Origin of the sequence: Gemmata sp. SH-PL17 (genome assembly GCF_001610855.1) — a bacterium.
Classification (GTDB): domain Bacteria; phylum Planctomycetota; class Planctomycetia; order Gemmatales; family Gemmataceae; genus Gemmata; species Gemmata massiliana.
The window spans coordinates 6966705-7022929 of sequence record NZ_CP011271.1 but is presented as its reverse complement, the minus strand read 5'-3'; the positions used below and the strand labels follow the sequence as shown (position 1 = coordinate 7022929).

The 56225-nt window shown below is 64.0% G+C and carries 55 protein-coding genes and 1 riboswitch (2 of these 56 cut by a window edge); of the genes, 29 read left to right on the top strand and 26 right to left on the bottom strand.

The features are described 5' to 3' along the window. The 16 genes from VT84_RS29025 to VT84_RS28950 form a co-directional block, all read left to right on the top strand. On the top strand, positions 1 to 25 hold the 3' portion of the coding sequence (locus tag VT84_RS29025) for an SDR family oxidoreductase (protein WP_082841951.1). 857 nt of this gene lie to the left of the window's left edge; 25 of the gene's 882 nt are visible here — the last part of the coding sequence; its start codon lies beyond the left edge, outside the window; its stop codon occupies positions 23 to 25. A 17-nt stretch (positions 26 to 42) separates the two neighbouring features. Then, complete coding sequence (locus tag VT84_RS29020; RefSeq protein ID WP_157469936.1) at positions 43 to 861, top strand: endonuclease/exonuclease/phosphatase family protein; 819 nt, start codon at positions 43 to 45, stop codon at positions 859 to 861. A gap of 14 nt (positions 862 to 875) precedes the next feature. Next, complete coding sequence (locus VT84_RS29015; RefSeq protein WP_157469934.1) at positions 876 to 1316, top strand: hypothetical protein; 441 nt, start codon at positions 876 to 878, stop codon at positions 1314 to 1316. A 103-nt stretch (positions 1317 to 1419) separates the two neighbouring features. Further along, positions 1420 to 2901 (top strand): PD40 domain-containing protein, encoded by a 1482-nt coding sequence (locus VT84_RS29010; protein ID WP_082841949.1) that lies wholly within the window; start codon positions 1420 to 1422, stop codon positions 2899 to 2901. 106 nt (positions 2902 to 3007) lie between these two features. Continuing rightward, positions 3008 to 3173: riboswitch (SAM riboswitch) on the top strand. Positions 3174 to 3321: 148 nt separating this feature from the next. Then, a complete protein-coding gene (gene thrC / locus VT84_RS29005) occupies positions 3322 to 4593 on the top strand; it encodes a threonine synthase (RefSeq protein WP_082841948.1) in 1272 nt (423 codons plus the stop codon). Positions 4594 to 4751: 158 nt separating this feature from the next. Further along, the gene (locus tag VT84_RS29000) at positions 4752 to 5024 is read left to right on the top strand and encodes a ubiquitin-like small modifier protein 1 (RefSeq protein ID WP_082841947.1); all 273 of its coding nucleotides are present in this window, start codon (positions 4752 to 4754) and stop codon (positions 5022 to 5024) included. Between the two features lie 3 nt (positions 5025 to 5027). After that, on the top strand, positions 5028 to 5309 hold the full coding sequence (locus VT84_RS28995) for a hypothetical protein (protein WP_082841946.1): 282 nt from the start codon (positions 5028 to 5030) through the stop codon (positions 5307 to 5309). Positions 5310 to 5312: 3 nt separating this feature from the next. Beyond that, positions 5313 to 5654, top strand: coding sequence for a hypothetical protein (locus VT84_RS28990; protein ID WP_052556421.1), 342 nt, complete (start codon positions 5313 to 5315; stop codon positions 5652 to 5654). 65 nt (positions 5655 to 5719) lie between these two features. After that, entirely contained in the window at positions 5720 to 6775 is a 1056-nt protein-coding gene (locus VT84_RS28985) for a ThiF family adenylyltransferase (protein WP_052556418.1), read from the top strand. A gap of 53 nt (positions 6776 to 6828) precedes the next feature. Further along, positions 6829 to 7146 carry a hypothetical protein gene (locus VT84_RS28980; protein WP_052556416.1) on the top strand — a complete coding sequence of 106 codons (318 nt, stop codon included), beginning with the start codon at positions 6829 to 6831 and terminating at the stop codon, positions 7144 to 7146. Then, positions 7143 to 7397, top strand: a complete 255-nt coding sequence (locus VT84_RS28975) for a hypothetical protein (RefSeq protein WP_052556414.1) — start codon at positions 7143 to 7145, stop codon at positions 7395 to 7397. Before VT84_RS28980 ends, VT84_RS28975 begins: the two co-directional genes overlap by 4 nt. A gap of 10 nt (positions 7398 to 7407) precedes the next feature. After that, positions 7408 to 8553: a cysteine desulfurase gene (locus tag VT84_RS28970; RefSeq protein WP_082841945.1), complete on the top strand. Its 1146-nt coding sequence runs from the start codon at positions 7408 to 7410 to the stop codon at positions 8551 to 8553. A 135-nt stretch (positions 8554 to 8688) separates the two neighbouring features. After that, on the top strand, positions 8689 to 10506 hold the full coding sequence (locus tag VT84_RS28965) for a hypothetical protein (RefSeq protein WP_082841944.1): 1818 nt from the start codon (positions 8689 to 8691) through the stop codon (positions 10504 to 10506). Positions 10507 to 10679: 173 nt separating this feature from the next. Beyond that, positions 10680 to 11024: a hypothetical protein gene (locus VT84_RS28960; protein ID WP_082841943.1), complete on the top strand. Its 345-nt coding sequence runs from the start codon at positions 10680 to 10682 to the stop codon at positions 11022 to 11024. Between the two features lie 136 nt (positions 11025 to 11160). Continuing rightward, complete coding sequence (locus VT84_RS28955; protein WP_052556407.1) at positions 11161 to 11556, top strand: BON domain-containing protein; 396 nt, start codon at positions 11161 to 11163, stop codon at positions 11554 to 11556. A gap of 279 nt (positions 11557 to 11835) precedes the next feature. Next, entirely contained in the window at positions 11836 to 12537 is a 702-nt protein-coding gene (locus VT84_RS28950; RefSeq protein WP_052556405.1) for a TIGR02996 domain-containing protein, read from the top strand. A gap of 276 nt (positions 12538 to 12813) precedes the next feature. Here VT84_RS28950 and groL read toward each other — a convergent pair whose 3' ends face one another. The 7 genes from groL to VT84_RS28915 form a co-directional block, all read right to left on the bottom strand. Next, positions 12814 to 14451, bottom strand: coding sequence for a chaperonin GroEL (groL, locus tag VT84_RS28945; RefSeq protein WP_082841942.1), 1638 nt, complete (start codon positions 14449 to 14451; stop codon positions 12814 to 12816). 70 nt (positions 14452 to 14521) lie between these two features. Continuing rightward, positions 14522 to 14815 (bottom strand): co-chaperone GroES, encoded by a 294-nt coding sequence (groES, locus tag VT84_RS28940; RefSeq protein WP_082841941.1) that lies wholly within the window; start codon positions 14813 to 14815, stop codon positions 14522 to 14524. Between the two features lie 204 nt (positions 14816 to 15019). Continuing rightward, a complete protein-coding gene (locus VT84_RS28935; protein ID WP_157469932.1) occupies positions 15020 to 15433 on the bottom strand; it encodes a response regulator in 414 nt (137 codons plus the stop codon). A 321-nt stretch (positions 15434 to 15754) separates the two neighbouring features. After that, positions 15755 to 16534 carry a DNA alkylation repair protein gene (locus tag VT84_RS28930; protein ID WP_052556394.1) on the bottom strand — a complete coding sequence of 260 codons (780 nt, stop codon included), beginning with the start codon at positions 16532 to 16534 and terminating at the stop codon, positions 15755 to 15757. A 113-nt stretch (positions 16535 to 16647) separates the two neighbouring features. Beyond that, on the bottom strand, positions 16648 to 17832 hold the full coding sequence (locus VT84_RS28925) for a thiolase family protein (protein WP_052556391.1): 1185 nt from the start codon (positions 17830 to 17832) through the stop codon (positions 16648 to 16650). A 179-nt stretch (positions 17833 to 18011) separates the two neighbouring features. Next, positions 18012 to 18980: a ferrochelatase gene (hemH, locus tag VT84_RS28920; protein WP_082841939.1), complete on the bottom strand. Its 969-nt coding sequence runs from the start codon at positions 18978 to 18980 to the stop codon at positions 18012 to 18014. Between the two features lie 131 nt (positions 18981 to 19111). Next, positions 19112 to 19423 carry a ferredoxin family protein gene (locus VT84_RS28915; protein WP_052556388.1) on the bottom strand — a complete coding sequence of 104 codons (312 nt, stop codon included), beginning with the start codon at positions 19421 to 19423 and terminating at the stop codon, positions 19112 to 19114. Between the two features lie 353 nt (positions 19424 to 19776). On the opposite strand from VT84_RS28915, the gene VT84_RS28910 reads away from it, so the two are divergent. Further along, the gene (locus tag VT84_RS28910) at positions 19777 to 20478 is read left to right on the top strand and encodes a hypothetical protein (RefSeq protein WP_082841938.1); all 702 of its coding nucleotides are present in this window, start codon (positions 19777 to 19779) and stop codon (positions 20476 to 20478) included. Positions 20479 to 20828: 350 nt separating this feature from the next. After that, positions 20829 to 21251 (top strand): response regulator, encoded by a 423-nt coding sequence (locus VT84_RS28905; RefSeq protein ID WP_082841937.1) that lies wholly within the window; start codon positions 20829 to 20831, stop codon positions 21249 to 21251. A gap of 688 nt (positions 21252 to 21939) precedes the next feature. Here VT84_RS28905 and VT84_RS28900 read toward each other — a convergent pair. After that, complete coding sequence (locus VT84_RS28900; protein WP_082841936.1) at positions 21940 to 23499, bottom strand: aldehyde dehydrogenase (NADP(+)); 1560 nt, start codon at positions 23497 to 23499, stop codon at positions 21940 to 21942. Positions 23500 to 23832: 333 nt separating this feature from the next. On the opposite strand from VT84_RS28900, the gene VT84_RS28895 reads away from it, so the two are divergent. Next, on the top strand, positions 23833 to 25665 hold the full coding sequence (locus tag VT84_RS28895; RefSeq protein WP_082843440.1) for a phosphoenolpyruvate carboxykinase (GTP): 1833 nt from the start codon (positions 23833 to 23835) through the stop codon (positions 25663 to 25665). A gap of 98 nt (positions 25666 to 25763) precedes the next feature. On the opposite strand, the gene VT84_RS28890 is transcribed toward VT84_RS28895, so the two are convergent. Further along, complete coding sequence (locus VT84_RS28890; protein WP_052556379.1) at positions 25764 to 26522, bottom strand: helix-turn-helix domain-containing protein; 759 nt, start codon at positions 26520 to 26522, stop codon at positions 25764 to 25766. Between the two features lie 121 nt (positions 26523 to 26643). Between VT84_RS28890 and VT84_RS28885 the strand changes: the two genes are divergently transcribed. Then, a complete protein-coding gene (locus VT84_RS28885) occupies positions 26644 to 27546 on the top strand; it encodes a dihydrodipicolinate synthase family protein (RefSeq protein WP_082841935.1) in 903 nt (300 codons plus the stop codon). On the opposite strand, the gene VT84_RS28880 is transcribed toward VT84_RS28885, so the two are convergent. The 3 genes from VT84_RS28880 to VT84_RS28870 form a co-directional block, all read right to left on the bottom strand. Beyond that, positions 27503 to 28357, bottom strand: a complete 855-nt coding sequence (locus VT84_RS28880) for a ferritin-like domain-containing protein (RefSeq protein ID WP_239465493.1) — start codon at positions 28355 to 28357, stop codon at positions 27503 to 27505. The genes VT84_RS28885 and VT84_RS28880 overlap by 44 nt on opposite strands. Positions 28358 to 28472: 115 nt before the next feature. Next, the gene (locus VT84_RS28875; RefSeq protein WP_082841934.1) at positions 28473 to 28889 is read right to left on the bottom strand and encodes a transcriptional regulator; all 417 of its coding nucleotides are present in this window, start codon (positions 28887 to 28889) and stop codon (positions 28473 to 28475) included. Beyond that, positions 28882 to 29475, bottom strand: a complete 594-nt coding sequence (locus VT84_RS28870) for a hypothetical protein (protein WP_157469930.1) — start codon at positions 29473 to 29475, stop codon at positions 28882 to 28884. Before VT84_RS28870 ends, VT84_RS28875 begins: the two co-directional genes overlap by 8 nt. 190 nt (positions 29476 to 29665) lie before the next feature. On the opposite strand from VT84_RS28870, the gene VT84_RS28865 reads away from it, so the two are divergent. Beyond that, positions 29666 to 32659: a sigma-70 family RNA polymerase sigma factor gene (locus tag VT84_RS28865; protein ID WP_162271880.1), complete on the top strand. Its 2994-nt coding sequence runs from the start codon at positions 29666 to 29668 to the stop codon at positions 32657 to 32659. 65 nt (positions 32660 to 32724) lie between these two features. Here VT84_RS28865 and VT84_RS28860 read toward each other — a convergent pair whose 3' ends face one another. Further along, complete coding sequence (locus VT84_RS28860; RefSeq protein ID WP_052556368.1) at positions 32725 to 33795, bottom strand: hypothetical protein; 1071 nt, start codon at positions 33793 to 33795, stop codon at positions 32725 to 32727. A gap of 145 nt (positions 33796 to 33940) precedes the next feature. Next, positions 33941 to 34714 (bottom strand): DUF1080 domain-containing protein, encoded by a 774-nt coding sequence (locus VT84_RS28855; protein WP_082841931.1) that lies wholly within the window; start codon positions 34712 to 34714, stop codon positions 33941 to 33943. Between the two features lie 316 nt (positions 34715 to 35030). Between VT84_RS28855 and VT84_RS28850 the strand changes: the two genes are divergently transcribed. Both VT84_RS28850 and VT84_RS28845 read left to right on the top strand, forming a co-directional pair. Beyond that, positions 35031 to 35714: an SOS response-associated peptidase gene (locus VT84_RS28850; protein WP_082841930.1), complete on the top strand. Its 684-nt coding sequence runs from the start codon at positions 35031 to 35033 to the stop codon at positions 35712 to 35714. 45 nt (positions 35715 to 35759) lie between these two features. Next, on the top strand, positions 35760 to 36071 hold the full coding sequence (locus VT84_RS28845) for a putative quinol monooxygenase (RefSeq protein ID WP_082841929.1): 312 nt from the start codon (positions 35760 to 35762) through the stop codon (positions 36069 to 36071). An 86-nt stretch (positions 36072 to 36157) separates the two neighbouring features. On the opposite strand, the gene VT84_RS28840 is transcribed toward VT84_RS28845, so the two are convergent. From VT84_RS28840 to VT84_RS28815, 6 genes are all read right to left on the bottom strand, one after another. Further along, positions 36158 to 37429 carry a hypothetical protein gene (locus VT84_RS28840; protein WP_157469928.1) on the bottom strand — a complete coding sequence of 424 codons (1272 nt, stop codon included), beginning with the start codon at positions 37427 to 37429 and terminating at the stop codon, positions 36158 to 36160. Positions 37430 to 37539: 110 nt separating this feature from the next. After that, positions 37540 to 38181, bottom strand: a complete 642-nt coding sequence (locus tag VT84_RS28835; protein WP_082841927.1) for a Uma2 family endonuclease — start codon at positions 38179 to 38181, stop codon at positions 37540 to 37542. Between the two features lie 493 nt (positions 38182 to 38674). Continuing rightward, complete coding sequence (gene clpX / locus VT84_RS28830) at positions 38675 to 39973, bottom strand: ATP-dependent Clp protease ATP-binding subunit ClpX (RefSeq protein ID WP_052556356.1); 1299 nt, start codon at positions 39971 to 39973, stop codon at positions 38675 to 38677. 189 nt (positions 39974 to 40162) lie between these two features. Continuing rightward, entirely contained in the window at positions 40163 to 40612 is a 450-nt protein-coding gene (locus VT84_RS28825) for an SHOCT domain-containing protein (protein WP_082841926.1), read from the bottom strand. A gap of 439 nt (positions 40613 to 41051) precedes the next feature. Beyond that, positions 41052 to 42128 (bottom strand): hypothetical protein, encoded by a 1077-nt coding sequence (locus tag VT84_RS28820; RefSeq protein WP_082841925.1) that lies wholly within the window; start codon positions 42126 to 42128, stop codon positions 41052 to 41054. Positions 42129 to 42192: 64 nt separating this feature from the next. After that, positions 42193 to 42957, bottom strand: coding sequence for an SDR family oxidoreductase (locus tag VT84_RS28815; protein WP_052556351.1), 765 nt, complete (start codon positions 42955 to 42957; stop codon positions 42193 to 42195). A gap of 128 nt (positions 42958 to 43085) precedes the next feature. On the opposite strand from VT84_RS28815, the gene VT84_RS28810 reads away from it, so the two are divergent. From VT84_RS28810 to VT84_RS28800, 3 genes are all read left to right on the top strand, one after another. Beyond that, the gene (locus VT84_RS28810; protein WP_082841924.1) at positions 43086 to 44069 is read left to right on the top strand and encodes a metallophosphoesterase family protein; all 984 of its coding nucleotides are present in this window, start codon (positions 43086 to 43088) and stop codon (positions 44067 to 44069) included. Positions 44070 to 44504: 435 nt separating this feature from the next. After that, a complete protein-coding gene (locus VT84_RS28805) occupies positions 44505 to 44858 on the top strand; it encodes an ArsC family (seleno)protein (protein WP_261340595.1) in 354 nt (117 codons plus the stop codon). Between the two features lie 62 nt (positions 44859 to 44920). Then, positions 44921 to 45799 (top strand): alpha/beta hydrolase, encoded by an 879-nt coding sequence (locus tag VT84_RS28800; protein WP_052556345.1) that lies wholly within the window; start codon positions 44921 to 44923, stop codon positions 45797 to 45799. A gap of 15 nt (positions 45800 to 45814) precedes the next feature. Here VT84_RS28800 and VT84_RS40320 read toward each other — a convergent pair whose 3' ends face one another. Both VT84_RS40320 and VT84_RS28785 read right to left on the bottom strand, forming a co-directional pair. Beyond that, positions 45815 to 46708 (bottom strand): GNAT family N-acetyltransferase, encoded by an 894-nt coding sequence (locus VT84_RS40320; protein WP_204249660.1) that lies wholly within the window; start codon positions 46706 to 46708, stop codon positions 45815 to 45817. After that, entirely contained in the window at positions 46705 to 47493 is a 789-nt protein-coding gene (locus VT84_RS28785; protein WP_082841923.1) for an MBL fold metallo-hydrolase, read from the bottom strand. The genes VT84_RS40320 and VT84_RS28785 overlap by 4 nt, the downstream gene beginning before the upstream one ends. Positions 47494 to 47985: 492 nt before the next feature. Between VT84_RS28785 and VT84_RS28780 the strand changes: the two genes are divergently transcribed. Next, a complete protein-coding gene (locus tag VT84_RS28780; protein ID WP_052556340.1) occupies positions 47986 to 48270 on the top strand; it encodes a hypothetical protein in 285 nt (94 codons plus the stop codon). A 147-nt stretch (positions 48271 to 48417) separates the two neighbouring features. After that, complete coding sequence (locus VT84_RS28775; protein ID WP_082841922.1) at positions 48418 to 50574, top strand: hypothetical protein; 2157 nt, start codon at positions 48418 to 48420, stop codon at positions 50572 to 50574. A gap of 212 nt (positions 50575 to 50786) precedes the next feature. On the opposite strand, the gene VT84_RS28770 is transcribed toward VT84_RS28775, so the two are convergent. Next, the gene (locus VT84_RS28770) at positions 50787 to 51686 is read right to left on the bottom strand and encodes a hypothetical protein (RefSeq protein WP_082841921.1); all 900 of its coding nucleotides are present in this window, start codon (positions 51684 to 51686) and stop codon (positions 50787 to 50789) included. Positions 51687 to 52019: 333 nt separating this feature from the next. Further along, entirely contained in the window at positions 52020 to 52490 is a 471-nt protein-coding gene (locus VT84_RS28765) for an RNA polymerase sigma factor (protein WP_052556333.1), read from the bottom strand. A gap of 190 nt (positions 52491 to 52680) precedes the next feature. Between VT84_RS28765 and VT84_RS28760 the strand changes: the two genes are divergently transcribed. Beyond that, complete coding sequence (locus VT84_RS28760; protein WP_052556331.1) at positions 52681 to 53499, top strand: TIGR02452 family protein; 819 nt, start codon at positions 52681 to 52683, stop codon at positions 53497 to 53499. A gap of 230 nt (positions 53500 to 53729) precedes the next feature. Here the strand turns inward: VT84_RS28760 and VT84_RS28755 are convergent, their stop codons facing one another. Together VT84_RS28755 and VT84_RS40315 are read right to left on the bottom strand one after the other, a co-directional pair. Continuing rightward, positions 53730 to 55400: a chemotaxis protein CheX gene (locus VT84_RS28755; protein ID WP_082841920.1), complete on the bottom strand. Its 1671-nt coding sequence runs from the start codon at positions 55398 to 55400 to the stop codon at positions 53730 to 53732. A gap of 476 nt (positions 55401 to 55876) precedes the next feature. Beyond that, positions 55877 to 56225, bottom strand: partial view of a GDSL-type esterase/lipase family protein gene (locus VT84_RS40315; RefSeq protein ID WP_082841919.1) — the end only. The gene runs 1856 nt beyond the window's last position; 349 of the gene's 2205 nt are visible here — the last part of the coding sequence; its start codon lies off the right edge, out of view; it ends in the stop codon at positions 55877 to 55879.

Genomic DNA, 56225 nt, shown 5'->3' with positions numbered 1-56225 from the left:
CGGTTACAACATCATGGGGACGTGAGCGAGAAGGGTCGCCCCGTGATTACGTTTCTGTTCTGGAACATCAAGAAGAAGCCGCTTTCGGGCCGCGTGCGCAACTTGGTTGTTGCACACGCGGTCGACGTGGTGGTACTCGCAGAGTGCCAAACACCGTCCACAACGGTCGTAACCGCGCTGGACGCCACGGGACATGGTCCGTTCGCACTCGTTCCGGGATCGGGTTCGAGGCTCCAGCTCTACACGCGACTGCCCACCGCTCGTTGGCACGCTCTGTACCAAGATCCGCTCGAAGCGTGGCTGACGTTCCGGGTCCAAATCGGCCGCCGCCCGGCTTTTTTGTTGTTCGTTGCGCACCTGCCGAGCAAGCTCCACGCGGGCGAAATGGACCAACTGCTGGTCGCGAACCAACTGGCCGCGAATATTCGCGCCACAGAAACCCAGCAGGGGCACGAGCGCACGATCGTTGTCGGCGATTTGAACGCCAACCCATTCGAGAGTTCGGTCGTTTGGGCCGGCGGACTTCAGGCCGCGATGAGCCGCGACGTGGTCGCCCGATTGGGCGGCGAGCGCGAAGTGCGGGGCACCGAATACCCGCTCTTCTACAACCCGATGTGGGGCGCCCTCGGGGACCGAACCCCTGGTCCCTCGGGCACCTACTATCGCTCCCCTTCTGGGAGTGTAAACTACTTTTGGAACACCTACGATCAGGTGTTGTTGCGGGCGCAACTGATGAATCACCTTCGCGACGTGATCGTTCCCGACACGGACGGTGTGAACACGTTGCTTACTGTCAACGGTCTACCGGACGCGGCAAGTGGTTCCGATCACTTACCGCTAGTGTTCCGACTCGACTGGTGACCGCCGGGGGAATCATGGCCGATGAGATGACGAGCTACTGGCCCGACGATTTTGACGTGAAAATTCTGTCGCCGTTAGCCGTATTGCGAATCCAAGCTGGAGCGCTGTCCGCGAAGACTCACGGGTTGTTGGAAGCCGAGGTGGTGACCGCATCTTCGCAGAGGAGCGTGACTCACGAGCTTCAATTGATCGCCCCGGCGCTCAGCGGCGAGCGCCGCACGGTGCTAACCGTAATACACGCCATAAACGAGCCCTACCCAGCGACGCTTGAGGCCGCCATATTTGAGCCCGATGCCGACCATTACGACACAGAACGGGAGTGGCGTCCGGAGGCATCGACGTCCCAAGAGTTTAAAGATTTGGTAAAGCGCGTGCTTCAGTCGAAGCAGGTTCGCGGGGTAGTTGAATCACTGCTCGCTCGGAGTCAAGAGAGTTCGGCTTCCGCTTCTGCCTGAACCGTGCTGCGAATGTTCCCTGAACGTCGCCGAGGCCGCGACGACGTATCCGTTTTGACGCAGGTTCCGCCGTCCCGCGTTCTTTTCTCGAGGCTCCCCTATTATGCCCATCCCCATCACGTGCCCCGGTTGCTCGGCCCGGATGAACGCGCCCGACGCCGCGGTCGGTAAGAAGGTCAAGTGCCCCAAGTGCCAGACGGTGCTCGCGGTTCCGGCACCAGTGGCGGACGTTCCGGCCTTCGAGGTGGTGGAGGATGAATCGCCGGTTGAGGCGAGTACAGGGCGCAAGGGGGCGCGGAAGAAGATCGTGGTGGAAGACGACGAGTGGCCTCGCCGGAACCGGTCACGCGCCGCAGGGCCTGAGAGCGAATCGCGCACAACGCGAAACGTCGTCGTGGGCGTGGTCGCCGCTTTCAGCCTCGTAATAACGGTCGGTGTGGTGGCCGGCGCGGTCTACTACATGAGCCGTGGTCAGAGCGAAGACAATGCCCCGGCGAACACGAGCGCCGATCCTCCGGCAAAGGAGGTCGGTTCAGGCGAACCTGGTTCCGCCGTCCCGAACCCGTCTGTCGACCCGCCTAAGCTACCCGAGTTCCGAGAGGTTCGCTCGTTTTCGTTACTTGGAGACGGGAAGCGAATGGTCATCGGTGGCGCTGCCCGGTTGGAAAAGGGAGCCGATCGCACCCGTGAAAATGAAGTTTGGGTTTGGGATTTCCGTACCCAACCACTGAAAATCGCTCCGCTGTCTGGCCCTCTAATCCAATCTCTCGTTTCTCCTGATGGTACGTTGCTCGCAGTTCGTCCATTGCTTCAACGCAAAGTCGAGTTTTTCTCTCTTGAAACGAATCGGGTCGTGAAAGCGGTTCAACTTCCGTCTGACGCCCCTCTCGTGGGGACGATGACGTTTACGGAGGACGGTTCCGCACTTGTGCTGATCGATGGTGGCACGGTCCTCCTGATCCGGACGGACGGAACTGTCGCGCAGAGGAAGGGATTGCAAAGTCCCGCTCGAGAGGAACTCGATATGAACCGGGGCATGACCTACGTTCCCGCGCTCAAACGGGTCGTGAGTCTCAGAGATTTGAGGGACACTTCGGGGCCAGAATTGGCAGCGTGGGATCCGTTGTCAGACGCACCGCCTGTGGTGTTGCGGTTAAAAGATGTCAGCTATCGGGCAGCCAGTTACACCGCGTCCGCGGATGGTAAGACAATCGCAGTTTGCTCTATGGCCGGGCACGGGGCGTGTGAGCTGACATTTCACCGCACCAACGACGGGGTTCGTACCGGGGCATTTCCGGTCGCGGGCGGGCCATCCGGTGTGTACAGTCGGCTTGCTCTTTCGTCCGACGGCCGTTACTTGGCTGGTGTCACCGCTGGTAGTAGACGTTGTGATTTGATTCGTGTCGCCGATGGCCGGCGCCTTTATCGGATTGACCTTCAATTGCTGGACGTGTTGGATAGCGTCGGTAGGGCAGGTCCGGTGTTCAGTGGTGACGGAAAGTGGCTCTATTTCGATGCGAAGGGGCTCATGCGACGAGTTGCGACTGAGACTGGAGAGGAAGAGCTGTTGTCCAAAGCGCCCTGAACGTGAAAAACACCCGAATGCTGTTGCCGTATTCGCGAAAGTACCGTATCTTTCTTCCAACGCGCTGTGCGTGCGCAGCCGTTATTGAAAACTTAAGTTGGTGAGTATCTTATCCAGAGTGGCTGAGGGGCCAGGCCCGACGACGCCACAGCAACCGGTCTACTGTTGCACGTTCCCAACGTGCGGCACGCGATGCAGGTGCTAACTCCTGCCCGGCAAACGCCGCGGCTCCCGAACAACGGGGGAAGCGGTATGGCCGGGGAAGATAAGATCTCGCGCGGGGCTAATAGCCCCGCCGTACTCTTATCTCACCATAACTGCCAAATTTGGCAGCACTTCTGGCTAAGTAAACCCACCCACTCAAAACGAATTTTCGCCGCGTGATGCGGTCCGTGCGTCTCTCTTCTCAGAGGTTCTGCTGTGGCGAGTAACGACTTCGTTCTGGGGCTGAAGTGTCGCGTGTGCGGCAAGCTCTACCCGAAGGCCGCGAGCTTCTTCTGCCCGGACGATTCCGGGCCGCTCGAAGTCGCCTACGATTACGACCGCATCAAGCCGAACGTTAGCCGAGCCAAATTCACCTCCCGCCCCCGCAACATGTGGCGCTACCGCGAGTTGCTCCCGCTCGACGGCGAACCGACCGTCGGCCCGCAAGTCGGCGGGACGCCGCTCATCCGCGCCGACCGGCTCGCGGACGCGCTCGGCGTCGAGCGCCTCTGGATCAAGAACGACGCGGTCAACTTCCCGACGCTCTCGTTCAAGGACCGCGTGGTGTCGGTCGCGCTGTCGAAGGCGCGCGAACTCGGGATGCGGATGGTCGGGTGTGCCAGCACCGGCAACCTCGCGAACAGCGTCGCGGCCCTCAGCGCCTCCGCCGGGCTGGAGACGGTCATTCTCGTGCCCGCCGACCTGGAGCGCGTGAAGATTTACGGCACCGCGCTCTACGGCGCGAAAGTGGTGAAGGTGTCCGGTACCTACGACCAGGTGAACCGGCTCTGCACTCAGATCGTGATGAAGTACGGTTGGGGATTCGTGAACGTGAACCTGCGGCCGTTCTACGCCGAGGGCTCCAAGACGGTCGGCTTCGAGATCGCCGAAGACCTCGGCTGGCGATTCCCGCAACACGTCGTGTGCCCGATGGCCGGCGGCGCGCTCATCGGCAAGATCCACAAGGGCTTCACCGAACTGAGTCGGCTGGGACTGGTTGACGCCCCCGTGACGACGAAGATGTACGGCGCGCAGGCGAGCGGGTGCAACCCGATCAGTGACTGCGTGAAGAGTAACCGCGAGCGCCACAAGCCGATCAAGACGCCGAACACGATCTGCAAGAGCCTCGCGATCGGCGACCCGGCCGACGGGTACTTCGCCGCGAAACTGATCCGCGACAGCGGCGGTTGGGCGGAAGACGTGACCGACGCCGAAATCGTGGAGTCGATGCTGCTCCTCGCGAAGACGGAAGGCGTGTTCGCGGAGACGGCCGGCGGAACCACGCTCGCCGTGGCGAGGAAGCTCATCGAGTCGGGCCGCATCCCGCGGAACGAGGAGATCGTGATCTGCATCACCGGCAACGGGCTGAAGACCCAGGACGCGGTGTTCGACGCGATCGACGAGCCGACCATCATCAAGCCGACGCTGGTCGACTTCGAGGCGCTCACCGGGGCCGCCGAAGCAGTCGCCGAACCAGCGCTGGCATGACGCGATAGGTGTCCGGCGAGCGGGAGTTGACCTGCTCGCCGTTCCCGGTCCCGCCTTCGCGAAGTAAGATGAAAAGATTCACGGCCAGCGACGCGCTCGCGTACCGAGCTTCACGCGCGCCGGCCGTAACGCACGAGTTTGATTACCGACGAGGAGATATGGCGATCAAGATCCAGATCCCGACGCCGATGCGGGAACAGTCGGGCGGGAAGGCGGAAGTGGAAGTCACCGGGGCGACGGTCAAGGCCGCGCTCGAAGACCTGCTCCGCCAGTACCCCGGGCTCGGGGCGAAGTTGTTCGATAACGGCAAACTGCGCCCCTACATCAACGTGTTCCTCAACGACGAGGACATCCGCTACCTCGACGAGATGGACACCGCGGTCACGGACGGCGTCGTTCTCGCGCTGATCCCGGCCGTCGCCGGCGGGTGAGCGATGCCCGTGGTCAGCGTCTCCGAAATGTTCCTCGACCGTGCGGTGACCGGCACCCATTGGGTGACAATTCGCGTCGAGGCGAATACGGGGCCGACGATCGCGGCGGAGCTGCTGGCCCGGTTCCCACAGCTCCGCTTGAAACATCCAGAGGCGGCGAAACCACACGAAATACGCTGGTTCGGACTCTGGCGGGACGACGGCAACGACGATCTGAGATACGAACCCGATGTGTTGATTGGCGAAGACGAGGTTGTTCACTTCGTCAACCAGCTTGGGTGTTGAACGATGGCCGACGAAGCACCGGACGCGAAGCCCGAAGAGACCCCCGAAGGGGCCGCGGTGTTCCCGGAGATCCCGGAGGAACTCGGCGTTCACCCGTTGTTACTCGCCGCGATCCACGCTTACGTGTTCCTCGAAGGCTCCGAGGCCGCGGTGCTGAACGCGGCGGTCGCGGAAGAGGCGATGAACTACATCGTGTCGTACCTCCAGCGGCTCGACGGCAACGACCTGCGCCGCGCCCGCGAGGACATGGCCACCCTTGTCGGGTTCGCGAAGACCGAGAAGTGGCCCAAACAGCACGTGCGCTTCCTGCAAGAGTTCCTCAAAGAAAACGGAATAGGTCAGTAGGCGCTGCGCCGACTCCACACCGAAGGGGGAGCGCGAACCGCTCCCCCTTACTACTTAACGTACCCATGACCGACACCAACCCGCTCGAACGCTACTCCCGACAAATGCGATTCCCCGGTCTCGGCAAGGTCGGGCAGGAGAAGCTACTCGCGTCGCGCGTCACGCTGTGCGGGTGCGGGGCACTCGGCACCGTGCTCGCGAACGTACTGGTCCGCGCGGGCGTCGGGTTCGTCCGCGTCATCGACCGCGACTTCGTCGAGCCGTCGAACCTCCAGCGCCAGGTGCTATTCGACGAGTCCGACGTGACGAACAACCTGCCCAAAGCAGAAGCCGCGGCCACCAAGCTCCGGCAGATCAACTCGTCGGTCACGGTGGAGCCGATCGTCGCGGACATCAACCGCACCAACATCGAGGAGTTCTGCGAGGGTGCCGATCTCATCCTTGATGGGAGCGACAACTTCGAGATCCGGTACCTCATCAACGACGTCGCCATCAAGCACAACAAGCCGTGGGTGTACGGTGGCGCGGTCGGCAGCCAGGGGATGAGCATGACCATCATCCCGGGCGAAACGCCGTGCTTGCGCTGTGTGTTTGAAGCGGCTCCCGCGCCCGGTGAAACCGGCACCTGCGAAACCGCCGGCGTATTGGCGCCCGCGGTGAACATCGTCGCGAGTTACCAGTCCACGGAAGCGATCAAATTACTGTCTGGGAACAAGGCCGCGGTGAACCGCGAGTTGCTCATTCTCGACGTGTGGGAGAACACGAACAAGCGCGTGAAGGTAGCGCCGTTGGCCGGGCGTAAGGGGCAGTGCCCGTGTTGCGCGAAGCGCAACTTCGAGTGGCTCGACGGCGCCCACGGCACACAAACGACCTCCCTGTGTGGGCGCAACGCGGTCCAGGTGAGCCACCGCGTGAAGGGCAAGCTCGACTTCGCGTACCTCGCGAGCGTGCTGAAGCAGTCCGGCGAGGTGAGCTACAACAAGTTCCTGCTGAAGTTCCAGCTCACCGAGAACGGCGACCCCTACGAGTTCACCGTGTTCGAGGACGGGCGCGCGATCATCAAGGGCACGAGCGAAACGGACAAGGCTCGTACCCTTTACGCGAAGTACGTCGGGCACTGAGCCGGGTAGCCGGACGTCCGCCGCTCGTGGTACGATGGGGCAGGAGGTGAATCATGCCAGAAATCGTGCTGACCGAAGAACAGGCAAAACAACTGGCCGGGGCGGTTGCGCCCGTTGAAGTAAAAGACTCCGCGGGTCGAGTTGTCGGCCGCCTCGATCCCGTACTGACGCCCGAGTTCATTGCGGAACTCAAGCGCCGGGCCGCGACGCCCGGCCCGCGGTATTCCGGGGTACAGATCCAGGCGCGGCTGCAAGCCCTACAAACTGAACAAGATCGCATCGGCCGGTTCGACGCCGAATATGCGAAGGCGTTCCTGGATCGCCTCGAGCAAGCGGACCCGGGCACGTATGGGCCGAAAGGGGCGTCATGAATTTCACGGTCGATTGGCAACCCGAGGCCGACGACGGACTGGCCGACGTCTGGACGGGTGCATCGGACCAAGCGGCCGTTACTCGCGCGTCCGCGCTAGTCGATCAACTCTTGGCGCTCGACCCTTTGGGTCTCGGTGAATATCTGTCCGAAGGGTTGTGGCGCGTGCGCGTGCCACCGCTCGTGGTCCACTACACAGTTGATTTGGCGCGCCGACACGTTGATGTCACTCACGCCGCCCGCACCGCCTGATTCTAATCTCATGATCTACCTCGATAACGCCGCGACCAGTTTCCCGAAGCCGGAGAGCGTGTACGTCGCGATGGACCGCTTCGCGCGGACCTCGCTCGCCAACCCCGGGCGCTCCGGGCACAAGATGGCGCTGGAGTCCGAGCACGCGCTGTCCGACGCCCGGCACCGGCTCAACCGCTTCTTCAACGGGCGCGACGCGGACCGCTGGGCGTTCACGCTCAACTGCACCGACGCGCTTAACATGGCGTTCAAGGGCGTGCTGAACGACGGCGACCACGTCATCACCACCGACCTCGAACACAACAGCGTGTCGCGCCCGCTCGTCGCGCTCGCCCAGGCGGGGCGCATCACGCTCACTCGCGTGCCGGCCGACGCGGGCGGGAGCATCGACCCGGAAGCGATCCGCGCCGCGATCGGGCCGAAGACCCGGCTCATCGCGATGACGCACGCGAGCAACGTGCTCGGCACCGTGCAACCGATCGCGGACGTGGGGCGCATCGCACGCGAACACGATCTGCTGTTCCTCGTGGACGCAGCTCAAACCGCGGGCGCGTTTCCGCTCGACATCCAGGCCGCGAACATCGACCTGCTCGCGTTCCCGGGGCACAAGTCGCTGCTCGGGCCGACCGGGTCCGGCGCTCTGTTCGTCGGTCCGCGTGCCACGCTGCGTCCGTGGCGCGAGGGCGGGACCGGCGGAGACTCGCTCACGCCCACGCAGCCGACCGACTTTCCGCACCACCTCGAAGGCGGCACGCCGAACGTGCTCGGCGTCGTCGGACTGATCGCGGGGCTGGATTTCGTGGAAGAGAAGGGCGTCGAGGCGATCCACCGGCACGAACAGGCGCTCTGCGAGCGGCTCCGTGCTGCGCTGGTCGAATTGCCCGGCTTCGAGCTTTTCGGGCACGCGGACCCCGCGCGAAGGGTGAGCGCACTCAGCTTCCGGTGCGAGGTGCTCGCCGCGCCGGAACTCGCGGGACTGCTCGATCAGTCGTTCAACATTGCCGTTCGACCCGGGCTGCACTGCGCCCCGTACATACACAAGGCTCTCGGTACCGCACCCGACGGCCTCGTGCGAGTCAGCCCCGGTGCGTTCAACACCGAAGCCGACATCGACCACCTCGTTGACGCGCTGAAGCAGATCACCGGCACCGTGTGAGCCGACTCTGTTAAGTGTTCTGTGCCGCAAAATAACTTCACACTGGAACCACGCGAAGCAAACACTACCCTAATTGTCATTCCGCCGGTGAACATTCCCCTCTCAACGCCAGCGGTACTCGCGAGGTTCTTACTCATGCTGCGTCGCGTATTGTTCGCGCTCGCCGGGGTCGCTGTTGCAGCGCTCCTGGCGACGGACCGCACCCCGAGTGCAATCGCCGCCGAGGGCGGCATTGCCGGCAACTGGCAACTCTCAACCGTGACCGCCGGTGGCGAATCAACGGTGTGCATCCTGAAGATCGAGACGAACGCCGGGAAGCCGTCGGTCGTCATTCTGGCCGCCCCGCAGAACACGGAAACGACCGTGGGCGACGTCCGCGTGACGGACAAGACTGTGGCGCTGAACGTCAAACTGGTGCGCACCGTTGGGGGGCGACAAGTTCCGACCGAACATGCGTTCGTCGGGGTTCGCGGGGCGGACGGGAAGGTGATCCTGGGGAGTACGGGCACCGACACGTTCCGTACCCGGGCCAAGCTGACCGCGACCGATAAGGACAAGCTCGAAGGCGAGCTCTTCGTTCGCACGCCGCTGCCCGAACCGATGACGAAACTCCAGCAGCTCAACAGTCGCGTGGCGACGGCGCAAGGCAAGATGATCCAAGAAAAGGATCAGGAGAAGCGGAAGGAACTGCAGAAGGAGTTTACTGAAGCGCGCAAGGATCTCGAAGAAAAGCTCCCCGGCTTGTACAAGGAAGTGGTCGAGAAGCACGCCGACACCCTGGCCGCGTCCGACGCCGCGGTGAACCTGCTCGCGATGTCCGCGCGCACGAAGACGACGGCCGACGAAGCCAAAAAACTCATCCAGATCGTGCAGAAGCAGGGCGCCCCCTACGGCCCGCTGTACACGGGCGTCACGCTCGCGCGGGTCGCCGAAACGCTCGCCGCCCAAGAGGGGCTGGAACCGGTCGCGCTGGCCGCGATCGAGCCGTCCGCGAAGGTGCTGACGCAGGACGATTCGGCCGCGGTGCGGTCTACGATTCTGTCCGCCTACCAACTCGCGCTGACGAAGAACGGCAAGACGGACGCCGCGAAGACCGTGGCCGCCGAACTCGCCAAACTGGAACTCGTGCTCGACGCGGAATACGCGAAGACGGTCCCGCCGTTCAAGCCGACCGCGTTCGCCGGGCGCCAGGACAAGAGCGCGAACCAGGTCGCCGTGATGGAACTGTTCACCGGCGCGCAGTGCCCGCCGTGCGTGGCCGCGGACGTCGCGTTCGACGCGCTCCAGAAGTCGTACAAGCCGACCGACCTCCTGCTGATCCAGTACCACCTGCACATTCCGGGACCGGACCCGCTGACCAACGCGGACACCGTGGCCCGCGCGAAATTCTACAACGTGAACAGCACTCCCAACACGTTCTTCAACGGTAAGGCGGCGGCAGCGGGCGGTGGTGGCATGCCCAACGCCGAGAGCAAGTTCACCCAATACCGCGGCATCATCGACCCGCTCCTGGAGAAAACCGTCGAGACGAAGGTCGGCGGCCGGGCCACGCGCGCGGGCGACAAGATCGACATCTCGGTCGAGGTGACCGAGGGCGCCGGCGACGACATGAAACTCCGGCTGCTGCTCGTCGAAGAGAACATCAAGTACGTCGGCGGGAACCGACTCCGGTTCCACCACCAGGTGGTACGCGCGATGCCGGGCGGTGTGGACGGCGTTGCGATCAAGGACAAGGCGTTCAAGCAGACCGTTACGGCCGACCTGGGCGACGTGCGCAAGGAACTGACGAAGTACCTCGACGAGTACGCCAAGACCCGGCCGTTCCCGAAGGCGGACCGCCCGATGGATATGAAGGCGCTGAAGGTGATTGCCCTGGTTCAAAACGATAAGACCAAGGAGATCGTTCAGGCCGTTCAGATCGAAATCGATGGCAAAATTGCGGGCGGACAGTAACACTGTTCGTTCTGGTGAGGACCGGCGCCACGGGTGGCGCCGGTCTTTTCGTTTTCGCGTTCGGGTACGGCGCGAAGCGCGGGCTTCCGCGTTCAAGTATCTTTCCTTCACGGCTCCCCCCGGATATCTTCACCAAACAGCCCACTCATCACGCCGTCATGGAGGGACTCGCAATGACGTTCGAGATAGTCGTGCAGTTGCCCGTTACCGGCGCGTTCGGGACGGACGAAGAGTTCGACTTGCGCACGCAGTTGGAGCGTGACTTCAACGCGGCACTTGTGGCAGAAAATGCGGGCGAGTCCGGGCGCGGCGAAACCGACGGCGGGCGCATGAGCGTCTACCTGGAGTCCGTGACCGATCACGACGTGGCCCTGCGAATTGTGAAGGGCGTGCTCGTGCGGCACAAATTGCTGCACCGCGCAACGGTCCTTCTGGAAACGCGCTGCGAGGCCGATTCCGACGACATCGAGCGCCGGGTTCTTTGGCCGCTCCAGTCCGCGGCCGTGCGCGTGGCCTGATCCTTTACACCTCACGGACCGAGCGACTCTCCCACTTCGGTGGCGGGAGGCTGTTGTTTGCTTTCTCTCCAATTGCGCTGACGCCGAGTATCGGTCATACTGGAGCATTCGCCCGCGTTCCGTTCGGGTCGCTCCGATGCGTCAATTTTTGGCCGTTCTTATTTTGGTTGCGCTGTTCCTGGTGCTCGTTGGGAGCCGGTTCCAGGCGTCCGACGGCGATAAACTCGCGGCCGTGTCGCGCCTCACTGCCCGAAAGATACAAGCGGCACTTCCGCCAGACGTGAACATCGCCGCGCCGATCGAAGCGCTACGCAAGGGGCTGCCGACGCACGCCGACGACGCGGTGCGCACGCGGCTCGCCGCGGACAAGCGGTTCGTGGGCGTCGAGTTCAAGGTGACAGCCGAGGGGAACGTGGTGACGCTCCGCGGCGTGGTACCCGATGCGCGGATCAAACGATTGGCGGTCGGCGTGGCCGAGAACACGGTCGGTGTCGAGAAGGTAGTGGACGAGCTAGCAATTCCGGCCGAATGAGGCGTGCGATCAGTGGTGTCACCAGAGACCGAGAGACTGTTGGCAGTGTTGCGCGATCGAGCGTACAAATCCCAATCATCAATCCTTTCCGTTGAAACAAGTCCGTCCTGAATCGGAAACAATTAGGGTTACAAACACCGTAACGGTGCGGAGCGCTGGAGCGCGACGAAACACGAAGGGCTTCAGTGGACCGAAGGGGAGCCTTGAGGTGGAATAGGTATCCCGCACCCGACTGAAGCGGTTCGTGCGACTCGTTCCCGAACGAGTTGAGGACGTGGCGTGACGATCGAAGAAACCGCTCTGCTCGCCGCGATTGCGGCAGAACCTGTCGAGGACGTTCATCGCTTGGCCTACGCTGATTGGCTCGATGAAGGCGGCCGCCACGAGCGCGCTGAGTTCATCCGGGTGCAATGCGAGCGCGCGGTATTGGAACGCCCGGTTCGGTTGTTCAGTTGGCACGATCCCGAGTGCCGGCGGAACTCAGGGCGGCACCGGCGCCTGTTCGAGTGGCGCGGCGACTGCCAGCGGTGCGCTGAACTGCGCGCGTATCACAGCGGCCTGGAACAACTCAAGACTCGAATCAAGGCGCTCCGCGAGCGCGAGCGTGCTCTGTACCAAACCGCGACGGTGTGGCTGCTGCCGACCATTCCGGCCGCAATCACCCAAGTGGTGCTCGATTGGGGCGAGATCAACGTCTCCTGTACCGGCCTCGCTGGAGTTATGCACCGCGGCTTCGTTGATGGCGTTACCTGCACGTTTGGCGATTGGCTCGCACATTGGCGTGCGGTTCTCGCGGCCCAACCGATAACCCGTGTGAAGCTGAAAACACATCCGGAAATCGCGCCCGTGTTTCAGGACGATCGCGTCGTTGGGGTGAGCGTCGAGGGCGGGCAACATTTGCACCCTTATGGATGGCCTCCTGTCGCAATGCTCGAAAAGGAGTGGCCCGGTCTTTCGTATGAACTGCCGCCGTCGTTCTAGAGTCGCAAAATCACAAGAACTCTCGCTCCCGCGCGGTCGTACCTCGTCAAACCAAGCTCGTCCTTGAGGGACTGTAAATCGCTCTCATTGTTTAATCCGCGTTATCTGCGTTATCCGCGGCTCTTCCTTCTGCTTCTCACGCGCTGGGTGTCGCTGCCCGCTCCCTCGCGGTCGCGGCTCGTCAAACTCCGAAATGCGATCGGCCCGGGTACTCACAATTGAGTACCCGGGCCGATCGTTGTTACCGAACCTTACGGTCTCGCGACCGCGGGTTGGTTAGTACATGTCGTCGTATGCGCCGGGGGCGGCGTCCTTCTTGCTGTCCTTCTTCTGCTCTTCGGCGATCATCGCGTCGGAGGTGAGGAGCAGCGTGGCGACGCTGGCCGCGTTCTGGAGGGCGCTGCGGACGACCTTCGTCGGGTCGATGATCCCGCGCTTCACCATGTCGTCGTACTCGCCGGCGCGGGCGTCGTACCCGTAGTTCTTGTCGTTCTTCGCGAGCACTTCCTTCGCGATCACGTTGCCGTCTTCGCCGGCGTTTTCCGCGATCTGCTTCACCGGCGCGCGGCACGCGCGGACGATGATCTTGTACCCGACCTTCTCGTCGTCGCTGAGCCCCTCGGGGGCGGCCAGCCCGGTGCTGGAGCGGAGCAGCGCGGTGCCGCCGCCGGGCAGGATGCCTTCCTGGTGCGCGGCCTTGGTCGCGTGCATCGCGTCCTCGACCCGCATCTTCTTTTCCTTCACTTCGCTCTCGGTCGCCCCGCCGACGTTAATCTTCGCGACCCCGCCGGACAGCTTCGCGACGCGCTCCTGGAGCTTTTCCTTGTCGTAGTCGCTGGTGCTCTTTTCCAGTTCCTTCTGGATGGTGGCGATGCGCTCCTTGATCGCCGCCTTCTTGCCGCCGCCCTCGATGACGGTGGTGTTGTCCTTGTCCACCTTGATCTTCTTGGCGGAGCCCAGGTCTTCGAGCGTGACGGTTTCGAGCTTCATGCCCAGGTCTTCAAAAATCGCCGTGCCGCCGGTGAGCACCGCGATGTCCTGGAGGATGGCCTTGCGGCGGTCGCCGTAGCCCGGGGCCTTCACCGCGCACACCTTGAAGGCGTAGTTCGACTTGATGACGTTCACCACGAGCGTGGCGAGCGCTTCGCCGTCGACTTCTTCGGCGATGATGAGGAGCGGCTTGCTCTGTTGGACGACCTTCTCCAGGATCGGGAGCATGTCGCGGGCGGCGCTGATCTTCTTCTCGTAGACGAGGACGTAGGCGTCTTCGAGTTCGCACTCCATCGTTTCGGAGTTGTTGATGAAGTACGGCGACAGGTAGCCGCGGTCGAACTGCATCCCCTCGACGAACTCGTAGTTCGTCTCGATGGTCTTGGCCTCTTCGACGGTGATGACGCCGTCCTTACCGACCTTGTCCATCGCCTCGGCCAACTTCTTGCCGATGTCCGCGTCGCCGTTGGCGGCGACGGTGGCGACGTTCTCCAGGCCCTTTTTCCCGCCGACCGGGATGCTCATTTCCTTGAGCTTGGCGACGATGTCCTCGACGGCCTTTTCCATCCCGCGTTTCATGAGCATCGGGTTGGTGCCCGCGACGACGGCCTTCAGCCCCTCGTTGAAGATCGCTTCCGCAAGCACGGTCGCGGTGGTGGTGCCGTCACCGGCCACGTCGGAGGTCTTCGACGCGACCTCCTTGACCATCGCGGCGCCCATGTTCTCGTAGTGGTCCGGGAGCTGGATCTCCTTCGCCACGGTCACGCCGTCCTTGGTGACGGTCGGGCTGCCGAACGACTTCTGGATGATGACGTTGCGGCCCTTCGGCCCCAGCGTGACTTTGACCGCGCGGGCCAACTTGCCGATGCCGCGCTTCATGGCGTCGCGGGCTTCCTGGTCGAACGCGATCTGCTTGGCTGACATGCTTAAACCTCTGTCGGGAGTGTTTAGTGTTTCGTGTTAGGTTATGGTTCGGTCGCGGTTCGGCGGGACGCTACCCGAGGACGCACAGCACGTCGCCTTCGTGCATCAGGAGGATTTCGCCGTCGGCGGCGCGGTCCTTGAACTCGTCGCCGGCCCACGAGGTGAAGAGCACCTTGTCCCCGGCCTTGAGCTGCATCGCGGCGCGGGTGCCGTCCGGCTTGAGCCGGCCCGGTCCGACGGCCACGACGGTGCCGCGCTGGGGCTTATTCTTGGCGCTGTCGGGCAGCAGAATCCCGCCGGCCGTCTTCTCTTCAGCGGCTTCGCGGCGAACAACGATGCGGTCGCCGATTGGTTTCAGGCCCATTGCGGCTCCTGTGACTTTGAAGCGCGAACTCCAATTGTGTGCCGCGGTACATGCAATAACCGTGCCCGGCTTTGGTTGCGAGTGGAAGTGCTGAAATGATTGCGAGTTACGTTGAGGTTGCGTCGCGGTGAAATGAGCATTCCTGCCAGGATTGCGGCGGCTCAAGGGAGGAGGGCTGACGCTTTGTCAGGGGCGAAGAACGCATCACCGCTTGGGGCGCAACAGCCGCCTGACGAGCCGAAACCAGTCGGATTCGATCCAGTCGTCGCCGAACGGCGGAACGCGGTGGTGCTCCCAGCCCGCGAGTTCGAGTTCGCCCGCCATCATTTCACCGCGAGCACCGTTACTGGTGTGGATGATGATTGGGCAAGTGGGCTGGAGCGCTGCAAGGTGCTTCGCCACGTCCAATCCGTCACCGGGATCACGCGGACTGGAAGGTTCGAGGTCGTGGTCGAGTGAGATGATCGCAGCCGTTGGTAAGAACTGCCCCATCTCCGCAACCATGAGGTGCGCGTCGGGCCACCAGATCAACTCGACTCCGAGGCGTGATGCGGTCGCGTGGAAGCGGTCGAGCCGCTCCGCATCGTCTTCGAGCATCAGGACGACGGGTGCAGTCATGATTCGTCTGCCGGTGGGAGACCGAGGCGGAAGATGCTGTCCGGGCCTGGCATCGTTGGCTGCCAGCCCGCTCGGAGTGCAGCGCGAATTCCGGCCGCTACACGTCGCGGAGTCGCGATATCTCCAGGCGCTTGGTGGCAGTTGTCTGGGCGAGCGCCACCACGCAAATAGAGAACACCATTCAGTCGACCATCACGCCAAACGAACACCACAAGTTCCCCACAAGAGCCTTGGTCGTAGCAGGGCTCTGGGGCAATCTTCCACCGGTACGCGACGCCATCGACCACGATGCGACGCGAATACTTCTTCGAGATTGCCACGCTATTTCCCTCCGCTCACGTTCCGTAGTGCCCGCTGACAGATGCGCGCGGTTGCGTCGGTGATGGATTCCTGCTGCCAGCGTGCGCAGAGTGCTTTGACCCACGCCGGCTGGCTTTTGGCCGCGTCGTTGAGCCAGTTGCCGACGGAATCCTGAACGTACTTCGCCGGGTCCGCCTGGAGTGGCTCCAGGAGCGGAAGGGCCAACTCGGGGTTCTGCTTCAGTGCTTCAATGTGTGCGCACCAGACGCCACGCGGTCGGGTGGCTTCGCTCGCGAACCGGCGGACGTTCGGCGACGGATCGCGTACCCACGGCTCCAGCGCCTTCACCGCGTGGCCGACGTTCTTCGCGAGGTGCGGTCGGATCGCCATCCACGCCCACTCGCGCACACCGAAGTGTCGGTCGTCGGCCAGCGGGCGGATCAGTGTGAGCTTCGCATTGAGTTTGAGCTTCGGCGCGCGACCGATGACGTAGCACGCCCACCCGCGAACCGTGTCCGACGTGTGCTCCGCGATCGTCGGCAAACCGTCGAGCGTGAGGTGGCGCAGCAGCAACTCACCGACCGCGTCCATGCGCCGCGTGATTCCCTCGCCGGCCATTTCGCGAACGACATCAACCGAGTCGGTGGGGATGTCCGGGACCGCCGCGACCAGCAGCGTCGCGAAGTCGATGGCCAACCCCTCGCTGAGCGTCGCGCTCGGCGCTGTCCCCGCGTTCAGTTGCGCGAGTAGCTCGGGCGAGATGTCCGACCGGCGCGACGCGCCCTTCCGTACTTCGTCCATCCATGAACCTCTCGGTAGCGAAGAGTTTTTGACAGGATTAAGAACAAACTCTCTTCTTGTCTTTATCCTGTCTATCCTGTTAATCCTGTCAAAAGCTCTTCTTGCATGAACCGCTACACGCGCTCCACGATCACCGCGACCGCGTTACCCCCGCCGAGGCACAGTGACGCACAGCCGTAGCGCTTGTTGTGTCGCTTGAGCGCGTGAACCAGCGTGACCAGCACCCGCGCGCCGCTCGCACCGATCGGGTGCCCCAGCGCGACCGCGCCGCCGTGGACGTTCACTTTCGATTCGTCGAGTTTCAGTCCCTTACCGCACGCGAGCATTTGCGACGCGAACGCCTCGTTGAGTTCCCACAAGTCGATATCGGACACGGCGAGTTTCGCCTTCGCGCATGCGGCTTGTACCGCAGTTACAGGTGCGATGAAGATGTCCTTCGGTGCGACACCGCTCATGGTGTAGCTCACAATCCGCGCGAGCGGTTTCGCGCCGCTCGTCTCCACGAACCGCGACGACGCGACCACGACCGCCGCGGCGCCGTCGGAGAGCTGCGACGAGTTGCCCGCAGTGACCGTGCCGTCGGGCCGAAACGCGGGCTTCAGTTTCGCTAGCCCTTCGGCCGTCGTGTCGGGGCGAATTCCTTCGTCCTTCTCCACGGGCGGAACCGGCTTCTTTGGGTTCGCGGACTGGAACTGAACGGGTACGACTTCGTCCGCGAACGCGCCGCTCGCCCATGCCGCGGCCGCGCGCTGGTGGCTCTGCGCGGCGAATCGGTCCTGGTCGGCGCGGGAGACATCGCACTTGGTCGCAATGTGCTCCGCGGCATCGCCCATCGGCCAGTTCTCGAACGCGCACCACAGCCCGTCGTTCACGAGCGCGTCGGTAGTTGTCTGATTGCCGTACTTGTAGCCCTGCCGGACGCCTTGGAGCAGGAACGGCGCGCGGCTCATGCTCTCCATCCCGCCCGCGACGACGAGGTTCGCGTCCCCTGCGCGAATGCTCTGGGTCGCGAGCATCACCGTTTTCAGCCCGGACCCACACACCATGTTCGTGGTGTGGGCAGGAATCGTGTCTGGCAGGCCGGCAAAGATCGCGGCCTGACGTGCGGGAGCTTGACCCACGCCGGCCTGGACGACGTTGCCCATAATCACGTCTTCGACCGCTTCCGGCTTCACGTGCGCACGCTTGAGGGCTTCCGCGATGGCGATGGCCCCGAGCTTCGGCGCGGGAAGCTCGGCCAACCCGCCGAGGAACTTGCCGATCGGCGTGCGGACCGCGGAAAGGATGAACGCATCCATGTGGAGCCTCGAAGTGCGGAGAGTTGCTATTGGAATGATACGCGGGCCATCAACTGGCGCGCGTAGTCACTTCGGAGTCGAGTACGGGCCACGCCCAGGCGAACCCCGCCCGCAAGGGCGGGTGGTACAACTTGCGACCGTGACCCACCGCCCTTGTGGGCGGGGTTCACCTGGGGGAGCTACAGCCAGCCGTGTCCCTCGTCGCGGAGGATGCGGGCCATGCCCTCGATCCACTTCGGGTGATCGTTGAGGCAGGTGCCGCTTTTGAGGTGTTCACCGCCCGCGTGCTCGAAGATTTCGCGGCTCTCGTTCCCGATCTCGTCGAGCGTTTCCAGGCAGTCCGCGGTGAAGCCGGGGAGCGCAACGTACACGCGCTTCACGCCCTTCTTGGCAAGGTCTGTGAGCACGTCGTCTGTGTACGGTTTCAGCCACTCACTGCGCCCGAACCGCGACTGGTACGTCTGCGTCCAGCGGTTCCGCGCCCAGCCCATCCGCTTGACGAGGGCTTGCGTGGTGCGCACGACGTGCGTGGCGTAAGGGTCGCCCCTTTGTGCGTACTTCTGCGGGATGCCGTGGAAGCTGATGACGAAGTGTTCCGGCTCCCAGGGGAGTTTCGCGAGGTCGTCGCGAACGACCGCTTCGAGGGCGTCGAGGTACCCGGGGCGGTCATAGTACGGCGGCACCACGCGCACCGCGGGTACCCGGCGCACCTTCGTGAGAGCCTTGAAGAGCGAATCGGTCGCGCTGGCGAAGGACGTGGCGGAGTATTGCGGGAACATGGGTAGCGCGATGAGCTTGTCCACACCGCTATCGACCATTTCTTTGATCGTGTTTTGGAGCGGCGGGTTCCCGACGATCATCCCGAACCGGACCGGGTTGTTGGGGAAGTGTGCTTGCAGTAACTCCGTCTGGCGCAAGGTGTAATGCAGAAGGGGCGAGCCGGTCTTTGCGTCCCAAATGCGGCGGTACTTCTCGGCCGACGCCCCGGAGCGAAACGGCAGGATGCGGAGGTAGAGCAGCGGTAGCCAGATCGCACGCGGGACTTCGATCACCCGCGGGTCTGAAAGGAACTGGCGGAGGTAGGGAAAGAGGCCGCCGTAAGTGGGGCGGTCCGGAGTGCCGAGCTGGATGAGTACGAGGCCAGTCATAGAAGGAGTCTCAAGTCAAAAGGCCTAAAGTCGTAATGTCGAAAGACCGGAGGAGAGCGGCTTAAGATTCGAGCCGAACCCGTATCCGGTTTTCAGACTTTACGACTTTCGACTTTACGACTTTCGACCGGTTATTTCTTCTTGCAATCCGGGCCTTCTTTGGCCGGACTCTTTTCGGTGATGTGGGCGTCGCCGCCGGCCGCCTTCAGTGCGGCGCTGCGCTCGACGTTCAGTTGGATGTAGCTCGTCCACTGGGACGGGGTGTTCGGTTCCGAGTAGATCGCTTCGACCGGGCACTCCGGGACGCACGCCTCGCAGTCGATGCAGTCTTCCGGGTCGATGTAGAGCATCTTGTCGTCTTGGTAGAAACACTCCACCGGGCAGACGACGCAGCAGTCGGTATACTTGCAATCGTTACAATTTGCGGTGACTACGTGGGGCATGATTGTTCACTCCGTCCCGGAATGGGCCATAGATGGTTGAGTATTACCACTCGGCACCGTAACGTCAAGGTAATCGCCGACATCGGGTGCGGTAACGGAATCGAGCGTTTAGATAGTTCGTTGCCAGGGGACATTGCACCGGTTGGTGGCTTGAACCGTACCCGATTATCTGCTTGCGCACACGCTACGACACCACTACCAATCGGCCGACCCAACCGCCATTGTCTTCGGAGGTCGCTCCGCCTCCACGCAACAGCACCGTACTATCTGAATCAATTACTGCACCTGTTGGAACTGAGATGTCAACTCGCCTCACAAGTGAGCGAGCGAATGGTTCGACCCGGGGAACTTCAATGGGACGGCGGTCGCTGTTGGAATCGTATGCGCTAGTGGCGTGCTTCGGGATGCTCGTGTGCTTCACCGCCGCGCTGTACTTTCTCGGCCACGGAATCATCGCGCGCGAAGCCCCCGAGTACACGATCAACCGTTGGGTCTACAATCGCCACCAGACGAACGAACGGTATTGGGAAGACACTTGGCGCTGGGGCCAGAAACCGCGGCCGCCGGAGGCGACTTTAACGGCAGTGCGCGAGCGAAGTTGGCGTGCGGAGTTACAACTGGAGAGCCGGTACGGGACGCGGGACATCTGGTTATCCGGTCTCGGGCTTATGGTCTCTTCGGCCGTGTTCTGGGTTCACTGGCGCGTCGCTCGAAGGGCGCGCCGCGAGTCGCGCGACGCGCGAATTGACGTACCTTTGCGCCCGCTCGTGCTCGCATCCGCCATCGTTTTCGGATTCGGGTGTTGTTTTGGCACCGGTTTGGTGGGCGGACTGATGGTCTCCGAAGGAGGGAACTACAGCTCGCGTGTTGAAGAAGAGTGGAGAGCTGTCGCCCCGGTCCTGGGGTCCGATCCGGCGTTCGCCGGAGTCGAGATTCACAGCGGTCCGATGGGGGCATTTGCTTGTGGGGTACTGTGCCAACCGGCCCGGACTTGGAGCGACTACACACGCAGATCGCTCGGGTGCTGGGTGAGCAGCGCGGCCGAGAGGCCATGAACGCCGTCCGCGCGCGCGCGGCAGATACCGACCCACCGCGGTAACCTACGATACCCGCGGCACCAACTTCCGAGGCTCGCTACTGGAATGTGCAGCCGAAATCACGTCGTTTTCAGCAAAATCAGTCAGATGTGCGATCGATTTCGAGATAATTCTCGGCTCAGAATGCCTGGGAACCTCGGCGAAGTCCCAGATTTCCTGGATTCGCGTCGTTTTTGAGCCTTCTTGTCATCGGCCTCGCAATCGGGTGGGAACGGGACGCGACCGTTAAGGTTCGATAGCCTGAGTGGGTATTACTGCAGTGAACGCCTCTCCCGACCTCTCAACGGGGCCGCTTAGGACGAAGAACGATGAATGAGTCACCGCGCCCCCCACTTTCCGTGCTCGTGGTCGAAGATTTGCTGGACGTGGCCGAATCGGTCGCTGATTTGCTGACCATCAGCGGGCACGCCGTTCGGGTCGCGTCGTGCGGCTCGGATGCGCTCCTCGCGGCTCTGGCGAACCCGCCGGACGTTGTGCTTCTGGACATTGGCCTTCCCGGGATGGACGGTTGGGAGGTGGCTCGCCGGCTCCGCTCGCAACTGAACGGGAAGCAACCGGTAGTTGTTGCTGTTACAGGGCTTGGAGCCGATGACGACCGGCGCCGGTCGGCGGACGCGGGCATCGACTTGCACCTCACCAAGCCCGCGGACCCGGTAGCTCTTACGACACTTCTGGCCCGCGTGCGCAGCCTGTTGTCATCCCCGGACCGAGGACCGAGTTCGGGCAAGTGATTGAGTTATGATTGTTTGTCAAATTGATATTATTATGAGATAATATGTCGTGCTATTCTCCACGTAGCGGCCGAACGAGCCGCGACCGCAAGGGAGCGGGGCTTCCGGCGTGTGGAACTGCAACGATAAACGGGATGCGCCTCTCGCCCCCTTGTGGTCGCGGCTCGTTGTAAGCCCGGCCCCCTCCCGCTCCCTTGCGGTCGCGGCTCGCTACAAGGAAGCGGACACGGGACCAATCTTCCGCAAATCTTTCATGGCGCTCCAAAAACGTTTGGAGCTGCACTTTGTGAATGTATACAATTGGACAGATTTGGTGCTGCCACTCAAGTGTCGCGTGGATTGGCGCGTGGTTCGGTGAAGAATCGGTCCACACGTTAACCGGATACGGTGGGAAATCGCGGCAATGTTAGCATTTATTAGCGAATTGCAACTGACAGTTAGATGCGGCAATTAGTCGGAAATATCGAGATGGTAATAGCTTGAAGCGAAATTTCGCTCCGAATCACGGTTGCAGTTCCCAAGATGTCAGCAATTGTTACTGGCAGCTCCCGTCAGGGACATTTAGTCGTGCCGTTGCGTGATTCCGGGCGAACCGCGAGTGCTAACGAGCGGGTGGACCTCGTAGTAGTCCAGGGGTGAGATGCCCGCCCACAAGGGCGGGGCATTACCAACAACGGGGCCGTGTCACTTAGCCGAGTTTCCCGTCCACCAAGCGCGAGATACCGAGCGGATTGGCTTCTCTGAGTTCATCGGGCAGCGCGGCGTCGGGGAAATTTTGCCAGCAGAGCGGGCGCGCGAACCGGGAGATCGCCCGCGTACCGACCGATGTGGAGCGCCCGTCGCTGGTGGCCGGGTACGGTCCCCCGTGGACCATCGCGTGACACACCTCGACGCCGGTCGGGAACCCGCCGAACAGCAGGCGCCCGGCCTTTTCCCCGAGGAGCGCTACGAGATCCCCGTTCGCAGCTAGCTCGTCCGGTGTCGCGTGGACCGTTGCGGTCAACTGCCCCTCAAGACCGCCCAGCGTCTCGCGCAGGTCGGCGCCGTCGCGGTACCGAACGACGACCGTGGACGGGCCGAAGACCTCGTGTGCGAGTTCGGGCTTCGCACGCAATGCGATCGCGTCCGTGACGAACAGGGCCGCGCCCGCGCGATTCGGAGCCATCGCGACGCGGGTGCGCTGTTCTGCATGGGTGGAAAGCTGTTCCACACCCGCGGCGAAGGACGTCCGAATCCCCGCGGTGAGCATCGTACCGGGTGCGGTACCCCCGATGAGGGTGGCTAGTTCGTCAACGAAGCGGTCGCCGTCCGCGCTTTGCGGAACGAACACCAACCCCGGATTCGTACAGAACTGCCCGACGCCGAGCGTCACTGCGCCGTGCAAGCCGGTTGCCAGCGGCTTGACATCTTTCGTCAGTGCGCCGGGCAGGATCACCACCGGGTTAACGCTGCTCATTTCGGCAAAGACCGGAATGGGTACAGCACGCGCGGCAGCGGCTTCCATCAGTGCGCGACCACCGGTTCGCGATCCTGTGAACCCGACCGCTTTCACGACCGGGTGGCGCACGAGTGCGAGGCCGATCTCGTACCCGGCGTCAAAGAGCAAGGAGAACACGCCTTCGTGCAAGTTGCTTTCGCGCACCGCGTGCTGAATCACGCGACCTACTAGTTCGCTGGTTCCGGGGTGCGCAGGGTGAGCTTTAACAATGACCGGGCACCCCGCGGCGAGGGCCGCAGCGGTGTCGCCGCCCGCGACGGAGAACGCCAGCGGGAAGTTGCTCGCGCCGAACACCACCACCGGACCGAGCGGGCGCTGCATCGAGCGCACGTCCGGCTTCGGGATGGGGGCGCGGGTCGGGTCACCGTGATCGATACGCGCATCGACCCACGAGCCTTCTTCAACGAGCGTGGCGAACAACCTCAGTTGCCCGACGGTGCGGGCCATTTCGCCGGTGAGACGGGCTTGGGGAAGGGCGGTTTCGCGCCCCGCGCGTTCCACGATGGCGTCCTGAGCGGCCAGGAGCCCCTCGGCGATGCGGCGCAGGAACGCGCCCTTTTGCTTCCCGCTCGCGTGCCCGTAACTGGCGAACGCGGCTTGCGCGAGCTGTGCCGCGCGAGCCACATCGTCTGACGTGGCATTATGAAACGCCGGCTCCAGAGACTCGTCGTTGCTCGGGTCCGCGGCGCGAAAGGGGGTTCCACCGCCTGAGGTCGCAAAGCCAATGAGTGATTTACCTTCAAGCTGCATAGTGTTCCGGTCCGGTTCGTGATGAGCGTGAGGAGTCAGTTTCCATATTGAGGAATAGTGCCCCGTGCGTCTTCCACCTTTCGTACAGTTCTCACTCGGGTGGTCTTCGGTTGGCGTCGAACTGCTGCGGGGGTATGCTGAAAATAGAAGCACTGAAAAAGCGTATCGGCCTATCGCGTAGCGGTAAGTGAACCGTCCGCCCAAAGTGGGCGTAACAGTCAAACTGTGCGCAAAACGCACCCGGGGCGTTCAATCGCGTCAAAGCCCACGGTTGCGATCGGGTACCATTTTGTTGACCCGAGCGACGAGCAGGCCGTGAAGGAGATCGATCCCATGTTCGATGGCCGCGACCCGGCGAACGCACTGAGTGAGAACACCCACCTCCTCAAATGGGTCGAGAAGATGGCCCGGCTCACCAAGCCGGCCGCCATCCACTGGGTGGACGGCTCGAAGGAAGAGTACGACGCCCTTTGTGCGCAGATGGTGGAGAAGGGGACGTTCCTCAAGCTCAACGAGGAACTGTGGCCCGGTTGTTACTACGCGCGCTCGGACCCCAGTGACGTCGCCCGGGTCGAGGACCGCACTTTCGTCTGCTCCTTCTCGAAGGAAGCCGCCGGTCCGACCAACAACTGGGAAGACCCGTACAAGATGCGGCAGCGACTGAAGCAACTCTTCGACGGCGCGATGCGCGGGCGCACGATGTACGTGCTGGCGTTCAGCATGGGGCCGGTCGGGTCGCCCATGTCCCAGATCGGGGTCCAGCTCACCGATTCGCCCTACGTCGTCGTCAGCACGCGAATCATGGCCCGGATCGGGCGCGCCGTGTTCGAGGAGATCGATAAGGGCGAGAAGCGCGTGGTGCCGTGTATGCACACGCTCGGTGCCCCGCTCGCCCCGGGGCAGACGGATGTGCCCTGGCCGTGCAACGCGGAGAAGTACATCGTCCACTTCCCGGAAACACGCCAGATCTGGTCCTACGGGTCCGGGTACGGCGGGAACGCGCTGCTCGGCAAGAAGTGCTTCGCGCTGCGAATTGCCTCGAACATCGCCCGGGACGAAGGGTGGATGGCCGAACACATGCTCATCCTGGGGGTCGAGAACCCGCAGGGCGAGAAGACGTATGTCTCGGCCGCGTTCCCGTCCGCGTGCGGGAAGACGAACTTCGCGATGCTGATCCCGCCGGCCGGGTTCGAGGGGTGGAAGGTCTGGACCGTTGGCGACGACATCGCCTGGCTGAAGCCGGACGCGGACCACCGACTGCGGGCAATCAACCCCGAGGCCGGATTCTTCGGCGTCGCGCCCGGCACGTCCGCGAAAACTAACCCGAACGCGATGGCCGCGCTGTCGCGGAACACCATTTTCACGAACGTCGCGCTCACACCCGAGGGCGGGGTGTGGTGGGAGGGCATGACCGACGACCCGCCAGCCGAGTGCCTCGACTGGCGCGGGAATCGGTGGACGCCGGAACTCGCGAAGGAGACGGGCGCGAAAGCCGCGCACCCGAACGCCCGGTTTACCGCCCCGGCCTCACAATGCCCGACGATCGACCCGGCGTGGGAAGACCCCGCGGGGGTGCCGATCAGCGCGATAATCTTCGGCGGCCGGCGCGCGACGACGGTCCCGCTCGTGTACCAATCGTTCAACTGGACCTCGGGCGTTTATATCGGGGCCACCACCGGCTCGGAGACGACCGCGGCGGCCGGCGGTGCGGTCGGCAAGGTGCGCCGCGACCCGATGGCGATGCTCCCGTTCTGCGGGTACCACATGGGGGACTACTTCCGGCACTGGATTCGGATGCAGCGGGCGCTGTCGGAAACGCCGCGGATCTTTCACGTCAACTGGTTCCGGAAGGACTCGGCCGGCCGGTTCTTGTGGCCGGGGTTCGGCGACAACATGCGGGTGCTGAAGTGGATCGTGGATCGGGTCCGCGGGCGCGCCCTGGGCCGCGAAACGCCGATCGGCTGGATGCCCAAATACGAGGACATCGAGTGGCGGGGGCTATCCTTCTCGCGCGAAGCGTTCGACCAGTTGCAATCGTGTGACCGCGTCGCGTGGAGGGCCGAGGTGCTCAACCACGAGGAACTGTTCATCGACCTGCACAGCCGGCTCCCGTCGGAGATGGTCTACGAGCGCGAGCTCTTGATCTGCCGACTGCAAACCGAGTGACGAGATAACAAGTGAACCCCGCCCGCAAGGGCGGTGGGTGTGCATGCGCGGGCGATCGGTGGAGGTTGTACCTGCCGCCCTTGCGGGCGGGGTTCACCTCACTCATCGGTGGCGAGAGGACGGAACGTTCTGCGGTACTCGCCCGGCGTCATGCCGGTCGTTCGGCGGAACTGCCGCGTGAACGCGCTCTGGTCCGCGTACCCGCACCCCATCCCGACTTCGACCACCGGGCTGTCGGTGTCGCGCAACTGTTCGGCGGCGGAGTCCATTCGGAGTTTGAGTAGCAGTTGGCCCGTCGAGAGCCGGAACAGTCGGCGCACGCGCTGGTCGAACTGGTACGCCGAAAGTCCGGCGATCACGGCCAGATCTTCGGTCACCAGCCGCCGGTCGAGGTGCGCTCGCGCGTGCCGAACGGCCGCGGCCACGCTGTTGTACTCCTCCGCGCTCTCGTTCGGCGGGTGCAGATCGTGGGACACGCCAACAAGCCCCACGATTACGTCGCCCGATCCCCGGAGCGGGAACTTGTTGGTCAGACACCACCCGGTCAGGCCCGTCGGGTACAGGTGCAGTTCGAGTTGGTTGAGGACCGGTTGCCCGCTCGCGATTAACCGCATGTCCTGTTCCCAGAACGACCGCCCGAACGGAGGAGGGAACGCCTGGGCCGCGGTTTTGCCGAGCAGCGTGCGCTTGTCCTGTGTGCCGCACCGTTCGGCCAGCGTGCGGTTCACAACGACATACTCGGCGCGCTCGTTCTTCACGAAGTACACGACGCCGGCCAAACAGTCGAACACGCCCTCGGCGGTGAACGGTTCTGCCAGGCGCCCGAACAGCCCGGTGACGAGACTGGAACCGGTCACAGCAAACTCCGCAATTTGTGCGCGAAATACAGCCCCGAGTCAACGCTCGGTCAAGACCCCGCGCTCGCTCACAAATTATACTGCTTTGCCAATAATCATTGCCTCCGTCCACGGAAATCTCATGAGCGTTCGCTGGGCCGGTGTTTTCCCGGCCGTGACGACCCAGTTCCGGTCCGACCAGTCGCTTGATCTCGGGGCCACGGCCCGTCACCTGGAAGCGCTCATCGCGTCCGGCGTGAGCGGGCTCGTCGTGTGTGGGTCGCTCGGGGAGAACCAGACGCTCGACCCGGACGAGAAGCGGCAGGTGGTGGAGAACGCCGTCCGGGTGTCGGGCGGGCGCGTGCCGGTCGTCGCGGGGGTCGCGGAATCATCGACCGGCGCTGCGGTTCGCTATGTGCGGGATTGTGCGCGGATCGGGGCATCCGGCTTTATGGTCATGCCCCCGATGGTCTACAAAGCCGATCCGGGTGAAGCAGCAGGCTACTTCCGTGCGGTGGCCGCGGCGACGGACCTGTCGTGGATGCTTTACAACAACCCTCTCGCGTACACCGTCGACGTCACGCCCGAGCGCCTGACCGAGTTCGCCGACATCCCCAATCTAGCCGCGATCAAAGAAAGTTCCGGTGACCCGCGCCGAGTGACGGAGATCCGGCTGGCACTCGGTGACCGACTGGCCGTTTTCGCGGGCGTGGACGACCTGATCCTCGAATCCTCGATCCTCGGGATTGATGGGTGGATCGCGGGATCGGGGATCGCGTTCCCCGAAGAGAACCAGCGCCTCTGGGAACTGACGCGCGCGGGCAAGTGGGACGAGGCCCGGCGCCTCTACCGGTGGGCCGCCCCGCTGATGAAGCTCGACACGCACCCGAAGTTCGTGCAGTACATCAAGCTCATGATCCAAGAAGCCGGTTTGGGGGCCGAGTGGGTCCGGGAACCCCGCCGACCGCTCGCCGGCGCCGAGCGCGAGCACGTGCTCGGGATCATCCGGCGCGGGTTGAAAGCGCGCCCAACGCTCGCGAAGTAACGGACCACTGATACGCACGCGGGTTCATCGCGCGCCATGCCTTGCCCATCTGCGTCCAGGCCGAGCGCCAGAACCGCCCGAACGTGAATCCTCCCGCGCGGAGCGCTCGCCGGTGTCCAACCCACACCGCGAGCGTAATGCCGGTAAACAGCGCGCGGTGGGCGCCCATCGTCAGCGCCAAAAGTACCTGATTCCGATCGCGGTGTAGTATCGCGAGGCGCTCGCACTGAAATCGCAGGTGTGGCACTTCATCGCGCAGAATTTGGTGGCAGATCTTGCGTAGCACGGCGGAACTGGTTGCGCGCCGAATGGCGGCGTAGTACAGCATCGCGTGTGATTCGACCATGACCACGGTCGTCGCCCAGACTTCCATCTGGTGCAGTAAGTGGCGAAAGCACCGGAACACGGTGTCGCCCCAATCTCGCCCCTTTCGCGGCACGCCGGCCAAGTCGAGGTACTTGCCGAGTTCCTCTCCGTGGCGCTGTTCTTCCGCGATGAATAGTTGGATCGCATCCACAAAGCCGGGATCGTTCATTCGCACCGCGTATCGCGAAGCCGCTCTCATGAGACGCAAACCGTCGGACGTTTCCCCGAGTTGCCACGCGCGGAGCGACTCGATGATCTCTGCCAGTTCTTCCGGAGACGCCCCAGCGCCTTCGGCCCACGGGACGGGCATCCGGTTGGCCGTGTTGTGCCGGAAGTACGCGACCCACTCCGACGAAGTCCAAACAACGGGCGCCGCGTTTGTGTACGCGACTGGCGCCGTGCTTTCGGTGGTCAGAGTCAGAGCCTCCAACATCGCGCTCCTCATACCGGCCTCCATTTTGGATTCGCAGATTTCTTTGCAATGCAAAGTTAAAGGGCAAAAATTAAGCGGGCAATAGCCCGCACGAACCGTTGATCCTCGACCAGAAAGGTCAATGAGCTTACGCCCCCGCCAGTCCCGGGCGCGTCTTGCCCTTTGCGGTGTCCGTGGCGTCCGCTTCTTCGGCCGCGTCGTGGAGAACTTGTTCCAGGTGCGCGAGGTACTCGCGGAACCGCTTACGGCCGCTGCTAGTGAGAACGACGGTGGTGAGTGGACGCCGGTTCTGGAAGGTCTTCGTGATCTTTACCAGTGCGGGCTTCGAGTCCTCGGTCTTGGCGAGCGTGTCCAGGTGCCGGCTCAGGTTACCGTCCGTGAGGCTGCACAGGCGCGTGAGGTCGGCGAACGACAGCCCGTCCGGGTGAGTCGCGAGCGCGGTCAGGATGCCGATGCGCGCCTTCGAGTGCAGTACGGGGTCGAGGCCCTCGTAGGCGAAGCGGCCCGCGTCCTCGGATTCGGGTTGTTTCTCGCGGTCAGTCATCGTGGTATTCCTTCGTGGATTGCAGCGCGAGCGCGGTGACCAGGTGCCCGATACCGAACACGCCCCCGACGCACCAGCCCGACGGTTCCGGAGGGAGCCACGCGAGCAGAAGGCCACCCATTAACACGTAAACGATTCCGATCAGCCCGACCGCACGCGGCAAGTGCGGGCGAACGGACACCACACCCAGCCCGAACACGATCGCCCACATTCCCGGCAGCAGCGGAACGAATCCATCGGTACGGGCGAAGGCGACAGTTAGCAGCGCTCCTGCGAGCACGCACGGCAGGAACTGACCCATCACGCGCCGCGTGCGCCGGCGCTCGAAGTCGTCTTCGCGGAACAGGTACGAACGAATCGCGGCGCCGAAACCGAGCAGCGTGCCGATCCCGCCGACGATCGACCAGTACCACACGAACGCTCGCGGCTCACCGCCCGGTACGACCCACCGTTGTCCGACCGCGGCGAGTAACCCCAGCGCGCCGACCATCGCCACGGTGGGTACGCGAAATCCCCGGTACACCTCACTCTTGGTGAGCTGATCGTGGATGCGGTCGAGTTGGTCGAGAGCGTCGCGAACTTCCATGTGTGTGCTGCGCTCCACGAGGTTCGAGGTCGCGAAAGTATACTTTGCTACGCAAAGTAAAGTCAAGAGCGCCGACCGCGTTCGCCGCAATTTACTGCATCAATTTTTCGTTCGGTGGGCAAACAATAACAGAACGTACTCGGGGCGGATCGTTTCGCACTTCGAGTCGTTGCCACAAGGAGGGCGCCGGATGTCCGTCGCTGCCGTCCGCCGGGTCATAAGCCGGCTCGAACCCGGTGGCCCCCGAACCGACGCCGAACTGGTCCGCGCGATTGCGCCTGACGGTGTCGACCGCGAGTCCGCGTTCGCGGAGCTGGTGAACCGGCACGGACCGATGGTGCTGGGAGTGTGTCGCGGGGTACTCGCCGATTCGCATGCGGCTGAAGATGCGTTCCAGGCGGTATTTCTCGTTCTCGCACGTAAGGCGAACTCGATCCGCCCGCCTGGGGCGGTTGGGGGATGGCTGTACGGCGTCGCGGTGCGCACGGCACGCAAATCGAAGACGGCTACTGTTCGGCAGCGGAGGCGCGAAATGGCAGCGATCGTTTCGGCGGGCTCTGCCCCTACAAGCACAGGAAGTGCGGCTCCCGGCGAACTCGAACGCGCTGAATTGCGCGCGATCATCGATGCCGAACTCGCTGCGCTGCCCGACACGCACCGCGCGGCGATCGTGCTGTGCGACTTGCAAGGCAAAACGCGCTCCGAAGCGGCTCTCGAACTCGATCGGGCAGAAGGCACGGTTGCGGCGTGGCTCGCACGCGGGCGCAAGGCGCTCGCAACTCGGCTCGCGCGCCACGGAGTCGCGCTGCCCGCCGCCGGGTTGGTCGCCGTTGTTACACCGTCAATCGTTTCTGCTGAACTCGTTTCCGTCACGATCGGCTCGTTTGTCGGTCGTGGCGTTTCCGATTCCGTCCTCGCGTTAGCAGAGGGTGTGATGCGAAGTCTCTCCTCGACTCCAACGAAGTTGGTCACGACCGTGCTCACGGTCGGTGTGTTGCTCGCGGTCGTCGCCACCGCACCCGCTTGGTACGCGCACCCGGAACCTAACGCTCCACCGGGTACCGGGGCCGCTACCGTTTCTGGGGTTGAGCCGCATGCAAAGGCCGCTTCAAGTTCTTGGAAAGAAGCGAAGGTGCTCGAACTGACCGGCTGGCTCGGCGGCTCTGCTGTGTATTCGGCCGACGGCAAAGTGCTATTCGTCGGTGGAACTGATGGTCACGTTCACGCCTACGATGTGGTTTCGTGGAAGAAGCTCTGGGAGTATCGGGGCGCGGGGCACTTCGCGGCACTCGCAGTTGTTCCCGACGGTAAGGAACTCGCCGTTACCACGAAGGACGGTGTAATGTTCCTGGGTGCCTTAACGGGCAAGGCCAATGACACCCTCGAAGTTCGTGAGAGTGCCCCTTATGCGGTCGCGTTCTTCCCCGACACGCCGATTCTGAGCGACGGTCAGCTCGTCGCCACAAGCCGCAAGGTAATCTTCGGTGACGCGCGTGAGATTACCGTGAAGAGTTGGCTGAAGTGGCCGAACGTATCCACGATCACGTTGCCGGTGCGTCCCAATGGCAAGCAGCCGTCAGATCCGCATGCGGGTCCGCTCGCGGTCGCTCCGGACGGCAAGCGGGTGGTGGTGACGGGGCCGCTCGACAAGGCCACGGGCAAGAACGTGCTGTGGGCGTGGGCGGCCGGTTCGGGTGCGGGGAATCAACTCCTCGAAGGACACAAGGCGACGGTTGTTTCGGCCGCGTGGTCAAAGGACGGCAAGTGGATCGTTACGGGCGACGCCGACGGGATCGTCATCATCTGGGATGCGGTCAAGTTCAAAGAGAAGTCGCGCCTGACGCTCGGTGGGCGAGTTGCGGCGGTTGCGGTTTCAGTCGACGGCAAGCACACGGCCGCAGCCGTGGTGCAACCGCAAGAGCGAAAGGGAAAGGACGTTTACTCTGAAGAGATATTCGTTTGGTCGACAGCAAGCCCCCCGAAGAAGCCGGAGCTAATCTCCAGTCACCCGGTAGGCGGGCCGTTTGCCGGGATCGCGTCACTCGCGTTCCACCCGGACGGCACGGCGCTCGCATCCGCTTTTGCGAACTTCGATCACCTCACCAAGCTCGGCGAATTGACCGGGAAAGTGCGGGTATTCGCTCTTTCTGTACCAGAGAAGCCCGCGCCCAAGCCCGCCGCGGGCCACAATTGGAGCCAGTCCTCCGTACTGACCGACCACGCGGCACTCGTGAACGGCATTGCGATCGCGCCCGATGGCAAATCGTTCGCCGCCGCGACCGACGCCAACGTCACGTGCTGGGACACGGTTACGCGCAGGGTGTTGTGGACGTACAAGCCGACGAACGGGAACGCGCCGGTTCTTGCTCTCGCGTACAGCCCGGACAGCAAGCACCTGTGCGTTGCCGGACCGACCGACGTGAAGCGGTTGGATGTGGAGACCGGCAAGTCGGCCGCGTGGTACGACCAGAACGAAATCGTGGTGCGATTCGGCAAGATGCACACGCTCGCGTATCACCCGGAGGGGAAGCGGCTCGCGGCCAGTGACGGGTACGCCACGAAGGTGCAGAATCTGGCCCAAGAGAGCGAAGCGATTTCCATTGGCGAGCGCCCGGAGGAGAGCAAGCCACTGCCGGTTCTGCCCGCGAGCGCCGCGTGGTCAAAAGACGGTAAACAGCTCGCTCTGATTCGACACAAGCAAGACAAGAGCTGTGTCGTTCTGTGGGAACCGGGGCGAGCCGAATCAGAGGTCGAACTGACCGGGCACTCGGAGCGAATCACCTGTGTTGTGTGGTCGAAGGACGGCGATGTGATCGCGTCAGGAGACGAAAAGGGAACGGTGATCTTGTGGGACGCGCGGACCCACAAAGAACTGTGGCGGAAGCAGTACGGCGACGGTGCTGGTCGCGTTCACGCGGTGGCGATTTCGCCCGAGGACAACACCGTTGCAATCGCCGCCAATCTCGGTGCCCGCAAAAGTCCAGAGCGCGTTGTGCTACTTGCCGCAAAAGACGGGGCAGAAATCCATCACCTCTTGGGGCCAGAAGAGACCGCGGTTTCGTCGCTGGCGTGGTCGAGTGGTGGGAGGTTCCTGCTAACCGGCTGCGGCACACCGGTCGACCGCGCGGGCGGTCAAGCTGCACCGCGCGTGGGTGAGGTCGTGGTTTGGGAGCGGAAGCCGTAACGACGCGGCGCGGTACGCTCGCCCGCACGGTCAACCCTGACTCGAAGTTGGCGCAGAAGTCGCGGTCACTTCTTCGGAATTTCGACGTAGACCTCGACGGCTTCCCAGTTCCCGCGTCCCGGCGTCGCCATCCCCGCTTTTGCCCCACCTGGATGCAGCGAGAGAATCGCGCTTTCCGTGGTTTCTTCTGGGGCGATCCCGAATGTCAGTCCGCGAGGTTTGTTCAGCTTCGTTCGCAGCGGTTGACCGTCCGCTCGCTTTACGGTCAGCCGGTACTGACCCACGGGGATGTTGTTGATCGAGAACCCGGTGCTGAACACCGCCTTCTTAATCACGAATTTCTTCCCAATGCTCCCGTCCAGAAGCTTTCCTGCCGGGGTCAGCGTGATCTCGATCTCCGTTCCGGTTTTCAGATTGTGCGGTTGGCCCAGCGCATCGCCAGGATCGTCGACGTGGTGCCCAATGTACAGCGAGCCGCCGTAGAAGTTGCTCCGGTAGCTCGGGTTCTCGCTCATCTTGTCTTTGTCCGCCACTCCGTAGGTCCAGAGCACGAAGTTCTCAACCGACCCGTCGACGGAAGCGAACGAGGTGAGTTTGCCGTCGGCCGGGTGGAGAGTCAAGGCGGCGCGGCCGTCGGCGTAATCGACGGTGTATCCGGCGGCGTAGAAGTGGGCCGCGCCTTGCGGCACCTGGACCTCGTAGTACCCCTTCTCGTCCGACTCCGCGCTCGCGCCGGAGTACCGACCTCCGATGAGCGTCGACCGAACCCCGATATACGCTCCCTGGAGCGGGTTCCCGGCCGCGTCCTTGACGTATCCGCGGAGGTAGCCCGGCTTCTTGTCCAGCGGCGAGAACTTCGGGGTCGGTGGCGCGTCCTTTGGGATCAGGTTGACGTAGTTCGGCTCTTTGCCAACGGTGAGTTTGACAACTGGGGCCGGACCGGACGCGGCGGGCTTCGGAGCAGACGTTTCGGGCGCGTCACTCGGCTTGATGGGCGGAGGTTCTTTGGGGGGTGAATTCGTAAGCGTGCTCGCAGTCGCTGCGGTCGTCGACCCGGTTCCCTGGGGTTGGCACCCGCCACAAACAACCGCGATCACTCCCACCAGTGTCGCCAGGTGTCCGTTCCACGCCGCCATCGTCGTTCCTTGTCGTTTCAGGGTTAATCGGGGTCGCAGGACCAAAAACTTCACGGACACTGCCCCGCTGCACTAACAACCTGCGACCAGCGGGGCAGCGGGGCAGCGGCACTGCCCGACCTCAAGGTCGGGCGCTACCGAGCCGTTACTGCGGCTTCTTGCCTTCGAGGGCTTTGATCTCGCGAATCCAGATGTTCCGGTACTTCACCGGGTTGCTGTGGTTCTGGAGGCGGATCGGCTGCTTCAGCGGGTGCTTCTCGTAGGCGGCCGGGCGGTCGTAGTTCGTGTTGCCGTGCAGCGCGAAGTGGTTCTGTACCGCGACACCGTTGTGAATCACCGTAACGTACCCGGGCGTCAGAACCTTCACTTCCTTCGCGGCCTCGTCGAACCGCGGCGCGGTGAAGAGGATGTCGTAGCTCTGCCACTCGCCCGGCTTCTTGCTGGCGTTCACCATCGGCGGCGTCTGCTTGTAGAGGCTCCCGCACTGGCCGTCGAAGTACGTCTTGTTGTCGAAGGAGTCGAGCACCTGCACCTCGTAGCGGTTCGCCAGGAACACGCCGCTGTTCCCGCGACCCTGGCCGCTGCCGCTGACCTTCTCCGGCGTCGCGAACTCGACGTGCAACTGGTAGTCGCCGAACGAGTCCTTCGTGACGATGTCCGATTTCTGCACCACCGCGTAGCCGTCCTTGATTTCCCACTTGTCGCCGTTGGCCCACTTCGAGAGATCCTTGCCGTCGAAGAGTACGGTCGCGTCCGAGGGCGGTTCGCTGTCCGTCTTACCGGGGGTGACCACCGCCGGTTCCGGCCACACGATCCCGCTCTTGTACTCTCGTTGCAGCGCCGCGCACGCGGTCATTACGCCGAACGCGGCGACCGCCCCACCGACCGCCGCCAGAATCACTAAACGCTTATTCGCCATGAGAGGCTCCGGGTTGGAGAGAACACGCAGAAATTGTCGAACCAGGTAGACGAGAACGCAACTGAGAAAGCGTTACCCTGCGGTTCTCCCGGGTGGTATTGTGGGAACCCGTCGTTCCTTTCCCACGGGTGAACGCAATGTCGAACGTCAAGAAGCCCGTCACGGTGAAGAAACTGCGAGGGTAGTGGCGCCACTTGCAAGGGCCGCGGGCGCGTTTCGCAGCGAATAACCCGCCCTTGCGGGATTCGCCCACCGACATCGGCTCACCACCGGGTGCGAGGTATGCTCCGCGCCCTCACACCAACCCGGACGCCCCATGCCCGCGCGACTCGTCATTACTGCCACGGAATCGGAACTCGCCGCTCTATTCGGTCTGGCGCCCGGCGCGAACAACGCCCGGTCGCTATCGAGGGCACGGTACAATGTCGCGCCGCTGCACGATGTTCCCGTTGTGCGATTGACGAACGGCGCACGCGAACTGGCGGACCTGCGCTGGGGACTCGTTCCCCACTGGAACACCGATCCAGCCCACGAGGGTTTCGTAAACGCGCGATCCGAAACTGTGGCACAAAAGCCCTCGTTTCGCAGTGCGTTTCAGTCGCGCCGGTGTCTGGTTCCCGCGAGCGGCTTCTACGGTTGGAAACCGGGGATCCGGCGGAAACAGCCTTATTACTTCCGCCCGTCGGGTAACGGAGTGTTTGTGTGCGCCGGCATCTGGGACCGGTGGGATAGCCCCCGTGGGCCGGTTGAAACGGTTTCGGTGCTGACGATGCCCTCGAACGCGCTGGTGAAGCCGATGGACGAGCGGATGCCGGTCGTCGTGGACGAGGGGCGCTTCGCCGCGTGGCTCGATCCGAACGAGGCGAACCCCGAAAAACTGCTCTCGCGCTTCACCCCTTATCCGGCCGACCAGATGAAGTGCTGGCCGATCGGTACCCGGGTAAACGATCCGGTCGAAGACGACGCGGACCTGCTCGTGCCGCTCGCCGGCCCGCTATAACCAAATTCGGTTGCTTCCCCGTTCGCAGAGACGCCAAGGAACCCAATGATTCACGTTATTGCGACGATCACGCTTCACCCCGGAGTGCGCGAGCCCTATCTGGAAGTGTTCCGGTGGGTCACGCCGCTCGTGCGAGCGGAAGCCGGGTGCATCGAGTACCAGGCCACGATCGATGTCCCGACGACGATCGCGGTACAGGACGGCCCGCACGACAACGTGGTGACGGTGGTCGAAAAATGGGAGAGCGTTGAGGCGCTTTACGCGCACAGCGCGACATCACACATGACTGAGTACCGCGAGAAAGTGAAGAACTTCGTGACCGGCGTCAAACTGGTCGTGTCGCAAGCCGCGTTCTGAGAGCCTTTGCGCTCCTTCTACGCCCCTGCTTGTGTGGCTCTTTTCCCCCTTCCTTTTTAGGGAAGGGGGCCAGGGGGTTAGGTTCTTCACTTCTTCGGCGGAGTCATGTTCACCTCAGCGGTCTTGCCCGGGACGACGTCCACGAACCGGCGCTCGTCGCCCAACCGCACCTCGTAACGACCCGGTCCGAGGTTCTTCACAATCGCTTTGCCACCAATCACTTCGACTTCGGTGCGCACGACCTGAATCGAGATGCCCTCGAACAGTTGAGAGTCCAGGGCCGGCCGGTTCGGTTCATCAGCGGGCGCGAGGAACACTTTGCCGGTCGCGCCTTGTGGCGCCGTGATTTCGATTCCGCCCGTCTTCGATGCGTCGAGTGTGAAATTCTCCGTCAGCGTGCTGTTCGCTGCGACATCGACCCATTTCCACACAGCCGGACCGCCCGTGATGGCGGCCGAGAGCAGGTAACGACCGGGCGGAAGTTTCGCGTGCTCGTAGCGGAACGGGCGTGCCTTACCGTCACCGGGGAGCAGCGTGAAGGAGCGCGGTTTCTCGTTGTCGCTCGTCCAGCGTGCCTGCTCGATCGGCAGCGGATCGGCCGCGAGTTGCAGTTCCTTGAACACCACCGGTTTCGTGGGCAAGAACGCGGCATACGCGACCCGCAGTTCGGCACTCGCGGGTGCACCGACCACGGTCACTTCACCGGCGACGTAGGGCACCTCGTCCGAACCGGGTTTCTCCGTGTGTAAGCGGGTGTAGTCCGCTGCAAAGGTGCCCGCGAGCACCGTTTGATCCTTGTCCGGTAAGCTGATGTAAATCTTGCCGTTCACTTTCCCGTCTTTGCGCGCGCCGAGTTCGAGCGTCATCGCATACCCAGACGGGTGCAGGTGGATCGGTTGACCCTGGACTTCGAGCCACACTTCCGGCACCTTCGGTCCCGGCTCGTCGCCCCCCTTCACCTTCCAGTTGCGCCCCAGGGATTGCTGGCCGGCCGGGAATTTGATCGATACTGACCGCTCCGGCATCGGCGCGCCGGGCTTCGTCAGGCGAAATGCTAGTTCGTCGCTCGTGACCGAGACCTCGGGCGTCACGTCGACGCCCGCAATGATCCCGCGAACGGGCGCGGCGGGGGCGACCTGCTTGTCCGCGTCCAGCTCCCAGGGGATTTTCGGCGCCTGCGCTTGTGCTTCTTTTCCCCCCAGGGGCGCTACCGGGGCGGCCGACGAATCGTTCGGCTTTGGGTCGGGTTCCAGTGCGCTCGACGGTGCCGGAGCCGGTTCTGGCTTTGAACCACATCCGATCGCGAGCACCAGCGCAAAACCCGTCGCGACACCGAGCATCATCCGTGATGTGGTCATGTTCTCATTTCTCCGCTCAAGTCGGTCCTCCGGACGTGGGCAGAGTAGACCCGGAATCGCCCCGGCGTGCAACACGAACAGCGCCAGCACACGCGACGGCGCGAATCGTTCTAACCGTGGCGATCGAGTTCCGCGAAGAACTGGGCGAGCGGCTGAGTGAAGCCCGGCAAAACCGTTCCGCCGTCGAGCGTATCGGTCCCGGTCAGATCGGTGAACGCAATTTCTGACGAGTAAATGCGAACGGTGCGCGCCCGCGGATCGATCTCCCACACGAGCCGCACGCCCGCTTTGAAATATTCGCCGCGCTTGCGGGCCATCTCGCCGAGCGTGTTACTCGCGCTTAACACTTCCACGGCCAGGTCCGGTACGACGTTCGGCACCGGTTCGTCCGGGAGGCGCCGGCCCGGTAAGCGGTCCCACGAAACAAAAGCCAGATCCGGCAACCGGACCAGACCGGAGAGCAGTTCGTAAGTTCCGTCCGCTCCGGTCAGGATTCCGAGGTTCTGTCGCCGCACGAGCGGGCCGATTAACTCGCCCAGGTAGATCGCGAGGAGCGGTTCTCGGACCCCCATTGGCTTCTCCACGAGAGTTTCGTCGACCAGTTCGCACCGGCGGTTTTCGTCGCGCAAGAGGTCTTCAACGGTCGCGGTGCCCGGAACCGGGTTGAACCGGACGCGGTCCGCCGGAATGTCCCCGAGGCGGTGGAGCAGATCGGCGACGGTTCGCACGGGCGGCTGAAAGCGAATGTTCATACTCGCACTTGCACGATGTTGAAGTGGCCGTTTCGATCTCAGTTCTGGCTCGCTCTCCGACCGAAAGTAACAATTGCTAACGTTTCGGGAAGAGCGGGTACATTGCATCGGGCCGTGATCTTTTCCGGTGACGTAACATCCGTTGTTTCAGTAGCTTCGGGTTTGTTGCTGCTTAAATACCCCTTGTCAGCGGCCAATAACGGCTAACATTTTTGTGATTTCGGCCCAGATCCGTCCACGAGTTTTGCTCGTCGAGCGTCATTTCGCAGCGCAGCAAGTGCCACGTCCGGTGTCCACAAACAAATTATACGCTAGTGGACAAAGGGATACAAATAGTTTCGGCGTATTCATTCAGCGCTTCTGGCGAAGTCCGGAAGCGCAGAAAAATGACGCAGTTCGCTATCGGGAATCCCTGCGGCCGTTGAAGACACAAAAACGAGAGCGCCCGCGGGGTCCGACCCGCGGGCGCTCGTTGCTCACCCTCCCCCGATACTCACGCGCTCTTCTTGCCGGGCTTCTTCTCGCCCAACTTGCGCTCCCCGCGGACCACTTCGGCGGTGATGACGTGTTTGCCCTTGTGTTCCATTTCGGGCAGGTCGTACATCACGTCGAGCATCACGTCTTCCACGATGGCCCGCAGCCCGCGTGCGCCCGTGTCGCGGGCCTTCGCCAGCCGCGCGATCTCTTTCAGCGCGTTGATCTCGAACTCGACCTCGGCGCCTTCCATCTCGAAGAGCTTCTGGTACTGCCGCACCAGCGCGTTCTTCGGTTCGGTGAGGATGCGGAGCATCGCTTCCTCGTCGAGCGGGTCGAGCGGGGCCAGAACCGGCAACCGGCCCACGAACTCCGGGATCATCCCGAACTCGATCAGGTCGTCGGCGGTGACCTGGCTCAGGAGCTCGCCCAGCGACTTCTCCCGGTGCTCCTTGTCGACCGCGCCGAAGCCGATCGACTTGCGCCCCAGGCGCCGCGAGATGATGTCCTCGAGGCCGACGAACGTCCCACCGCAGATGAACAGGATGTTCGACGTATCGACCTGAATGTACTGCTGCTCCGGGTGCTTGCGCCCGCCCTGCGGGGGCACGTTGCTCACGGTCCCTTCGAGCATCTTCAGGAGGGCCTGCTGCACGCCCTCGCCGGACACGTCGCGGGTGATCGAGACGTTCTGGCTCGTCTTCGCGATCTTGTCGATTTCGTCGATGTAGATGATGCCGCGCTGTGCCGCTTCGATGTCGAAATCCGCGGCGTGGAGCAGCTTGAGGAGCAGGTTCTCGACGTCCTCGCCGACGTACCCGGCCTCGGTGAGCGTGGTCGCGTCGCCGATCGCGAACGGCACGTCGAGGATCTTCGCGAGCGTGCGGGCGAGGAGCGTCTTGCCGCTCCCGGTCGGGCCGACGAAGAGGATGTTGCTCTTCTCGATCTCGACCTCGTGCCGGCTGCTGGCGTCGAGGCTGAGGCGCTTGTAGTGGTTGTGGACCGCGACGGAGAGCACCTTCTTCGCGCGCTGCTGCCCGATCACGTACCCGTCGAGCTTCTCTTTAATGGTGCGCGGGGCCGGCGTGTTGGAGGTGGACGCCTTGGCCGGGCCGCGGCGCTTCTTCTCCTGGTCGATGATCGACTGGCACAGCTCGATGCACTCGCCGCAGATGTAGACGTCGCCCGGTCCTTCGACGAGGGGGCCGACGTCGCGGTGGCTGCGGCGGCAAAACGAGCAATATGCGTTGCGGTTGCGGCCGGCGGTTCCGGGTGGGCGGCGTCCGCCAGAGTCACCGGTGGTGCGGTCCGAAGGCATTGGGCTCCCCGATCTGGTGGTGCCGGATGGATTGTTGTTTCGCGGCGTGCGGAAGAGGCTCGGTCCCCGCACTGGGTCGGTCGTTCGCGAGAAGCCGTCGGCTCCTCGACTTCAGCCTAATCATACCGCCGGGTAGGAGTCGAGTCGCGCGAGAACCGGAGAACAGGCGCAATCGCGCCGACTGCCCGGCTAGTGGTACGGGTTCTGCCCGGAGCACCAGTTAGGAGGCTCCTGGTGTTGGGGGCGATTCGGGCGGCACCGCGGGCGGCGCGGGTGGCTCGGTTTTCGCCCCGGAATCGGGCGGCGCGGGGATCGCGAATTTCGCGGGATCGGGGCGCCCGGACGGGTCGGGCTGCGGGGGGCGACCGGTGCGGGCGCGTTCTTCACCTTGTCCGCCACTTTGCGCCGCAGTTCCGTGTATTCCGCTTCCGTGATCTCGCCGTGTTCGTACATGTCACGGTAATTGGTGAGCATGTCCGTCGCATCGTGTGCCGGAGCCGTGGCCCGCTTGCGCCACTTGTCCGTGAGCGAAATGGCGATGGCCCCGACGAGCATCGCACCCACAAGGCCGGCGACACCGTAAATAATTTCCGGTCGCGTCAACGGGTCTTCGGCCGCGAGAAGGGAAAGCGCCCACATGCAAATCGCCTCGTACCGACAACAACGGGCAATCTTTGCACAGTTTACCCCGCCAGCCAAACCGCGACAATCCAAAGACACGGGAAGATGGGGAATTGGGGCGCGGTAATGCGAACAGGTAGAAGAATCGGAAGGGGTAAGGAGTTAGGGCGAGAGATAGAGGGCAGAGATCAGAAGGCAGAGGGCAAAAGGCAGAGGACAAAAGGCAGAGGCTAGAGGTGTTCAAGCCCCGTTAGGGGCGGAGGTGAGTAGTCAGGGGTGGAGCGGAGCGCAACCCCTGGCGGACCGGGGAGTGTAAAAAATACGGGCGTCGCGACGAGGCACCACGCTATCCGGGTTCGCGGGAGCCCGCGCAGGGGGTTGCGCTCCGCTCCACCCCTGGCTACTCGCCTCCGCCCCTAACGGGGCTTGAGCGCACCCGTTTCTGTCCTCTGGCTAATTACAGCGTGCCGCGGGAGCGTTTGATTTTCTCGCGGTATTTCTTGGTCTGCTCCTCGTCCATCTGGGTCTCGAAGATTTCGGTGAGGCGCGAAACCGCTTTGAACACCTCTTCCTTGTCCTGGTTCACGACCGTTTCCACGAACAGGTACGCCCACATCGCGTCGCGGGGCTTGCCGGCGGCGAGGTACAGTTCGCCCGTCATCGCGAACCCGGTGGCGTGAACGGACGGGTCTTTCGACTTGTCCATTTCGGCTTTGATCTTGTCGATGCCCTCCTGGTACTTTCCGCTGCCCCCCTCTTTTGCGGTCAGGTGATAAATCGCGAGCCGCTCCTTGCGCGCGCCCGTGGCGGTCTTCATGAGGTCTTCCGCCGCGCCCGCGGCCACCGCGTACTCTTTACCGCGAATCCGGCCGTCGATCTCCTGGAGGGCGGCTTCGAGCTTCGCTTCGGGCGGCAGGTCCGCGGCGCCCTTCAGCTTCGACCACGCGGAGGCCGCGTCGCTGTACTTCCGGCGCTCGATCTGGAGGCGCGTCATCGCCCGCGTCGCGGGCCACAGTTCCCACCCGGGGGCGGCCCAGTAGAGGTCGCAGAACTCTTTCCAGTTGAGAATCGCGGCGTCCACGGCCTTGGCCCAGGCGTCGCCCTCGAGGTCGTCCGCGAGCTTCTGCTTCACGCTCGCGATCCGGAACTCCAGGTGGCGCTTGCTCCGCTCCGCGAGGCCCGGCTTGATGAGTGCCTTGTACCCTTCGGTGGCTTCCGCGTAATCCTTCGCGGTTTTCTTGTCTTCTTTGGTCTTCGCCGCGTTGAAGGCGTTCCGCTCCACGCCCGGCAAATCGCCGATCGCGACCTTGAGGATGTCGTCCGGCGCGAACGCTTCGGTGGCCTTCTCGAGCTTCTCCCCGCTGAACACCTGGAACCCCGCGGGGCCGGCCTTCAACTGCCCGGAGTAAGTCTTCGTGGTGCCGTCCTTGCGGTTGCGCACTTCGACCGTGTCCGGGACGGTCTGCGCGCTCACCGTGGCCGCCAGTGTCACCAGTCCCAGCGCCACCAGGCCGCGCGTTACGTGTCGTTTCATGGAGATTGGTTCCAGAGTATCGAGTCGGTTCAGCTTACCTCACCGCCGGGCGCCCGGCCAGAAATCACACCCAGCCGCCGGTAACGGGGAGCACCTGCCCGGTGATGTACCCGCTCTCCTCGGTCGCGAGGAACAGCACCGCGTTCGCGATGTCTTCCGGCTTGCCCAGGCGCCCCGCGGGGATCTGCTTCAGGTACTCGGTCATGACCTCGGGCTTGATCTCGCCGAGCATCGGCGTCTGGATCACGCCCGGCGCGACCGCGTTGGCGGTGATCTGCCGGCGCGCGAGTTCCTTCGACAGCACGCGCGTGAGGCCGATGACCCCGGCTTTCGCGGCGGCGTAATTGGTCTGGCCGTGGAAGCCGACCAGTCCCGCGACCGACGCGACGTTCACGATGCGCCCGCCGTCGCGCAGGATCTCGGTGCCGTACTTGCAGCAGTGGAACACGCCGTCGAGGTTCGTCTGAATGACCGCGTGCCACTCGTCGAGCGTCATCTTTTTTAGCGTGCGGTCCTTGATGATGCCCGCGTTGTTCACGAGCACGTCCAGCCCGCCGCACTGGTCTTTCACCTGCTTCATGAGGGCTTCGACCTGGGCCGCGTCGCGCACGTCGCCCGCGAAAATGTGAACCGGCGGCTTGCTCTCCAGCCCGCGGAACTCGGCCGCCAGCGCTTCGGCGTCCTTGCGGTTCGCGCCCGCGGGGTCGTCCCAGAAGTGGAGCACGCACGTCGCGCCGGCCCGCGCGAACGCGGTCAGCACGCCCGCGCCGATCCCGCGCGAGCTACCGGTAACGAGAACCACTTTGCCGGAGAAGTTGTAAGTAATCATGCTCTCAACGCGGAACGCGGAGTGCGGAGCGCGGAACGGAAAGCACCTGCCGCCGGTCGCGCGCCGCGATACCCTACAGTGGTCGGTTGTATTCCGTACCGCCCGGGGCCGCACGACAACTTCCGAACATGGCAATCCGACTCGCGCACTTCAGCGACATTCACCTGACCGCCCGGCCGCTCGGTTGGCGGGTGCGGGACACGTTCAACAAGCGCACCACGGGCCTGGTAAACGTGAGGCTGCTCGGGCGCGGGGCGCGGTTCTTCCACGCGAACGACGTCACGGTCGCGCTCCGGACCGAGTTCGCGTCGCGCGGTTTCGACCACCTCGTGTTCTCCGGCGACGCGACCGCACTCGGCTTCCCCTCCGAAATGACTGAAGCCGCGACGCGGCTCGGGGTGGGCTGCACGGCCCTTCCGCCCGGGATCGCCGTTCCGGGCAACCACGACCTCTACATCCGGCGCTCGGTCCGCGATCGGTTCTTTGAAACGCCCTTCGCGCCGTGGCAACAAGGTCAGCGAGTGACCACGGACCCGTACCCGTTTGCACAGAAGGTCGGGCACGTGTGGCTGATCGCGCTCAACTCCGCGAAGCCGAACGTGCTCTTCTGGGACGCGACCGGGCGCGTCGGCGTTCCGCAGCTCGAGCGCTTTCGCGCGCTGTGCGCCATGCTGGACGCCGGCCCGCGCATCGTCGTGAGTCATTACCCGCTTTTGAAAGAGGGGCACCAGATCGAACCCCGCTGGCACCGGCTCCACGACTGGCGCGCGGCGCGCGACGCCGCAGCCGAGTGCGGCGTGAGTCTGTGGTTGCACGGGCACCGGCACCACTGGTACGCGCTACCGATCGCGCCGAATCTGCCGTTCCCGACGATCTGCACCGGGAGTTCGACCCAAACGCGACGGTGGGGCTACCACGACTACACCATCGACGGCTGGCACCTGAAGGGGCAACGTCGCGTGTACGATCTGGCGACGAAAGCGTTCGTGGACACAGACACGTTCGAGTTCGAGTTACCGAAGACCTACCCCCCTGGCCCCCTCCCTAAAGGGAAGGGGGAGGAACAAAGGCAACCCCTCCCCAACCCCTCCCCTAAGCGGAGAGGAGCTTAAAACCGCCGATTGGAGTTTGGTTGTCTGTGTATTTGGTTCTGTTCCCCCTTCCTTCTTAGGGAAGGGGGTTAGGGGGTTAGGTTCTTCTGCCGCTTGCCCCGTTTCCGCGCCCGACTACAACGCTTTCAACCGATTCAGTACGGTTTAGCTCGCTGCTCTGCAGCGGGACGATGTTGCGTCGTCCGAGCGATTGCTACGCCATGCGTCTCGGGGAACGCTGTTCCAGCACCGCTTTCGGGCGGCGCGCCCCTGCGCATGCAGGAGCCTGGAACAACCCCGCCGGTCGTGGTTCTCCTGCATGCGCAGGGGCGCGCCGCCCGGCGGTGCCGTGAGCGTTCCGCGAACCAGGTTCAGAAGTAGACCGGCGAATCGGTTACACAGGAAAGCCCGCGAACGGCGTTCGCGGGCTTTCCGATTTCCACTCCAGAGGGACCGATGTCCAAACAGATCGAATGGCTTTACGAACGGCGTGCCTGAACGACGTGCCAGAAAGCCCAGGGGTTCCTTGGGCACCAGTCCGTGGCCGTGACCGAAACCGTGAACGCGACCAAAGTTCGCTACAGTGCGGACGATGCGCTTGCGCTGCTCGACGGGATCGACACGCTCATCGCGATGAAAGGGCCGAAGGTCGAGACGTTCGACTTGAAGAACGACCGCCCCGACGACGCGACGCTCCTCGCGCGCCTGATGGGGCCGACGGGCAACCTGCGGGCACCAACGGCCCGCGTCGGTCGGACACTCGTGGTCGGGTTCAACGAAGAAGTCTACTCCCGCGTGTTCGCCGGCTGAATCTGCCGTGCCGGTGAGCGAATCTAATCTCGGTGTGAGCTTTCATCACACCGAGAGGTATCGTGCGCTACAATTACCACCAGTTGGACTCCCTACTCGACGACGAGGCGAGCGCGATGAACGTACTGTGGGTGCTGGCGGCTCTGGGCGTCAGCGCACCGGCCGACGACAAATCGGCTCTGTTCGAGAAGCACGCCGACATCGCGTACCGCACGGACAAAGGGGCAGACAAGGCGCGACACGTCCTCGACGTGTACGTTCCGAAGGGCAAAAAGGACTTCCCGACCGTGCTGTTCGTCCACGGCGGGAGCTGGAAGAGCGGCAACAAGAACATCTATGCGTCCCTCGGTCAGTCCCTCGCGGCCGACGGTATCGGGTGCGTGATCTGCAACTACCGCCTGTCGCCCCAAGTGCAGCACCCGGGCCACATCGAGGACGTGGCGAAGGCGTTCGCATGGACGGCCGAGAACATCGCGAAGTACGGCGGCAAGCAGGAGCAACTCTTCCTGTGCGGACACTCCGCGGGTGGGCACCTCGTGTCGCTACTCGTGACGGACGAGCAGTACCTCAAGGCGGAAAAGCATTCCCCGAAAGAGATTAAGGGCGTCGCGTCGTTGAGTGGTGTGTACCGGATTATTGCGGGCGAAAGGGTGTTCGACGGGCCGTTTGGCAAGGACGAGAAGGTGTGCAAACTCGCGTCCCCGCTGACCCACGCGGCCGGCAAGCACCCGCCGTTCTTCATCGCGTATGCGGACAACGACTTCCCGCAACTCGACAAGATGGCCGAAGACATGCACGCGGCACTGAAGAAGGCCGAAAGCCCGACCGAACTCGTCAAGTGCAAGGAGCGCAATCACTACACGATCATCATCCAGTTCGTGAACGACGCGGACCCGCTGAACAAGTCGTTCCGCGCGTTCGTGGAGAAGAACTGCAAGTAAACCGCGGAGAATGAGTTACTCGCCCGCGACTTCAACAACGTGTCCGGCCGCTTGCAACGTCCGGGCCGCGTTCTCGAAGTCACGGGCTTTTAGCAGAAGGTAATCGGTATCGAAGGTCGAAACGGCGAACACGCTTATGCCAGCATGGGCGAGCGGAACCGCGAGCGCGGCCAGTACACCAACCAGCGCGAACGGCATCGCGCCCGCGACCCGCAAGCACCGCCAGTCGCGCTCGCACTGCACGTCCTCGGGCACCGCATCCTCTGCACGCACGATAGAAAACTCAGCCGCGGTTCGGGTAATCGAGAACAAGCCCTCTGCGGCAGTCACCCACGCCGGAATTGCACAACCGACTGGCAACTTGCACACTGCGAACGTCCCGGCAACCGTCAGTAACGTGAGCCGGTGACCGATCGCGCGGTCGGCGCTTGTCGAGCCGGCTAATGTTTTGCTGAAGTGGGCCAGCCGGCACGATTCGGTGAACCCGAGCGCGCGATGAGCGTCGCGGCTGACAGTGTTTTCGACGTAAGCGTCCGATGCCATTTCCCGGCACCCGCGTCCGGCAGCCCACTCTTCCGCCGCCGCAATGAGCTGTTTCCCGATCCCGCGCCGGCGCGCATCCGGGTCCACGAACCAGCCTTCAACGTACCCCACGCGATTGGTTTCGCACCCCTCCGCGCACGTCCGAATGGACGCTTCCAGGAACCCGCACAACCCGTCGCTCGCTCGTTCCGCCACAAATACCGCAGACGCCAGAAGCAACCCGGACTCGGTCGGGAGGCGGCCGCTTAAATAGTCCGCGATCTCGGCAGCGTGTTCGTCCGCCGTTCCTTCCGGCCAGAGCGCGTGCCGCATACGCAGCCACTCGGCCCGATCTGTGTCACGAACCGGGCGAACGATTGTCGTCATGGTGCTGTTCGGGAAGCGGGTGATTCGGGTGAATGCGGAAACTCGCCGAAGTCGTGGTAACCGAGCATATCGATGTCGCGGAAGTGATCGCGTGCCAGCCGCCGGAGGTGTTCCAGACTCGCGACGCGCTTTGCGTTATCGTCCGCCCGTTGTGTGGTGAGTGCCGATACCGGGTGGTCGTCGCGTTCCAGTTCGACCCGCAGGTAATAAGCATCGCCCACGTGCAGTAGCCAGCGCTCGCCTTGTCGCACAGCGACCCCGCAGTGCCCGAGCGTGTGCCCGAACAGCGGCACGAGTAGCACTTCGGACGCGAACCCGAGGTCCAGGCGCCGGGCTTCCAAACCGAACCACACGTCCGAACTCGGCGCGTGAGTGCGCCACCGAACGCCGTGCGCGAAGTGCGCGGGCAAGTAGCGCCAGTGGCCCGTTTCCACGTTCGCTTGTTCTTCCGCTGCGACGTGAACGGTCGCGTGCGGAAAGTCGGCCAGTCCCCCGGTGTGATCCGGATCGCAATGCGTCACAACAATGTGTTTAACATCGACCGGGCGGAACCCGAGTTCCTCGACCCGGCGCATGGCCGTTTGATCTTCGTGAAACTGGAACCCGGCGATGTCGATGAGCGGTTGCCCGATTCGTTCGAGCGGCTTTCGCACATCAGCGAGGCCGATTCCCGTATCCACGAGCGCCAGCCCGTTCGTGTCTTCCAGGAGCAAACAGTGACACGACGCGGCCGGGTTCGGTGGGGCGTGCAGCGTGCCACAATTCAGGTGGTGAATTCGCGTCATGGTGTCGTCCGCGCGGATAGGGGGATCATACGCTGACCGCGGAACGAATTTCGTGCGAATCCCGGTTTTCAGAACCGTCGAGGGAATCGGTGACAGATTTGTTTGCTGTGTTGAAAACTTGCGTTTTGTGTTCGTGGCACAGGCCTCTGGCCTGTGTGAGCGCCTCCACAAATCAGAGGTCTGTGCCACCAAACCAAGAATCAAACGCATCAATTCAACACAGCAAGATTTGTTCACAACTGCATGCGCGATAAAAGCATAGCGAATCGAGTTGATTTGCGTAGGGCGCAAACCGCGCCCTGCGCCCGCAGCTCAAATGGGCAGAGCATCTGTTTTCGGAACCCGTTCAGCGCGAAGGCGAGTAGTCGTAGCAGTGGTGATATTTATTTGTTTATATTTTCAATTGTCAGTATATTTATTTATTGAGAGATTAAACAATCTTTCAAAAATATATCAATTGGGCGCCCGCACTGACGGCGAGGGACTGGTGGCATGGCCGTAGCGAAACTATGTCTCGTGTTGATGGTGTCCATTTGGGACGCGGTTCCGAAGCAGGACGGTATGATCGAAGCGGCCGTCCTGAAGTTGTTCGATCTGAAACACACGCCACCCGCGCTGCGGGAATTCATCACCGCCAAAACGCCGGTTGCGATCACGGAGGAGCGATTCGCCCCTCTAGGTAGCGGCGCACGCGCGTCGCCCGTCCGGGCCGTGTGGTTCGGTCGTCGATCGGTCCCGGGAGCACTCTCGACGTGCTCGTTCCGGCCGACCGTTTAGAGATCTGACGCGGGCACGCGGCACGGTCGTTCACACGGTCGATCGCTCCGAAGAGAAAATGGACTTTATGAACGAGATCGTCTCGGTCGGCCGATACAATGACGCCCGTCCGGTCCGTACCAATCCGACGTGTTTTGGGGCCTCACAATGTTCGCCTTCGTGCGCTACCGAATCCCGCTCTGTTTCGCGCTCGCCGCCGCGCTCCCCGTTGCCGCCACGGGACCGGTGCGGGCCGCCGACCCCGCCCCTACCACGGCACTCCACAAGGTACCTGCCACCGCCGAGACCTACCACTCGGTCCTCCGGCTCGGCGAAACGATCGAGCTGCTCGGTCGCAGCCGCGCGTGGCAGCAGTTGTGGAACGACCCGGTCGTGAAAGACCTCCGCAAGAAGGCTATGGAGAAGTTCTCCGAGCCGGGCAATAACGAGGCGGCCGCGCTGCGGGCGTTTCTGGCGGAGCCGGCCAACGCCGAACTGCTCGGGCTCTTGCTGGACGCGGCCTCGCACGAGGTCTTCGTCTCCACCGGGGCCGGCACGGGCGACCTGCTCTCTTTGGGGCAGGAACTCGCCGGCGGGGCGCGATACGGCCCCGCTCTCCAGAAACTGTTGGGGCAAGGCGGTGACCCGAACACGGCCCGTATTCGGATCGTCCTCCAAGGGCTCGCCGAGCGCCCGGAGCGGGTGCGGGTTCCGGAGCTGCTGATCGGGTTCAAGGTGAGCGACGCGGCCAAGGTCAAAACCCAGTTGAAGCGGCTCGACCCGCTCGTCGCCGGGGCGCTCGCCGACACCCCCCTCAAAGGGCGGTCGAAGCGCGCCACGGTGGACGGGGACGAGTTCCTCGTGCTCGAACTCGACGGGTCGCTGATCCCCTGGGACCAGGTGCCGATCGCCATGTTCGAGGAGAAGGAAGGCGAGTTCGCCCCGCTTATCAAGCACCTCAAGGGGCTGAAACTGACCGTCTCCATCGGGGTGCGCCAGGGTTACCTGCTGGTCGCCGTCGGCCCGTCCACCGACCAACTGGCCAAGTTCGGCGGCCCCGGACCCAAGCTCGCGGGGCTGCCGGAATTCAAGCCGCTGGCGGAACTCGCCGGGAAGCCGCTGACGGCCGTCGGCTACACCAGCGCCGCGGTCCGGCGCGCGACCGGCGTCACCGCCGAAGACGTGACGGCTTACGGGGACGTGCTCAAGGCGGGGCTCGAACACGCGGACCTGCCCGACGACGTGCGGAAAGCGATCGAAAAAGACGGCGAAGCGCTGCTGAAATCGATCGCCAAGGACATCACGAAGCCGGGCGCGGCGACCTCGTTCAGCTTCCGCACCGCGCGCGGGTGGGAGACCTACGCCCACGACTACTCGCCCGCCGCGGCCGGCGAGTCGCGCCCGCTCACGCTGCTGAACCACCTCGGTGGCGACCCGTTGATGGCGGCCGTGTGGCGCTCGGGCACCACGGTCGACGACTACCGGGCGGCGGTCAAGTGGGCCAAGATCATCGCGGGCCACGTCGAAAAGGTCGCGATCGCCAAGGCGCCGGACGCCGAGCCGATCATCAAGTCGGTGCGCCAGGAGATTTACCCGGTGCTGCAAGAGTTGAGCGACGTGACCGAGCGGCTCTGGCTGCCGGCGCTCGCGGACGGGCAGGAGGCCGTGGTCCTCGACGCCAAGTGGTCCAGCAAGCAGTGGCACGCCGCGCTGCCGACCGACCGGCCGATGCCCCTGCCGGAGTTCGGCATCGTAGTCGGGGTGAGCGACCGGGAGAAGCTCGAAAAGGCCCTGGAAGGGTACCTCGCGGGCGCCAACAAGCTGCTGGGCAAGGCGCGGGAACTGGCGCCGCCGGGGTCGATTCCGGAGTTTGAAATCCCGCGGCCGAAGGTCGAGACCAAGGGGGGACGAACTTTCGCGCACTATCCGATCCCGGCCGGGTTGGGGGTGGACGAGCAGTTCCAGCCGACCGGCGGGCTCTCGGACAAAGTCGCGGTTCTGGCCCTGTCGCGCGGCCACGCCGACCGGCTCCTGACCGAAACGCCGCTCGCGTCCGGGCTCGCGCCGTTCGCGCGCAAGACCGCGGACTCGGCGTTCTACTTCAACTGGGCCGGGATGGTCGACACGGCCGCCCCGTGGGTCGATTTCGGTCTCCGCGCGGCCGCGCCGGGGGGCGACGCGAAACAGAACGAAGAGGTGGCCCGGAAAGTGATCGGCGCCCTGAAAATCTTCCGCAAGTACGGGTCGGTGACCTACCGCCAGAACGGGGTCACTGTCACCCACAGCGAGGCCGTCTTCCAGGACGTGCCGGCCGTCGAGAAGTAATTCCGCGCCCGAGGTAGCGGAACACCCTTCACGCGGTCGTTAGCACGCGCGGTTCGTCCGGAGTTTTCTGGGCAAACCGCGCGTGCTCGTTTTGTGATCCGCATAGCGACCACCGGGCCGCGACCGCGAGGGAGCGGGGCTTCCCGTGTACAGGGCGAACGCACCATAAGTGCCCGCGAAGTACGGTTCGGATCTGTTCGAGTGATTCGTCGTTACCACTCGTTGGCCCACTCGGGCGCCGGACCCGGCCGAGGTTCCTCGTCCGCCAGCCGTGTTTCACTCACCACGCGACCGCGCTGCGTGTCCAGGATTCGGAGCGTCCGGCCCGTCGCGGTCGCCAAGTGGCCCTCGTAGGTCCAATCGGCCCACTGCACGCCCGTCAGAGTCTCAACACGGCCGCTCCGGGTCAGCGCATACGGGGCGGGGTGCGGGGGCCACAAATCGGGTGCCGTCCGGAACGCCTCGAACTTACCACGCACAGAGAGTACGACGTGGCGGCTGGCCGGTGCGACCTTCTCCATGACTACCTCCCGGCGCTCGTCCCACACGTCGTCCGGCTCCCGCTCCCGGGTCGCTGCCGCCTCTCGCCATCCCCGCCGGCGCTCTGTTGCAAACTGCGCTGGTGCGGTGCGCCCCATACCGCGCAGCGTCCTGCAAACCGCCGCGTCGCCGACGGTGGGGGTACCGACGTCCCAAACACTGGTGTCGGCCACGAAATGGTACCCCCGGCTCCACGTCCCGGCCTCCCGCCACGCTGCCAGGGCCTTCAGCCAGGGTAACCGCGAAACCGCGTTGTACGTTTCCCCCGCCGGCCACGCCGAGTCGGTCTTCAGCGCGAAGTACGACAGCCACTGGCCGCCGAGTGACAGGTCGCAACGCTGAGGGTACAGCGTGCCCCGGAACCACGCACCACCTTCGTACCTACCCGTCACCAAGTCCCATCGGCCAACGCGCCACCACTTCCGAGGGCACTTCTCCAGGACGGCCGCGATGCGGGCGGCGGGGTCGGTGACGCAGTAGATCCGCGGCAGCGGAGCCGAGAGCGTGGCCCCGGTCGAAGGGCGCTGCAAAGCGGGATCGGGCACCGGTGGTGAGTTGTTCGGATCGTCCATACGGCCCCGTACCTCGTCGGGCAACCCCGTCTACATCATGATGGCTCGGCCTGCTCGGGCCGACACCGCGATGATAGGCGGAGGAGCCGGGTCGTGATAGACCAGCACGCCACGGAGGGCTGAGGCGCCGATGAAACACGTATCCGGCGCCCGGCACTTCACCGACCGGCGGGGCCTACCGTTGAAATATCGGCAAGTATTCCGCCGGAACCGAAAGCACCCACAAGGCGATCGCGGAGCAACTTCAGTGCTTGTTTGAGCTGGTGCGCCGCGGCGCGATCGGTGGCACCGAGAATGCGGCCAATTTCGACCTGCGTCTTACCTTTCAAGTAATTAAAGCGTGAGTGGCACCCGGAGCCGTTCCGGGAGGCGGGCGACTTCGTCGTCGACAACGGCGCGCAGCTCCTCATCGGGGAATTGCTCGTCCGAACGGTTGGCCCGGTCGAGTAACTGGCGCTCGACCGTGTTGCGCCTGTGCGCGGTCTTGTGCGCGTTCACGGCCACGGTGTAGGACATCTTCTGGAGCCACCCCGATATGGAAGCCGAGCGCACGTGGGCGGCGTTCCGCGCCAGCGCGATGAACGCTGCTTGAAATGCGTCCTCTGCGTCTGTGCCGTTACCCAGCACGCGCCGGCACGCGGACCACACGGTCTGACCGTGCCGGACCACCCGGGGCGCGAACGCCGAGCCGTCCCAAATCACGAACGCGGAGGGCCGTTCGCGGTCGGTCCGCGCGTCCGCGCGCCACAACCCGGCCATATCCCGGGTGTAGTGAGCGAGCCCGCGCGGCACATCGCGCCCCATAACTTCTCCGTTAGTTCACATTTCACTCTTACAAAGACAACTGGCGCGCCGAAAACCGAAACGAGAAAAACAAAAAACATCCCAACAGGGCGCCGCGGGGTTGAGTGCGGTCTCGCGGAGGTTCGGCATTGCCTCGCCCGAACCCTTTCCTCGCGTTCCGTGTCGTTCAGACACACACGGAGTTGTGCATATGTATCCCAAACGCAGCCGGGCGGCGGCGATCGCACGCGACACGATCGATATCATCACGGCCGGGCGATACGCGAACCGCAAGGACGAAACGGTCCACATTCGCCACCTCGTTGAGTTCGCGCGAGAGAGTACGCTCACGTACCCACCGGACGAACGCTTACCGCGATTCACCCCTTCCGAGCGCCCCACGATCGTCGAGACCGTAAACGGCACTACACTCGAAGCAGCGCGGGAGTTGGTTGCCCGAGGGTTTCGGCCGGTCGCCCTGAACTTCGCCTCGGCGCGGCACCCGGGCGGCGGGTTCCTCGGTGGCGCGCGGGCGCAGGAAGAATCGCTCTGTCGCGCGTCCGGGTTGTATGCCTGTATCAGCGGCAACGCGATGTACCGGGCGCACGCGCACCTCGGTGGCGGGTTCTACACGAACTACGCGATCTACTCGCCCGCGGTGCCGGTGTTCAAGGACGACGAGGGCGAACTTCTCGACGAGCCATACTTGTGCGCGTTCGTGACGGCGCCCGCGGCGCCCGCGGTGAACGTCGGAGCGATCCGCGACAAAGAACGCGCTCTCGTTCGCGACGAGATGCGCGAGCGCGTCGACAAAGTGCTCGCGCTCATGGCCGGGCACGGGCACGACGCGGCGGTACTCGGTGCGTGGGGCTGTGGGGTGTTCAAGAACGACCCGGAACTGATCGCCGAGTTGTTCGCGAAGGCGCTCCGCGGCAAGTTCGCCGATTGTTTTGCGAAAGTCGTGTTCGCGGTCCTGTCGTCCGACGGGGCCACGATCCGCCCGTTCGAGCAGTTGTGCCAGCGCGCGTAGTTGGGTGGTGCGTGGAACCGCGCGGGAGGGCGTTCTACACCGTGGGCGGTGGTACTCGTGGTGCTTTCTGTGCGGCGCCGAACGGCGCGCCATGTGGCTGGGCCAACAAAGAATCGGGTGCCGCCGGGTACCAGGGAGCCGGGGCACCACCGCGCGCGACTCGAAGCCCTTGCACCGCAGGGGCGGAGAGCCTTCTCGCGGGTACCCGCCGGTTCTTTTGAAGTGCTATTTTAGGGTGGCGCGTCGCCCCGGCTCTGCTGGGTGAGAAGGAGTACGTCCGATTGGAGCGCCCAACCGACACCGGTGCCCTCCGTCAGCACGTTGAGTAACTCGGACACGGGCACGTGCTCAACTTCGAGGGGCCCGACCGGCGCCCCCAGGAGCGCGAGGACCGCGTCGCTTGCTCGCAATTCCCACCCCGCGGTCGCGCCGAGCGCGCGCAGGACCGCGCGCGCCGGGCGCGGGGGGACGCGCACGGTTACTCGGAGGTTTCCCGAGCCCCCGAAGGCGCGGTGGACTTCTAACACATCGCGGTCCGGCGCGGGAGCCGGCTCCACGGGGGCGCGGTCCAGCCAGTCGAGGCCGGTACTCGCGCCCGCGGACAGGGGCGGCTCGTTCGATTGGAACGGGGCGCCCCCGGATTCCAGGGCGTCGATCTTCGACCGCAGGTACTGGGCTTCCTCTCGGACCCCCAACTCGCGACAGCCCGGGTGCCCGGACCGGAAGACCACACGTCTCGTCAGCGCACGGGCCAGCGTGTACGAGCCCTGTTGAGCGGCGCAGCGGGCCCGGCCGAGCAGCGCGACCATTGTGACCGCCACATTCGGGTCGTCCTCCGCTTTCTGGTACGCACTTGAGGCCTCCCACCAGAGCCCCGTTCCCTCAAGGCACAGGCCCTCGCGGAGGGCGAGAGCGGTTTCACTCGCGCCGGTCCCGTTTCGGGGCGCGCCGAGGCACTCCCGGAGCCCCTCGGCGAACCGCCCACCGCGGATCAGAGCGTCGATGTGCGGGACCGGGCTCTTCGGTTTGCTGCTCGGCTTACTCGCGTGGCCCGCAGGGGGCGCGGGCTCGTCCGGTGTCTGCCGGGCCCGCGTCACGAGCACACCGGCCAGGCCGCCGCCGCCCCCGCAGGCGCACACGAGCGCCAGGCACAGGAGCCGGCGCCCCGACGCGCGAACCGGCCCGGTCGGTCGGTCGGTCGGAGCGGCAAGGGGGCCCTCATCGGGCACTTGCGAAGTTGTTCCCGCCGCCCCCGGCTCGGCGAGTTCCCGCTCGGGTTCGGCTTCTTCCGCGGGCCAGGCGCCGAACACCGAGGGCGCGACCGTCTCTTCGCACGCGGCCGGCGCACTCTCTTGGGGCGGGGGGCCGCCGGACGGAGGTAGTTCGGCCACCTCGGCGCGATCCGGGGCCGCGTCTGCGGTGGCCCTCTCCGAGACCTCTTGTGGGCCGACGAGGTTGAGCCAGCAGGCGCCCGTGGGGCCGGAGAACGTGAGCCGTGCGACCGGGGCATCGGGCGGAACCGGGATCGGTGCGCTGCCCGCGCGCACCGTCGTGGGCAGGGACATCTGCGCGGCGATCCCCACTTTCCCCAGACGCGCGCTAATGTCCCCGGCGATCACGTTGACCATTTCCCCCACGACGTCGCCCATGTCCGGGCTGTCGAACGGGATATCGAACCCGGCGAACGCCCGCGCGATCGTGACCGCCTCGTCCTCGCAGAGCGCCAGCGCGAAGTACCAGTGCCCGTCGCCGCGGAACGAGATGGTACTCATGATCCCCGGGGGCGGGGCGCCCTCGTGCGCCCCCGGAACGATCGTCAACCCACAAGAACCCGTGAAGAAGACCGCGACCGATTCCTCCACGGCCTTGTTGATAGCGGAGGGGAGCGTATTCAGAGCCATGAGCGATCCCGTACTCAAAAGCGCGCCTGAAAAAGTCGGCTATCCATTATCGGTCATTCACGGCCCGATTTGCCATTTGAGGTCTCGGCGAACAAATCTGCTCGGCGCGGAGCCGCGCGGTTCTTGAAATCGGTGGCGGCGGAGGGAGAGATCCTGACGGTGCGGACGTGGATTCGACCGCCACTTGGCAGCGCATGCGGCCTGAAAGGGGACGAATTCGAGAGGCACTGCTCGCGACTAACCATCCGCGGCCTCGTGACTCTCGTCGGTGGCCTATTGCGCGCACTCTCGGGGAAGGTGCTCGTGGTGTGAGACGGTGGCCCCAATCACAAGGGTCCGGTGACCCGCGCGTTCTTGCGCCGCAACGCGCGGTTTACACCGTTAACTTGGGCTCCACCAAACCTGGGAAAGGCCAAACGATAAGCGGGCCGTGTGCGTGTCGCTCGCTCCGGGCTGAACGCCGAAGGGCACGGGGGTTAGTTCCGGCGCCGGAGCGCGTCGATCTGCTCCTGGAGCTTCGCCGCGTCCGCCTCGGCGGTCCCGAGCGGTTCCGGTTTCACGGTCCTCTCGCGCGTGTACCCGACGTGCTTCATCCACGCGGCCGACCGTGTCCCGCGCTTCTGCTCCACCAACTCGAACAACGGGTCGGCCTTGATCGCCGCGACCGTCTCGTCGGGCACCTCGACGCCGAGTGCAGCGAGGATCGACTTCGCGATCACCAGGTGCCCGTCGTCACCGGGGTGAACCCGGTCCTTCGAGAACGGCTCGGTGCGTCCGTCGCGGGCCTTCCGCATCGCGGTGTGCAGATCGATCACCGTCACACCG

What these genes read in the sequence shown, in the direction of transcription:
- VT84_RS28995 (WP_082841946.1), top strand. Translation starts at nt 5,028, where the DNA reads ATGCCCGTGGTCAGCGTCTCCGAAATGTTCCTCGACCGTGCGGTGACC.
- VT84_RS28770 (WP_082841921.1), bottom strand. Translation starts at nt 51,686, where the DNA reads ATGGACGATCCGAACAACTCACCACCGGTGCCCGATCCCGCTTTGCAG.
- VT84_RS28910 (WP_082841938.1), top strand. Translation starts at nt 19,777, where the DNA reads ATGGGACGGCGGTCGCTGTTGGAATCGTATGCGCTAGTGGCGTGCTTC.
- hemH (WP_082841939.1), bottom strand. Translation starts at nt 18,980, where the DNA reads ATGACTGGCCTCGTACTCATCCAGCTCGGCACTCCGGACCGCCCCACT.
- VT84_RS28980 (WP_052556416.1), top strand. Translation starts at nt 6,829, where the DNA reads ATGCCAGAAATCGTGCTGACCGAAGAACAGGCAAAACAACTGGCCGGG.
- VT84_RS28785 (WP_082841923.1), bottom strand. Translation starts at nt 47,493, where the DNA reads ATGACGCGAATTCACCACCTGAATTGTGGCACGCTGCACGCCCCACCG.
- VT84_RS28845 (WP_082841929.1), top strand. Translation starts at nt 35,760, where the DNA reads ATGATTCACGTTATTGCGACGATCACGCTTCACCCCGGAGTGCGCGAG.
- VT84_RS28870 (WP_157469930.1), bottom strand. Translation starts at nt 29,475, where the DNA reads ATGGAAGTTCGCGACGCTCTCGACCAACTCGACCGCATCCACGATCAG.
- VT84_RS28760 (WP_052556331.1), top strand. Translation starts at nt 52,681, where the DNA reads ATGTATCCCAAACGCAGCCGGGCGGCGGCGATCGCACGCGACACGATC.
- VT84_RS28905 (WP_082841937.1), top strand. Translation starts at nt 20,829, where the DNA reads ATGAATGAGTCACCGCGCCCCCCACTTTCCGTGCTCGTGGTCGAAGAT.
- groL (WP_082841942.1), bottom strand. Translation starts at nt 14,451, where the DNA reads ATGTCAGCCAAGCAGATCGCGTTCGACCAGGAAGCCCGCGACGCCATG.
- VT84_RS28885 (WP_082841935.1), top strand. Translation starts at nt 26,644, where the DNA reads ATGAGCGTTCGCTGGGCCGGTGTTTTCCCGGCCGTGACGACCCAGTTC.
- clpX (WP_052556356.1), bottom strand. Translation starts at nt 39,973, where the DNA reads ATGCCTTCGGACCGCACCACCGGTGACTCTGGCGGACGCCGCCCACCC.
- VT84_RS28965 (WP_082841944.1), top strand. Translation starts at nt 8,689, where the DNA reads ATGCTGCGTCGCGTATTGTTCGCGCTCGCCGGGGTCGCTGTTGCAGCG.
- groES (WP_082841941.1), bottom strand. Translation starts at nt 14,815, where the DNA reads ATGGGCCTGAAACCAATCGGCGACCGCATCGTTGTTCGCCGCGAAGCC.
- VT84_RS28840 (WP_157469928.1), bottom strand. Translation starts at nt 37,429, where the DNA reads ATGACCACATCACGGATGATGCTCGGTGTCGCGACGGGTTTTGCGCTG.
- VT84_RS28875 (WP_082841934.1), bottom strand. Translation starts at nt 28,889, where the DNA reads ATGACTGACCGCGAGAAACAACCCGAATCCGAGGACGCGGGCCGCTTC.
- VT84_RS28975 (WP_052556414.1), top strand. Translation starts at nt 7,143, where the DNA reads ATGAATTTCACGGTCGATTGGCAACCCGAGGCCGACGACGGACTGGCC.
- VT84_RS28915 (WP_052556388.1), bottom strand. Translation starts at nt 19,423, where the DNA reads ATGCCCCACGTAGTCACCGCAAATTGTAACGATTGCAAGTATACCGAC.
- VT84_RS28970 (WP_082841945.1), top strand. Translation starts at nt 7,408, where the DNA reads ATGATCTACCTCGATAACGCCGCGACCAGTTTCCCGAAGCCGGAGAGC.
- VT84_RS28850 (WP_082841930.1), top strand. Translation starts at nt 35,031, where the DNA reads ATGCCCGCGCGACTCGTCATTACTGCCACGGAATCGGAACTCGCCGCT.
- VT84_RS28895 (WP_082843440.1), top strand. Translation starts at nt 23,833, where the DNA reads ATGTTCGATGGCCGCGACCCGGCGAACGCACTGAGTGAGAACACCCAC.
- VT84_RS28930 (WP_052556394.1), bottom strand. Translation starts at nt 16,534, where the DNA reads ATGGACGAAGTACGGAAGGGCGCGTCGCGCCGGTCGGACATCTCGCCC.
- VT84_RS40320 (WP_204249660.1), bottom strand. Translation starts at nt 46,708, where the DNA reads ATGACGACAATCGTTCGCCCGGTTCGTGACACAGATCGGGCCGAGTGG.
- VT84_RS28985 (WP_052556418.1), top strand. Translation starts at nt 5,720, where the DNA reads ATGACCGACACCAACCCGCTCGAACGCTACTCCCGACAAATGCGATTC.
- VT84_RS28815 (WP_052556351.1), bottom strand. Translation starts at nt 42,957, where the DNA reads ATGATTACTTACAACTTCTCCGGCAAAGTGGTTCTCGTTACCGGTAGC.
- VT84_RS28960 (WP_082841943.1), top strand. Translation starts at nt 10,680, where the DNA reads ATGACGTTCGAGATAGTCGTGCAGTTGCCCGTTACCGGCGCGTTCGGG.
- VT84_RS28865 (WP_162271880.1), top strand. Translation starts at nt 29,666, where the DNA reads ATGTCCGTCGCTGCCGTCCGCCGGGTCATAAGCCGGCTCGAACCCGGT.
- VT84_RS28825 (WP_082841926.1), bottom strand. Translation starts at nt 40,612, where the DNA reads ATGTGGGCGCTTTCCCTTCTCGCGGCCGAAGACCCGTTGACGCGACCG.
- VT84_RS28990 (WP_052556421.1), top strand. Translation starts at nt 5,313, where the DNA reads ATGGCCGACGAAGCACCGGACGCGAAGCCCGAAGAGACCCCCGAAGGG.
- VT84_RS29000 (WP_082841947.1), top strand. Translation starts at nt 4,752, where the DNA reads ATGGCGATCAAGATCCAGATCCCGACGCCGATGCGGGAACAGTCGGGC.
- VT84_RS28755 (WP_082841920.1), bottom strand. Translation starts at nt 55,400, where the DNA reads ATGGCTCTGAATACGCTCCCCTCCGCTATCAACAAGGCCGTGGAGGAA.
- VT84_RS29010 (WP_082841949.1), top strand. Translation starts at nt 1,420, where the DNA reads ATGCCCATCCCCATCACGTGCCCCGGTTGCTCGGCCCGGATGAACGCG.
- VT84_RS28860 (WP_052556368.1), bottom strand. Translation starts at nt 33,795, where the DNA reads ATGGCGGCGTGGAACGGACACCTGGCGACACTGGTGGGAGTGATCGCG.
- VT84_RS28835 (WP_082841927.1), bottom strand. Translation starts at nt 38,181, where the DNA reads ATGAACATTCGCTTTCAGCCGCCCGTGCGAACCGTCGCCGATCTGCTC.
- VT84_RS28780 (WP_052556340.1), top strand. Translation starts at nt 47,986, where the DNA reads ATGGCCGTAGCGAAACTATGTCTCGTGTTGATGGTGTCCATTTGGGAC.
- VT84_RS28900 (WP_082841936.1), bottom strand. Translation starts at nt 23,499, where the DNA reads ATGCAGCTTGAAGGTAAATCACTCATTGGCTTTGCGACCTCAGGCGGT.
- VT84_RS28775 (WP_082841922.1), top strand. Translation starts at nt 48,418, where the DNA reads ATGTTCGCCTTCGTGCGCTACCGAATCCCGCTCTGTTTCGCGCTCGCC.
- VT84_RS28820 (WP_082841925.1), bottom strand. Translation starts at nt 42,128, where the DNA reads ATGAAACGACACGTAACGCGCGGCCTGGTGGCGCTGGGACTGGTGACA.
- VT84_RS28810 (WP_082841924.1), top strand. Translation starts at nt 43,086, where the DNA reads ATGGCAATCCGACTCGCGCACTTCAGCGACATTCACCTGACCGCCCGG.
- VT84_RS28765 (WP_052556333.1), bottom strand. Translation starts at nt 52,490, where the DNA reads ATGGGGCGCGATGTGCCGCGCGGGCTCGCTCACTACACCCGGGATATG.
- VT84_RS28880 (WP_239465493.1), bottom strand. Translation starts at nt 28,357, where the DNA reads ATGAGGAGCGCGATGTTGGAGGCTCTGACTCTGACCACCGAAAGCACG.
- VT84_RS28935 (WP_157469932.1), bottom strand. Translation starts at nt 15,433, where the DNA reads ATGACTGCACCCGTCGTCCTGATGCTCGAAGACGATGCGGAGCGGCTC.
- VT84_RS28925 (WP_052556391.1), bottom strand. Translation starts at nt 17,832, where the DNA reads ATGGATGCGTTCATCCTTTCCGCGGTCCGCACGCCGATCGGCAAGTTC.
- VT84_RS28855 (WP_082841931.1), bottom strand. Translation starts at nt 34,714, where the DNA reads ATGGCGAATAAGCGTTTAGTGATTCTGGCGGCGGTCGGTGGGGCGGTC.
- VT84_RS29015 (WP_157469934.1), top strand. Translation starts at nt 876, where the DNA reads ATGGCCGATGAGATGACGAGCTACTGGCCCGACGATTTTGACGTGAAA.
- VT84_RS28955 (WP_052556407.1), top strand. Translation starts at nt 11,161, where the DNA reads ATGCGTCAATTTTTGGCCGTTCTTATTTTGGTTGCGCTGTTCCTGGTG.